Source organism: Vibrio ziniensis (assembly GCF_011064285.1).
GTDB lineage: Bacteria > Pseudomonadota > Gammaproteobacteria > Enterobacterales > Vibrionaceae > Vibrio > Vibrio ziniensis.
In genome coordinates, this window is sequence record NZ_CP049331.1 from 2,072,880 (window position 1) to 2,130,550 (window position 57,671).

General features: G+C 42.1%; 51 protein-coding genes and 1 other RNA gene (2 of these 52 cut by a window edge). 27 read left to right on the top strand and 25 right to left on the bottom strand.

What is annotated here, in order from left to right:
• Window positions 1-1,521 carry the 5' portion of an anaerobic glycerol-3-phosphate dehydrogenase subunit A gene (gene glpA, locus G5S32_RS09455; RefSeq protein ID WP_165311782.1) on the bottom strand. Its footprint begins 159 nt before the window's first position, so the window shows 1,521 of its 1,680 coding nt (coding positions 1-1,521); it begins with the start codon at window positions 1,519-1,521; the stop codon falls past the left edge of the window.
• A 370-nt stretch (window positions 1,522-1,891) separates the two neighbouring features.
• Here glpA and glpT point away from each other — a divergent pair, with 370 nt between their 5' ends.
• Window positions 1,892-3,259, top strand: a complete 1,368-nt coding sequence (glpT, locus tag G5S32_RS09460) for a glycerol-3-phosphate transporter (RefSeq protein ID WP_165311783.1) — start codon at window positions 1,892-1,894, stop codon at window positions 3,257-3,259.
• Window positions 3,260-3,326: 67 nt separating this feature from the next.
• Here the strand turns inward: glpT and G5S32_RS09465 are convergent, their stop codons facing one another.
• Window positions 3,327-4,088 (bottom strand): DeoR/GlpR family transcriptional regulator, encoded by a 762-nt coding sequence (locus tag G5S32_RS09465; RefSeq protein ID WP_165311784.1) that lies wholly within the window; start codon window positions 4,086-4,088, stop codon window positions 3,327-3,329.
• Window positions 4,089-4,558: 470 nt separating this feature from the next.
• Between G5S32_RS09465 and glpK the strand changes: the two genes are divergently transcribed.
• From glpK to G5S32_RS09510, 9 genes are all read left to right on the top strand, one after another.
• Window positions 4,559-6,070 (top strand): glycerol kinase GlpK, encoded by a 1,512-nt coding sequence (gene glpK / locus G5S32_RS09470; protein WP_165311785.1) that lies wholly within the window; start codon window positions 4,559-4,561, stop codon window positions 6,068-6,070.
• Between the two features lie 222 nt (window positions 6,071-6,292).
• A complete protein-coding gene (ahpC, locus tag G5S32_RS09475; RefSeq protein WP_165311786.1) occupies window positions 6,293-6,850 on the top strand; it encodes an alkyl hydroperoxide reductase subunit C in 558 nt (185 codons plus the stop codon).
• A gap of 198 nt (window positions 6,851-7,048) precedes the next feature.
• Complete coding sequence (gene ahpF, locus G5S32_RS09480; RefSeq protein ID WP_165311787.1) at window positions 7,049-8,617, top strand: alkyl hydroperoxide reductase subunit F; 1,569 nt, start codon at window positions 7,049-7,051, stop codon at window positions 8,615-8,617.
• A gap of 208 nt (window positions 8,618-8,825) precedes the next feature.
• Window positions 8,826-9,548, top strand: a complete 723-nt coding sequence (locus tag G5S32_RS09485) for an AzlC family ABC transporter permease (RefSeq protein WP_165311788.1) — start codon at window positions 8,826-8,828, stop codon at window positions 9,546-9,548.
• Window positions 9,538-9,852, top strand: a complete 315-nt coding sequence (locus tag G5S32_RS09490) for an AzlD family protein (RefSeq protein ID WP_165311789.1) — start codon at window positions 9,538-9,540, stop codon at window positions 9,850-9,852. Before G5S32_RS09485 ends, G5S32_RS09490 begins: the two co-directional genes overlap by 11 nt.
• 132 nt (window positions 9,853-9,984) lie before the next feature.
• Window positions 9,985-10,821, top strand: a complete 837-nt coding sequence (locus G5S32_RS09495; protein ID WP_246201006.1) for an AraC family transcriptional regulator — start codon at window positions 9,985-9,987, stop codon at window positions 10,819-10,821.
• Between the two features lie 22 nt (window positions 10,822-10,843).
• Complete coding sequence (locus G5S32_RS09500; RefSeq protein WP_165311790.1) at window positions 10,844-11,455, top strand: LysE family translocator; 612 nt, start codon at window positions 10,844-10,846, stop codon at window positions 11,453-11,455.
• A 177-nt stretch (window positions 11,456-11,632) separates the two neighbouring features.
• Window positions 11,633-13,549 carry a methyl-accepting chemotaxis protein gene (locus G5S32_RS09505; protein WP_165311791.1) on the top strand — a complete coding sequence of 639 codons (1,917 nt, stop codon included), beginning with the start codon at window positions 11,633-11,635 and terminating at the stop codon, window positions 13,547-13,549.
• Window positions 13,550-13,823: 274 nt separating this feature from the next.
• Complete coding sequence (locus G5S32_RS09510; protein WP_165311792.1) at window positions 13,824-15,704, top strand: methyl-accepting chemotaxis protein; 1,881 nt, start codon at window positions 13,824-13,826, stop codon at window positions 15,702-15,704.
• Window positions 15,705-15,876: 172 nt separating this feature from the next.
• Here G5S32_RS09510 and G5S32_RS09515 read toward each other — a convergent pair whose 3' ends face one another.
• The 9 genes from G5S32_RS09515 to G5S32_RS09555 are packed head-to-tail and all read right to left on the bottom strand — an operon-like array spanning window position 15,877 to window position 23,679.
• On the bottom strand, window positions 15,877-16,716 hold the full coding sequence (locus G5S32_RS09515; protein ID WP_165311793.1) for a hypothetical protein: 840 nt from the start codon (window positions 16,714-16,716) through the stop codon (window positions 15,877-15,879).
• The gene (locus tag G5S32_RS09520; protein WP_165311794.1) at window positions 16,713-17,855 is read right to left on the bottom strand and encodes a beta-ketoacyl synthase N-terminal-like domain-containing protein; all 1,143 of its coding nucleotides are present in this window, start codon (window positions 17,853-17,855) and stop codon (window positions 16,713-16,715) included. The genes G5S32_RS09515 and G5S32_RS09520 overlap by 4 nt, the downstream gene beginning before the upstream one ends.
• A 4-nt stretch (window positions 17,856-17,859) precedes the next feature.
• The gene (locus tag G5S32_RS09525; protein ID WP_165311795.1) at window positions 17,860-18,129 is read right to left on the bottom strand and encodes an acyl carrier protein; all 270 of its coding nucleotides are present in this window, start codon (window positions 18,127-18,129) and stop codon (window positions 17,860-17,862) included.
• Entirely contained in the window at window positions 18,126-19,286 is a 1,161-nt protein-coding gene (locus G5S32_RS09530) for an ABC transporter permease (RefSeq protein WP_165311796.1), read from the bottom strand. Before G5S32_RS09530 ends, G5S32_RS09525 begins: the two co-directional genes overlap by 4 nt.
• Window positions 19,279-20,199: an ABC transporter ATP-binding protein gene (locus G5S32_RS09535; protein WP_165311797.1), complete on the bottom strand. Its 921-nt coding sequence runs from the start codon at window positions 20,197-20,199 to the stop codon at window positions 19,279-19,281. Before G5S32_RS09535 ends, G5S32_RS09530 begins: the two co-directional genes overlap by 8 nt.
• On the bottom strand, window positions 20,199-21,197 hold the full coding sequence (gene darH / locus G5S32_RS09540; protein ID WP_165311798.1) for a BtrH-related acyltransferase DarH: 999 nt from the start codon (window positions 21,195-21,197) through the stop codon (window positions 20,199-20,201). Before darH ends, G5S32_RS09535 begins: the two co-directional genes overlap by 1 nt.
• Complete coding sequence (locus G5S32_RS09545) at window positions 21,190-21,615, bottom strand: DarG family dialkylresorcinol biosynthesis protein (protein WP_165311799.1); 426 nt, start codon at window positions 21,613-21,615, stop codon at window positions 21,190-21,192. Before G5S32_RS09545 ends, darH begins: the two co-directional genes overlap by 8 nt.
• A complete protein-coding gene (locus tag G5S32_RS09550) occupies window positions 21,615-22,763 on the bottom strand; it encodes a beta-ketoacyl-ACP synthase III (RefSeq protein ID WP_165311800.1) in 1,149 nt (382 codons plus the stop codon). The genes G5S32_RS09545 and G5S32_RS09550 overlap by 1 nt, the downstream gene beginning before the upstream one ends.
• A gap of 1 nt (window position 22,764) precedes the next feature.
• Window positions 22,765-23,679: a dialkylrecorsinol condensing enzyme gene (locus tag G5S32_RS09555; RefSeq protein ID WP_165311801.1), complete on the bottom strand. Its 915-nt coding sequence runs from the start codon at window positions 23,677-23,679 to the stop codon at window positions 22,765-22,767.
• A gap of 1,377 nt (window positions 23,680-25,056) precedes the next feature.
• On the opposite strand from G5S32_RS09555, the gene G5S32_RS09560 reads away from it, so the two are divergent.
• The 8 genes from G5S32_RS09560 to hxpB all read left to right on the top strand — a co-directional run bounded on the left by G5S32_RS09560 (window position 25,057) and on the right by hxpB (window position 33,096).
• The gene (locus G5S32_RS09560) at window positions 25,057-25,365 is read left to right on the top strand and encodes a PTS sugar transporter subunit IIB (protein ID WP_165311802.1); all 309 of its coding nucleotides are present in this window, start codon (window positions 25,057-25,059) and stop codon (window positions 25,363-25,365) included.
• Window positions 25,366-25,378: 13 nt separating this feature from the next.
• On the top strand, window positions 25,379-26,707 hold the full coding sequence (locus G5S32_RS09565; protein ID WP_165311803.1) for a PTS sugar transporter subunit IIC: 1,329 nt from the start codon (window positions 25,379-25,381) through the stop codon (window positions 26,705-26,707).
• 66 nt (window positions 26,708-26,773) lie between these two features.
• Window positions 26,774-27,100: a PTS lactose/cellobiose transporter subunit IIA gene (locus G5S32_RS09570; protein ID WP_165311804.1), complete on the top strand. Its 327-nt coding sequence runs from the start codon at window positions 26,774-26,776 to the stop codon at window positions 27,098-27,100.
• A 116-nt stretch (window positions 27,101-27,216) separates the two neighbouring features.
• Window positions 27,217-28,239 carry a LacI family DNA-binding transcriptional regulator gene (locus G5S32_RS09575; protein ID WP_165311805.1) on the top strand — a complete coding sequence of 341 codons (1,023 nt, stop codon included), beginning with the start codon at window positions 27,217-27,219 and terminating at the stop codon, window positions 28,237-28,239.
• Between the two features lie 239 nt (window positions 28,240-28,478).
• The gene (locus G5S32_RS09580) at window positions 28,479-29,897 is read left to right on the top strand and encodes a glycoside hydrolase family 1 protein (protein WP_165311806.1); all 1,419 of its coding nucleotides are present in this window, start codon (window positions 28,479-28,481) and stop codon (window positions 29,895-29,897) included.
• Window positions 29,898-30,242: 345 nt separating this feature from the next.
• A complete protein-coding gene (locus G5S32_RS09585; protein WP_165311807.1) occupies window positions 30,243-31,346 on the top strand; it encodes a PTS transporter subunit EIIC in 1,104 nt (367 codons plus the stop codon).
• Window positions 31,347-31,380: 34 nt separating this feature from the next.
• Window positions 31,381-32,382, top strand: a complete 1,002-nt coding sequence (locus G5S32_RS09590) for a LacI family DNA-binding transcriptional regulator (protein ID WP_165311808.1) — start codon at window positions 31,381-31,383, stop codon at window positions 32,380-32,382.
• Window positions 32,383-32,430: 48 nt separating this feature from the next.
• The gene (gene hxpB, locus G5S32_RS09595; protein ID WP_165311809.1) at window positions 32,431-33,096 is read left to right on the top strand and encodes a hexitol phosphatase HxpB; all 666 of its coding nucleotides are present in this window, start codon (window positions 32,431-32,433) and stop codon (window positions 33,094-33,096) included.
• A 284-nt stretch (window positions 33,097-33,380) separates the two neighbouring features.
• On the opposite strand, the gene G5S32_RS09600 is transcribed toward hxpB, so the two are convergent.
• Entirely contained in the window at window positions 33,381-34,823 is a 1,443-nt protein-coding gene (locus G5S32_RS09600) for a glycoside hydrolase family 1 protein (protein WP_207621574.1), read from the bottom strand.
• Window positions 34,824-35,194: 371 nt separating this feature from the next.
• Between G5S32_RS09600 and G5S32_RS09605 the strand changes: the two genes are divergently transcribed.
• Window positions 35,195-37,087: a beta-glucoside-specific PTS transporter subunit IIABC gene (locus tag G5S32_RS09605; protein ID WP_165311811.1), complete on the top strand. Its 1,893-nt coding sequence runs from the start codon at window positions 35,195-35,197 to the stop codon at window positions 37,085-37,087.
• Between the two features lie 12 nt (window positions 37,088-37,099).
• The gene (locus G5S32_RS09610) at window positions 37,100-38,536 is read left to right on the top strand and encodes a 6-phospho-beta-glucosidase (protein ID WP_165311812.1); all 1,437 of its coding nucleotides are present in this window, start codon (window positions 37,100-37,102) and stop codon (window positions 38,534-38,536) included.
• Between the two features lie 446 nt (window positions 38,537-38,982).
• Here the strand turns inward: G5S32_RS09610 and ffs are convergent.
• The 3 genes from ffs to G5S32_RS09625 form a co-directional block, all read right to left on the bottom strand.
• An RNA gene (ffs, locus tag G5S32_RS09615) (signal recognition particle sRNA small type) lies at window positions 38,983-39,079 on the bottom strand.
• Window positions 39,080-39,225: 146 nt separating this feature from the next.
• On the bottom strand, window positions 39,226-41,226 hold the full coding sequence (locus tag G5S32_RS09620; protein ID WP_165311813.1) for a GGDEF domain-containing protein: 2,001 nt from the start codon (window positions 41,224-41,226) through the stop codon (window positions 39,226-39,228).
• Window positions 41,227-41,355: 129 nt separating this feature from the next.
• Window positions 41,356-42,093, bottom strand: coding sequence for a VP0952 family biofilm-associated protein (locus G5S32_RS09625; protein ID WP_165311814.1), 738 nt, complete (start codon window positions 42,091-42,093; stop codon window positions 41,356-41,358).
• A gap of 54 nt (window positions 42,094-42,147) precedes the next feature.
• Here G5S32_RS09625 and G5S32_RS09630 point away from each other — a divergent pair, with 54 nt between their 5' ends.
• Window positions 42,148-42,450 (top strand): MGMT family protein, encoded by a 303-nt coding sequence (locus tag G5S32_RS09630; protein WP_165311815.1) that lies wholly within the window; start codon window positions 42,148-42,150, stop codon window positions 42,448-42,450.
• A gap of 29 nt (window positions 42,451-42,479) precedes the next feature.
• Here G5S32_RS09630 and G5S32_RS09635 read toward each other — a convergent pair whose 3' ends face one another.
• Window positions 42,480-42,938: a YbaY family lipoprotein gene (locus G5S32_RS09635; protein WP_165311816.1), complete on the bottom strand. Its 459-nt coding sequence runs from the start codon at window positions 42,936-42,938 to the stop codon at window positions 42,480-42,482.
• 267 nt (window positions 42,939-43,205) lie between these two features.
• Here G5S32_RS09635 and tesB point away from each other — a divergent pair, with 267 nt between their 5' ends.
• Window positions 43,206-44,066 carry an acyl-CoA thioesterase II gene (gene tesB, locus G5S32_RS09640; RefSeq protein WP_165311817.1) on the top strand — a complete coding sequence of 287 codons (861 nt, stop codon included), beginning with the start codon at window positions 43,206-43,208 and terminating at the stop codon, window positions 44,064-44,066.
• Between the two features lie 200 nt (window positions 44,067-44,266).
• Here tesB and G5S32_RS09645 read toward each other — a convergent pair whose 3' ends face one another.
• Window positions 44,267-44,737 (bottom strand): Lrp/AsnC family transcriptional regulator, encoded by a 471-nt coding sequence (locus G5S32_RS09645; protein WP_165311818.1) that lies wholly within the window; start codon window positions 44,735-44,737, stop codon window positions 44,267-44,269.
• Window positions 44,738-44,856: 119 nt separating this feature from the next.
• On the opposite strand from G5S32_RS09645, the gene G5S32_RS09650 reads away from it, so the two are divergent.
• Both G5S32_RS09650 and G5S32_RS09655 read left to right on the top strand, forming a co-directional pair.
• On the top strand, window positions 44,857-45,924 hold the full coding sequence (locus tag G5S32_RS09650) for a PLP-dependent cysteine synthase family protein (protein ID WP_165311819.1): 1,068 nt from the start codon (window positions 44,857-44,859) through the stop codon (window positions 45,922-45,924).
• Window positions 45,925-46,021: 97 nt separating this feature from the next.
• Window positions 46,022-46,489 carry an AraC family transcriptional regulator gene (locus G5S32_RS09655; protein WP_165311820.1) on the top strand — a complete coding sequence of 156 codons (468 nt, stop codon included), beginning with the start codon at window positions 46,022-46,024 and terminating at the stop codon, window positions 46,487-46,489.
• 116 nt (window positions 46,490-46,605) lie between these two features.
• On the opposite strand, the gene G5S32_RS09660 is transcribed toward G5S32_RS09655, so the two are convergent.
• Together G5S32_RS09660 and G5S32_RS09665 are read right to left on the bottom strand one after the other, a co-directional pair.
• A complete protein-coding gene (locus G5S32_RS09660; RefSeq protein ID WP_165311821.1) occupies window positions 46,606-46,920 on the bottom strand; it encodes a DUF1244 domain-containing protein in 315 nt (104 codons plus the stop codon).
• Between the two features lie 137 nt (window positions 46,921-47,057).
• The gene (locus G5S32_RS09665) at window positions 47,058-47,930 is read right to left on the bottom strand and encodes a Tim44 domain-containing protein (RefSeq protein ID WP_165311822.1); all 873 of its coding nucleotides are present in this window, start codon (window positions 47,928-47,930) and stop codon (window positions 47,058-47,060) included.
• A 196-nt stretch (window positions 47,931-48,126) separates the two neighbouring features.
• On the opposite strand from G5S32_RS09665, the gene G5S32_RS09670 reads away from it, so the two are divergent.
• From G5S32_RS09670 to G5S32_RS09680, 3 genes are all read left to right on the top strand, one after another.
• Complete coding sequence (locus G5S32_RS09670) at window positions 48,127-48,723, top strand: TetR/AcrR family transcriptional regulator (RefSeq protein ID WP_165311823.1); 597 nt, start codon at window positions 48,127-48,129, stop codon at window positions 48,721-48,723.
• Window positions 48,724-48,735: 12 nt separating this feature from the next.
• Window positions 48,736-50,607: an MFS transporter gene (locus G5S32_RS09675; RefSeq protein ID WP_165311824.1), complete on the top strand. Its 1,872-nt coding sequence runs from the start codon at window positions 48,736-48,738 to the stop codon at window positions 50,605-50,607.
• 129 nt (window positions 50,608-50,736) lie between these two features.
• Entirely contained in the window at window positions 50,737-51,663 is a 927-nt protein-coding gene (locus G5S32_RS09680; protein WP_165311825.1) for a YeiH family protein, read from the top strand.
• A gap of 35 nt (window positions 51,664-51,698) precedes the next feature.
• Here G5S32_RS09680 and G5S32_RS09685 read toward each other — a convergent pair whose 3' ends face one another.
• The 6 genes from G5S32_RS09685 to menD form a co-directional block, all read right to left on the bottom strand.
• Window positions 51,699-51,854 carry a hypothetical protein gene (locus G5S32_RS09685; RefSeq protein ID WP_165311826.1) on the bottom strand — a complete coding sequence of 52 codons (156 nt, stop codon included), beginning with the start codon at window positions 51,852-51,854 and terminating at the stop codon, window positions 51,699-51,701.
• Window positions 51,855-51,986: 132 nt separating this feature from the next.
• Window positions 51,987-53,432 (bottom strand): o-succinylbenzoate--CoA ligase, encoded by a 1,446-nt coding sequence (gene menE, locus G5S32_RS09690; protein WP_425509196.1) that lies wholly within the window; start codon window positions 53,430-53,432, stop codon window positions 51,987-51,989.
• Complete coding sequence (menC, locus tag G5S32_RS09695; protein ID WP_165311828.1) at window positions 53,411-54,406, bottom strand: o-succinylbenzoate synthase; 996 nt, start codon at window positions 54,404-54,406, stop codon at window positions 53,411-53,413. Before menC ends, menE begins: the two co-directional genes overlap by 22 nt.
• 157 nt (window positions 54,407-54,563) lie before the next feature.
• A complete protein-coding gene (gene menB, locus G5S32_RS09700; protein WP_165311829.1) occupies window positions 54,564-55,430 on the bottom strand; it encodes a 1,4-dihydroxy-2-naphthoyl-CoA synthase in 867 nt (288 codons plus the stop codon).
• Window positions 55,423-56,241: a 2-succinyl-6-hydroxy-2,4-cyclohexadiene-1-carboxylate synthase gene (gene menH, locus G5S32_RS09705; protein WP_165311830.1), complete on the bottom strand. Its 819-nt coding sequence runs from the start codon at window positions 56,239-56,241 to the stop codon at window positions 55,423-55,425. Before menH ends, menB begins: the two co-directional genes overlap by 8 nt.
• A protein-coding gene (gene menD, locus G5S32_RS09710) for a 2-succinyl-5-enolpyruvyl-6-hydroxy-3-cyclohexene-1-carboxylic-acid synthase (RefSeq protein WP_165311831.1) crosses the window boundary here: on the bottom strand, window positions 56,231-57,671 show its 3' portion. 272 nt of this gene lie beyond the right edge of the window; only the last 1,441 of its 1,713 coding nucleotides appear in the window; its start codon lies off the right edge, out of view; the stop codon is at window positions 56,231-56,233. The genes menH and menD overlap by 11 nt, the downstream gene beginning before the upstream one ends.

The window sequence follows — 57,671 nt, forward strand, 5'->3', positions numbered from 1 at the left end:
TCCCTTCCAACGTTCTTCTAAGAACTCTTTGAGCAAAAGAGCCGATTCATGCCCGCTAATGTCGCCATATTCTTGAAACAAACTGGCAGCCCGATATGCACAAAGCTCTCCTTGGCAAGGTCCCATGCCTAGACGAGTACGTCGGCGTAAATCTACAAGATTTCTGACATCTAGCTTTTTAATCGCATACTCAATTTCTCCCGCCGTTACCATCTCACATTCACACACTATGGCTTGACTTTGAGGTTTTTCGGATAAGAAGGCTTCTGCTCTTTCACCATGACGATAGATAGCTGATTCATAAACAGGTTTAGCTATGCTGGCACTTTTTCTTAGTGCTTTAGGCGATTCAACAGAGCCAGGTAAAGGCTTGGAATGTGTAGAACAAGGTATCGAGTTACCCAACTTACTGGCAATGAGATCTGTAGCTTGTTCAGCCATGAGCCGATATGTCATTAGCTTGCCGCCTGTAATGGTCGTAAAACCTTTCAGACCGTCACGTTCTTGATGATCTAACAACACAATTCCACGGCTGATGTTTCTGCCAGAACTGTCACCGCTTAATGAAACTAGAGGCCTGACACCAGCATAAGCCCTGAGCACTCGAGTATTTTTCATCACAGGCGCAAGTTTGATACCTTCTTCTAGCAACAAATCCACTTCAGCAGCCGTTACGTGCAAATCATCAATCATGTCGTAATCAATGTGCTCGGACGTTGTACCGATTAAAGAAATGGTGTCTCCTGGAACTAAAATGTCGGCATCAGAGGGTTTACGACAGCGGTTGATCACCAAATTATTAATGCGGTAGTCGAGAATCAATAGCGAGCCTTTGGCGGGGAACATCTTGATATCGAGCTCTGCGTATTCACATATACCCTGCCCCCAAATGCCTGCAGCATTAATTACTTGCTGAGCGATGACCTCAAACGGTTGATTGGTTTGTGTATTAATGCATTTCACGCCCAAGATTGTATCGCCTTGACGAATAAGAGATACCACGCGCGAATGATTGAAAAGTCGAGCGCCATGCTCTTTTGCATCCAGTACGTTGGATGAACACAAGCGGAAAGGATCGAGAGTACCATCTGGCACTTTGACTGCACCAATAAGCGCGGGATTAGTGTTTGGTTCTAGGCGTAAAGCATCTTTTGGCGACAAGGTTTCAACATCAATATCAGCAGCTTGGCATTGTTCGATAAAGGTTTTTTGAAAATCCAAATCATCTTCTGGCAAGGTGATGAACAGACCGCCTGTATCTTCAATACAATGGCGAGCTATCTTTTTTAATATCCGATTTTCTTGGATACACTCTTTGGCAGAATGTTGGTCGGTGACAGCATAACGCGCCCCTGAATGCAACAAGCCGTGGTTACGCCCTGTTGTCCCAGAAGCCAAATCATCTCTTTCAAGTAATATGCAATTGATACCCCGAAGAGCACAATCACGCATAATCCCAGTACCAGTCGCACCGCCACCGATAATGACGACATCTGTTTCAAATCGGGTTATTGCTTTCATCACTATGCTACCTGCCGCTTATTCGATAATTAGTTTGGCATCAAATAGGACAAATAGGCGAGATCTTGATCATAAATGTTCGTTCGAAAAAACACGAACAATAAAATAACCAAATTATTTTGATCTACAACACAAATTATTAAACAGATTTGTTCGTAATACCATTCAGTATGCATACAAATAGTGTGGAAATCGTGACGGACAAGTCAAATAACACACTAATCATTTATTTTATTTATATATTTCAACCAAGAAGAACAAATATCACAGAAAAAAGAAAATTATCGAATGAAAATAAAAACGTTCCATTTGTAATATTTTTACTATCGTTCGCACCCTACATATCAATACAATAAAAATGAGGTCAATTATGTTTGGTATTTTTAAGCCCCAAGCGCATATTGATCGGCTTCCTCCCGATCAAATAAGTGGCACATACCGCCGACTACGCTGGCAGTTATTTATCAGTATCTTCTTCGGGTATGCTGGTTACTATCTCGTTCGAAAAAACTTTAGCCTTGCAATGCCATATTTAATAGAACAGGGATATAGCCGCGGTGATCTCGGGGTTGCCCTTTCAGCAGTGTCTATCGCCTATGGTATTTCCAAATTTATTATGGGAAATGTTTCAGATCGCTCTAATCCACGTTATTTCTTAAGTGTTGGTCTGATATTATCAGCCATGACTATGTTCTGCTTTGGCCTTACCGATTGGGCGTTGAGTAGTATTCCTATCATGTTTGCTATCCTATTTATAAACGGTTGGACTCAAGGAATGGGTTGGCCTGCTTGTGGGCGAACTATGGTGCACTGGTGGTCACGTAAAGAACGCGGCAGCATCGTTTCCATCTGGAACTGCGCCCACAACGTTGGCGGCGGAATGATCGGTCCTCTTTTCTTGCTCGGTTTATGGGCGTTTAATGATGACTGGCGTGCGGCTTTCTATGTTCCAGCTTTCTTTGCGGTATTAGTGGCTATTTTCATTTGGGTAACGCTACGTGATACACCTCAATCTTGCGGGCTACCGCCAATCGAAGAATATAAAGACGACTATCCCGACGATTACAATAAAGCTTCAGAAGAAGAACTCTCTGCGAAAGATATATTCTTCAAATATATTTTTTCCAATAAGTTATTGTGGTCTATTGCTATCGCTAACGCGTTTATTTATCTCATTCGTTACGGTGTGCTTGATTGGGCTCCAGTATATCTAAAAGAAGCGAAAGAATTTACCGTTGATAAATCGTCTTGGGCTTACTTCTTGTACGAATGGGCGGGTATTCCTGGAACGTTACTTTGTGGCTGGATTTCAGATAAGTTATTTAAAGGTCGCCGAGCAACAACTGGGATCCTATTTATGGTATTGGTGACTCTGGCGGTATTGGTTTACTGGTTTAACCCACCAGGCAACCCTGCCGTTGATATGATGGCACTCGTCGCTATTGGCTTCCTGATTTATGGTCCAGTCATGCTAATCGGTCTCTATGCGCTGGAATTAGCTCCTAAGAAAGCAGCGGGAACCGCAGCAGGCCTCACTGGATTATTTGGTTACCTAGGCGGAGCTGTAGCAGCAAACGCAGTACTCGGTTATACCGTTGACCACTTTGGCTGGAATGGTGGTTTTATTGTATTAACGACGTCCTGCATTATTTCCATCATTTGCTTAATTTATGCTTACATAGGTGAACAAAAACACCACGCAGAAAAAGAAGAAAGACTCGCATCTGCTGAAGCATAATATTTCCACTTACAATGAAAAACTCTGGTATTGGCTAAGTACCAGAGTTTTTATTGTCAAAAAATCATCATACGATATCTATTTGAATACCATGTTCTTTTATCAGCTTACAGATACTCTCCGGTGGTGTTTGATCAGTGATAATCAGATCCACCTCGTCAATCCCGCCAAGCTTGACCATCGCATTACGCCCAAATTTCGTATGGTCGACCCCCAGATAGACACTACGGCTATTTTCAATAATCGCTTTTTTAACTCTAACCTCATGATAATCAAAATCTAACAATGAGCCGTCGAAGTCGATTCCACTGATCCCAAGAATGCCAAAGTCCAAGCGAAACTGAGAAATGAAGTCCATTGTCGCCTCACCAGTCAAGCCACCATCTCTAGCACGAACTTCACCACCAGCCAATATTATTTTGAAATCAGGCTTCGTCATCAATAAAGAAGCAACATTAATATTATTCGTCACCACTCTTAGATTTTGATGATGATTAAGTAGAGCTCGTGCCACAGCTTCAGGTGTCGTGCCAATATCAATAAATAATGTTGCTCCGTCAGGAATGTGCTCAACGAGTTTTTGTGCAATACGTTGTTTCAGTTCTTGGTTGGACGTTTTACGCAGCTGATATGAAGAGTTTTCGGAACTGGTAACAATGGTGGCACCACCGTGATTACGCTTAATTTTATCAAGCTCAGCAAGCTCATTTAAGTCTCTACGGATAGTTTGAGGGCTGACTTTAAACCGTTCAACCAACTCTTCTGTGTTCACAGCACCTTGAGTTTTCACTAACTCAATAATTTCTTGATGACGTTTACTTGCTTTCAAAATATGTCCTGCTGTACTGGTCTGGATGAAAATAGTCTAATGAGTGATTACATATTATTAAATTGCTGTTTGACTAGAGTGCGGAACCTGTCACTTTTATCAATTTCTTTTGCTAATCTATGGCCTAAAAAGCTATTACATCACCAATTAATGCTCCATTTTTGGAAAAAACGTGCACTAATTAACATTTTCACTCAGTTCTAGAACACTTTTTTGTTCGTTTGCTCATTTCGAGAGCGCAAACTATTTTCATGTTCCTATCATCATCTACCATTATTCCATGTAGTTAATAAGGGTAATTGTGTTTCCCAAATACACCATCGTTGGATTTGTGACATGTGTGATGTCTTTGATAACACTAAAGCCCATAAAATAAATCCAATATCCAAGCACTTGAATGCATCGACTTCTTCCTTTTAGTTAGGGGTTTTCAGGTAGGAGGATAGATAACGTGAATAGGACCGCTACTTATGAATAACAAATATGTCGTCGCTCTGGATCAGGGAACCACCAGCTCTCGCGCGGTTGTACTCGATCATGACGCAAATATCGTCAGTGTATCTCAACGTGAATTTACCCAAATCTATCCTGAGTCTGGTTGGGTAGAACATGACCCACTTGAAATCTATGCAACTCAAAGCTCTACACTGGTTGAGGCTTTGGGCAAAAAGGGCATTCGCTCAGACCAAGTAGCCGCTATTGGTATTACTAACCAACGTGAGACCACCATCGTTTGGAACAAAGAGACCGGAGAACCCGTTTATAACGCTATTGTTTGGCAATGCCGCCGTACTGCAGATATCTGCGCTCAGTTAAAAACGATTGAAGGTTTTGAAACCTATATACGCGAGAATACAGGTCTATTACTTGACCCATACTTCTCTGGCACCAAAGTAAAATGGATCCTCGACAATGTTGCAGGAGCTCGCGAACTAGCCCAGCAAGGCAAGCTTTTGTTTGGTACTGTCGATACATGGTTAGTCTGGAAGATGACTCAAGGTCGTGTCCATGTCACAGATTATACCAATGCGTCACGAACCCTACTCTTCAATATCAACACCCTTCAATGGGATGAAAAGATCCTCAAAGAGCTGGATATACCGCTATCTATGATGCCGGAAGTAAAAGCCTCTTCGGAAGTATATGGTGAAACAAACATTGGTGGTAAAGGTGGTACTCGTATTCCTATTTCAGGTATTGCGGGTGACCAACAAGCCGCTCTCTTTGGTCAAATGTGTGTTCAACCAGGTCAGGCGAAAAACACCTACGGTACTGGCTGCTTCCTTTTAATGAACACAGGTAAAGAGAAAGTTACATCTAAAAATGGTCTGGTGACGACGTTAGCTTGTGGGCCAAAAGGTGAAGTCTCCTACGCATTGGAAGGTTCTGTATTTATGGGTGGGGCCGCGATTCAATGGCTTCGTGACGAAATGAAATTGCTCACCGATGCCAAAGATTCTGAATACTTCGCAACTAAAGTAGACTCTTGCAACGGTGTGTACGTCGTACCTGCATTTACAGGCTTAGGTGCTCCTTATTGGGATGCTTATGCTCGCGGTACTATCGTGGGGATGAGCCGAGGCACTGGCATTAACCATATCATTCGTGCAACGTTGGAAAGTATTGCTTACCAAAGCCGTGATGTTATTGATGCAATGCAAGCGGATTCCGGCATCAAGCTAGCAACACTACGTGTTGACGGCGGAGCTGTGGCAAATAACTTCTTAATGCAATTCCAATCTGACATCTTAAATACCGATGTTCAACGACCTAAGGTCACGGAAGTCACAGCATTAGGTGCGGCTTACTTAGCCGGTCTTGCCGTAGGATATTGGAACTCTTTAGAAGAAGTCTCTGATAAAGCAGAAATTGATCGTGTATTTGTTCCGGCTCAAGATGAAGAGAAACGAGCTCAACGCTACAACGGCTGGAAACGCGCGGTACGAGGCGTTCTGGCAGTTTCTCACGTCGATGACGAATAGATTGTTCTGAGTCCCTTCTCCAATTATTAGATAGTTAAGGGACGCTAAGCGTCCCTTTTTATTTGTAAATAGTTGAAACATGCAAAATCATCCAATAGGTTTTGCCGATTGATTCAATAAGAACAAGCAATTTTTCCAAATCATAACTTCATGTGAATATACATCTCGAAGGCAAGAGACAGAGATTGCCTAATCAAAAAACTCTTAGGAAGGTAAAAAAACATGATTAACACTACTATCAAACCATTTAACGCAACGGCATTTAAAGACGGCAAGTTCGTAGAAATTTCTGAAAAAGACGTACTAGGTAAATGGGCAGTATTCTTCTTTTACCCAGCTGACTTCACATTCGTATGTCCAACTGAGCTAGGTGACCTAGCTGACCACTACGAAGAGCTTCAATCTCGTGGCGTAGAAGTTTACTCAGTTTCAACTGACACTCACTTCACTCACAAAGCATGGCACGATAGCTCAGAAACAATCGGCAAGATCAACTACTTCATGGTTGGCGACCAAACTGGCAACATCACTAACAACTTCGGTGTTATGCGTGAAGGCCAAGGTCTAGCAGACCGCGCTACTTTCGTAATCGACCCACAAGGTGTTATCCAAGCTGTAGAAATCACAGCTGAAGGCATCGGCCGTGACGCAGAAGACCTACTACGTAAGATCAAAGCTGCACAATACGTTGCTTCTCACCCAGGTGAAGTATGTCCAGCTAAATGGAAAGAAGGTGAACAAACTCTAGCTCCTTCTCTAGACCTAGTAGGTAAAATCTAAGCATAAAGCTTAAAACCTAATCCATTTGAATCCGTTTAGCGGCTTCATATAGGAAGGTTGCTGAATTAGAGAGCTGGTCAGGCAATGTACCTAACGACCTACGAGCTTGACTGGCTCTCCCCCTCAGCAAAATAAAAGAATTGAATTTATCCAGAGTGACCGCTCTCTTTAATAGAATTACGAATAGGTATAACAAAAATGTTAGATCAGGCGATTAAACAACAATTAAAACAATATCTTAGCAACCTTAAAGAAGAAGTGCAGTTAGTGGTCAGCCTAGATGAAAGCAAGGCAGCAAATGATATCCAATCACTAGCTCATGAAATTGCAGAGCTAAGCGATTTCGTGACCGTGACTCGCGATGACGCAGCAAGCTCTCGTCGTCCAGTAATGACAGTTACAAACCCTAAGAAAGGCACTCAGCTACGTTTTGCTGGTCTTCCAATGGGACACGAGTTTACTTCTCTAGTATTGGCTCTACTTCACTCAGGTGGTCACCCAATTAAGCTAGAAGCTGAAACTATCGAACAAATTGCTAAATTAAACAAAAAGCTAGATGTAGAAATCTTCATTTCTCTATCTTGCCAAAACTGTCCAGACGTAGTTCAAGCGTTCAACATGATGTCGGCGATTAACCCAGACATTCGTACTACGATGATCGACGGTGCTCTATTCCAAGATGAAGTGAAATCTCGCGACATCATGGCGGTACCAAGCGTATTCGTAAATGGCGAACTCTTTGGTCAAGGTCGTATGTCTCTGACTGAAATCTTGAATAAGATTGATGATGGCGCAGCTGAAAAAGCAGCAGCAAGCCTAAGCGAAAAAGAACCTTATGATGTTCTTGTCATCGGTGGTGGCCCAGGTGGTAGCGCAGCTGCGGTATATGCAGCTCGTAAAGGTATCCGTACTGGTGTTGTTGCGAAGCGTTTAGGTGGTCAAGTAATGGATACCATGGCAATCGAAAACTTTATTTCGGTTAAACATACTGAAGGTCCAAAACTGGCGCATGATTTAGGTGAACACCTAAAAGAATACGGTGTAGACATCATCACTGAGCAACAAGCTGACAAGCTAATGGGTGCTACCTACACAGAAGATGGTTACATCCACGTAAACCTTGAAAGCGGTGCAACTCTGAAGAGTAAAAGTGTCATCCTAAGCCCAGGTGCACGTTGGAGAGAAATGAACGTTCCTGGTGAACAAGAATACCGTAACAAAGGCGTTGCTTACTGCCCACACTGTGACGGCCCACTATTCAAAGGCAAGAAAACAGCGGTAATTGGTGGTGGTAACTCAGGTATCGAAGCGGCAATTGACCTAGCGGGTATCGTTGAACATGTTACTGTTCTTGAGTTTGCTGACACTCTACGCGCTGACCAAGTGTTGATTAACAAGGCAAACTCTCTGCCAAACGTTGAAATCATCACAATGGCACAAACGACTGAAGTCATCGGTGACGGTAAACGCGTAACAAGTTTGAAATACAAAGATCGCAATACAGACGAAATCAAAGAGATTGAACTGTCGGGTATCTTTGTACAAATCGGCCTTGTACCAAACACTGAATGGTTAAAGGATTCTGAAGTTAAGTTGTCTGCTCGTGGTGAAATCGAAGTAGGCAACCGTGGCGAAACTAGCATGGAAGGTGTCTTTGCTGCTGGTGACGCAACTACCGTACCTTACAAGCAAATCATTATTGCTATGGGCGAAGGTGCAAAAGCGAGTCTAGGTGCGTTTGATTACCTAATTCGCAAACAAGCTTAAATCATACATTTTATCTCCTATTAACGACAAAGAGCTCTACTTCGGTAGGGCTCTTTTTTTGTTTTATTTCTGTTACTGGATTGAAAAACTCACACGATAACGCCACATTGGAAAACATAAGCTAGGCTTTCACCTGCCCTAATATTCCGTTATTGGAACGAATGCAGCCCACTTTTATGTTTATCACTTTATCGCTAAGGAACTTCCTTTGTCTGAAACGGATTTAAACGATATCAAGTTTACTGCGCATCACTTTTATTCTGGTGTCCGCAAGTTTCTTCCCATCTCACTTTTTGTTGCTATCTTTGGTGCCGCTTTCGGATTGGCTGCTTCGCAAACCGGTTTAGACAACGTTTCTACCGTATTGATGAGTGCTGCGGTTTTCGCTGGTGCCTCTCAGTTTGGTAGTTTGGATTTATGGGGTACCGAAGTACCTATTCTTCCGCTGGTCGTCACCGTTTTTGCAATCAACGCCAGACACTTATTGATGGGCGCGTCGCTTTATCCTTGGTTAAAACATCTCAATCCATTAAAGCGTTACGGCGTGATGATGGTAGCGTCGGATTCTAACTGGGCGATGTCATTACAGGCGTTTAATCGTAGAGAATATGGTAAAGCATTGGGCATATTGCTTGGTGGCGGACTCACCATGTGGGTGTTTTGGATAGTCGGTACTTGGCTCGGTCTTTACTTCGGTAATTCGATCAGTGACCCAAAAGCTTTTGGTCTGGATATGGTGATGTCGTGCTTTCTGCTTACCATGGTTCTAGAAGGTAAAAAAGACCAGCGTACGATGATCATTTGGGTTGGCGCTGCCGTGGCGTCGGTTTTAGCTTATTTATATCTACCAGAAAACAGTCATGTTTTTGCTGGAGCTTTAGTCGGTGGTTTACTAGGAATTATTCTGAAGGAAGAAAAACATGAGCATTGATACCGCAGGTTCAGGCACCCTTTTCATTATTCTTATCATGGCACTGGTCACATTGGTGACTCGCTGGGGCGGTGTGTTTGTTATGAGTTTTGTGCCGATTAATCACAAAGTACAACAGTTCATTGCGGCAATGTCTGGCTCAGTGTTGGTTGCGATTATTGCGCCTCTGTTTATTCAAGGTGATATGGGAGCAAAACTCGCCCTCGCGATGACCGCAATATTTGCTTTAACAACCAAGCGACCATTAACCGCCATTGCACTGGGTATTGCGATGGCCGCAGTAACAAGACAGATGCCTATTTAAGTCGTCGATTTCCCGAAATCATATCGGTTTTTCTTGGCACCCAAAATTAACAATGAGCAATTTTGTTCAAGTTTTCGATTCAGCGACTAACTATACTGGGAAATATAGGAATCACACGATAAGGAAACAGTTTTGAGTGCCAATCAAGAAAATCGCTTTCATTTCAGCAGTAGTCATCAGCAGTTAGTCACCACACTAGAAGCGACGATGAGCGATTTTTCTTATGCAAAACACGCCCATGAGGAATACTCGATTGGTGTTACGTTAAAAGGACGCCAAGACTTCTTCTGCCAAAAGGCTTTTCATAAAAGTCCATCTGGTGGTGTATTACTCTTCAATCCTGAAGATGTTCACGATGGCCATTCTGGAGGCAGTGAAAATCTTGAATACGTCATGCTCTATATCCATCCCAATGAATTAAAACCTCTGTTTCAGGCTCTGGGTTATGGTAAAGACACGACACTTAGACTAGATAGTCCGCTCATGGATGATGCTGTGCTGAGACATCAAATACTGTCCATGCACCAACTCGTCAGCGAACCGAATCACTCAACAATAGAGTTTGAAAGTGGACTGTTTCATATTGCTCAGTCACTGGTGGCTAAAGCAGGCAAACTAGACCAAGAATACTCTCCCCCCTTGTCTCGAAAAGACAGCCTGCTTACTCGCGCAAAAGATTTCATCATTGGCCATATCGACCAAGATATATCTATCGATGATGTCGCTAACGCCGCCACCATGTCCAAATATCACTTTATCCGGCTATTTCATCGTCAGTTCGGTATCACACCTCACCAGTATGTATTGAACTGTCGCATTAACGCCGCACGTAAATATTTGGAGAGCGGCTTACCTTCTAGCCATGTCGCACAACTCTCTGGTTTTGCGGATAACAGCCATCTCAACCGTCATTTCAAAAGAACGTTTGGCATGACGCCTAAACAATACCAGCTACAACTCTGTTCTTAATTCCAAACATTTGGAGCTTTCAATGTTAGAAATTCTTGCTTATGCCATTGGTGTAATGTACACCCCTGGCCCGATAAACCTATTAGGTTTACACAGTGGATTACACGGTAAAACTCGTGAACATATTGGTTTTTTCGCTGGTGTGGGGTGCGCCATGCTGATCCTATTTGTCTTTCTCGGCTTCCTCGGTCTTAAATTTATAAACCCTTCCCTACTGCCATATATCAGCCTGATGGGCTGCAGCTACATTGTTTATATTGCTTGGAAAGTGTTGCGTGCAAACATCAATATCTCTGATAACAAAGCCAATGTGTCGGTACTGACATTTGGCAATGGATTAATCATGCAATTACTCAATCCGAAAGCACTGGTTGCGACAATGCCTATTTCAACCATTCAGTTCCCAGCGGCAGGTATCGATGGTAGTGCTATCGTCATTTGGTCAATAGGCTTAGCGCTACTCGCATTTGGAGCACCAAGCAGTTATTCGTTAGTGGGTATGCTGATGGGTAAACGAATTGAGAATCCGATGTTTTTCAAAACGTTCAATTTGTTGATGTCGGCATTACTCCTTTTTGTTGCCGTGAGTATTGGCTATGAACATGTCTATATAAAACTCATCCAACAAGCATGATGCTGTAAAAATGTGATCTTTGTTACTCATTGTTTTTCCTTTAATTAACCAAGTGTTGATACATTTTGAATCAAAAAAACACATTCAGGTCTAGCCAAGTGATCAAAATGTCGTCAATATTGAATGATAATTCAAAAAATAAAACGCTTTTTCATTAGGTAGTTTTAAAGGAAGTTTATGAGTATTAATAAGAAATTTATTGTTAGCATTTCCCTGTTGATATGCTTGTTCGCAGCGGTACTAGTGGTATTTCAAGTCACTCATACCATCACTTCTGTTCACCAAACGGCTCAACAACATCAGCAAGAAGCTGTTGAAGATATATCTCGATTACTCGACACCACTGACAGCATAATGCTACAGCGTGTGAAAAGTAGTATGAACTTGTTAAAAGAGCGCAGCCTTGAATTAGGTTCTCCAAGCATTAAAGATACCGATAACGTTTCTGGCAAGACCGCCTCGAATCTGTATTTCGGTGATAACAAGCAAACAAACCAGTACGAGTTAGTTGATAACCTGACTAATGTGATGGGTGGTACGGCGACGTTATTCTCTCGCATTAACGATGAGTATGTGCGCATTTCAACCAATGTGAAGAAAGATGGAAAACGAGCGACCGGAACTGTCTTAGCTCCTACGGGTAAAGCAGCGCTCGCAATTGGTAAAGGTCAGAGTTTTTATGGTGAAGTCGATATTCTCGGCCAACCATATATTGCTGGCTATGAACCTATTATGGATAGTGGCAAAACCATTGGTATCTGGTATGTCGGATATTCAGCCGATATGAAAGCTATCTCTGATGCGGTCAACAACGCTAGAGTATTAGAGCAGGGATTTGTCGCCCTGATGGACGGTAAGGGGCAACTTCGAATGTTTTCCGGTAATACCAATGCTGATGCAGTAAGCAAAGCACTAGCAGATAAAGAGAACTGGAATGTTTCCCGAACCGTCTATACACCTTGGGGCTATGAAATAGTTTCTGCTTATCCAAATACAGAAATTAATAGCATGATTTGGAATGCTTCTCTCCAAAGCATTTCTATGGTTTTGGCAATAGGCATAGTGCTGATTGTTTTCATCTCAATGATGGTCCAAAGAATAGTCGGTAAACCACTTAAAGTTTACGTTGATGCTATTCATAACTTAGCGGATGGCGAAGGAGATCTCACTAAACGCTTTGAACAGCATAGTAAAGATGAACTGGGCACAATGGCACTTGGGTTCAACAATCTACTCGATCGAATACACGAGACAATTAAACACTCAAAATCCGCCGCGGAAGATGTTAGCCAGTCTGCAAATCAGTTGTTGGCTCTAGCGAGCAAATCATTGAATTCCATCTCATCGCAAAACAAGGATACAGAGCAAGTTGCAGCAGCTTCTCATGAAATGAGTATTTCAGCGTTAGATATTGCCAAAAATACCGCGGATGCGGAGAAGAATGCCTACCAAGCTAATCAAGATGTTCATAAAGTGGGTGAAACACTGACCACAACCATCCGGAGTATCGAACATCAGGCAAGTAACATCGAAAGCTCAAATCTTGTTGTACAAGAACTGGTTGATGCCAGCGACAGTATTAGTAAAGTTCTTACCGTCATTCGCGATATTGCCGACCAAACAAACCTGTTAGCGCTTAACGCAGCCATTGAGGCAGCTCGTGCAGGTGAACAAGGCCGAGGGTTTGCTGTTGTGGCAGATGAAGTTCGCTTGCTAGCAAGCAGAACACAGACCTCAACAGAAGAAATTCGCAAAATGGTTGAGCGGTTACAACACAGCGGCAATCAGGCTTCAGAACAAATGAACACAAGTCGGAAAGCTGCAGAGAACAACGTGGCTCAGGCTAGAGCAGCGGACGAGGTTCTTAGAACGGTGCTCTCTTCAGTGAATAATATCTCACAGTTAAACGCTGAGATTGCAAGCGCGGTAGAACAGCAGCGATTCGTCGCTGAGGATGTCAGTAAAAATATCAACCTTATTCGTGAAGCGAGTGATCAAAACTTGAATTACAGCAGCGAAACAACCCAAGCTTGTAAAACATTAAGCACGCTTGCAGAAAACCTAAACTCTCAGCTATCTCACTACAAAGTGTAAATCTAAAACGCGCTAGTCGTCTCTTTGGCTAGCGCGCCATCATCCTTCCACTCACCACGTGCCTCTATTGCGCCAGTACAACCCCCAAACACGAATAAATAATCATCAATTTCATATCATTTGTAATTCCGAAATTGACCCAAAATATGTTTTAGGATTTCTGTGTAAACTTTACCTACCGAAATGAGGTTAAAGAATATATAGTCGGCGCAAATAGATTATTTATTCATATTGTTTATATTTTAAAGATTGCACATTGTCGTATGAGGGAATCATGAACAGATTCAAACTACAAACGATCGGCACACTGAGCCTTCTCATTGCCGTGATTATAATTCTAATTGCTGCATTAGATTACAGAGCTTTTCGAAATGAGAGCATTGCCCAACATAAAGAAATGTTAAGGGAACAGAATGCCACCATGGAGGCAACTCTTCATTCCAAGTTTGAAAGTTACCGCAGTGAACTAGCAGCACTAAGTACTTTTGAAGGTGATACCGAAGGCGGTAGTTTGGCTACCCATGTTATTCGTCAGTTAAGAACCTTACAAAGAGTACAACAAGATGTTAGCGAATCCGTTTCTATTTTGACTAAAGACGGCAGTCTCTTTAATTCGGACGGTGAAAAACTACCGTTCAACGCTAAGAATATGAACCGTTCCTACTACAACGCAGTGTTCAATGATGGCAAGGACTTTTACGTTTCTGAGCCATTTAAATCTGCGACCAGTGGTAATTTCGTTATCGCTGTGATTTATAAACTTAATGACGAAACAGCAATTACCGCCAATCTTAAAGCGAGTTCTGTTTTAGGTAGCTTTGCGGACAAAACAAACATGTTCCTTTATGCTCATGATGGTACCATCTTACACTCACCCTACTCAGGGCTGATTGGTAAAAACGTCTTTAATGAGCGCCCACTTTATAAACAATTCAATACTTCAAATCCTGAGCTTAGCTACAGCGCTGTTGTGAACGGAAAAGATACTGACTTTACTGCTTTCTGGACTGGGCTTGAAATCAGTGGGTGGAGCTTTGTTACTTTCACCCCGAACAGTGAAATTGAGGAAGGCGCAAACGAACAACTGTTCTATGCGGCTCTTACGGGTCTTGTCTGTATCATTTTGGCTAGTGCTGTATTAATGATGATCATTAATAAATTGGTACTGAGACCTGTAGGCGGCGCTCCAGATGAAATCGCAGCACTGATGAAAGAGATGGCAACAGGTAACCTATCTCATAACTTCGCTCTAACAGGCAAAGAAACGGGTATTTATCTCTCTTTAGTTAACCTTTCAGCGCAGTTATCTAACTTAATCAAAAACTCTCTGAGCATTTCAGAAAACGTCTCCTCTGCGGCACAAGAGCTCAATGTTGTTATGAACGAAACACAACACAACGCTCAAGATGAACTTCAGCAAATGGAACAAGTTTCGACTGCGATCAATGAATTATCTTCAACCTCTCAGGAAGTAAGCAATAAAGCTGTGATGGCAGAAGATGAAGCTCGTAAAACACAACACAGTGTTGCGAGTGGTAAACAAACACTAGAGCAAAACATCAATTTAACTGACAAGATTAGCCAATCAGTAACTAACACAGCAAGTATTGTTAGCGAGCTTGGTCAGTTAGTACTGGAAATCGGCAGCGTTACTGAAGTGATTAATAACATTTCAGAACAAACCAATTTGCTCGCTCTAAACGCTGCAATTGAAGCTGCTCGTGCCGGTGAGCAAGGAAGAGGATTCTCTGTTGTAGCGGATGAAGTACGCGTTCTAGCAACTCGTACTCAAGAATCAACTGTTAGTATTCAGAAAATTATTGAAAGACTACGCGGTCAGTCAGACAAAGCCAATAAAAATATGATGGAAAACGTTGATTTGATTGAGGAGTCGGTGGCTCTTGCTGATCAAATTAAAGCAGCATTTGAAGAAATTGCAGCTGCGTCGCAGTCTATTTCAGACATCAATACTTTAGTTGCAACGGCTTCACAGCAGCAGTTTGCTGTGACTGAAGAAATTTCTCAGTCCATTACCAACACATTTGATTTAGTAAACCGTAACGTGTCAGCGATTCACCAAACGCTACAAGCTTCAACTGAACTTGCGCAGCTAGCTGAAGCTCAGACTAACGAACTGGAGTATTTTAAAGTCTAGTTTGTCATAACCCTCCTCTTCCTCACGGTTTCTGAACGAGGAGGGTTTGCTTATCAATGCCCAATCACTGATCTATGAATTGTCCTGATTAATATTGTCCAAATGGCTAGAAGTCATTCAAGATGAGTACATCATCATTCGATAACTGATTTAAAGCCAGGTTGGTTTAGCTTTAATGTGTTTTCACCACGGTAATACAGTACTTCCCATCAATGCAGTTGATAAGTTGCAATAAGCCTGATCTAGTTTCAACAAACTGAATTATGTTGTGAAGCATATTTGTTTCATAAAAGTCACAAGCTACCTCAAATAAGTCAAGGTGTTCATACTCCATTATCTTCGACCGAGAAATGTCATCCATCCTTTGGCTTATTGCTACATAACAGGGATCAGTTACCGCGTTTAAGTATCTTTTTAGACCCTCGTCATCCATCACCTCGGATATATGCACAACTTGGGCTGATGCATTGTTCTTATCCTGACTGAGTAACAGCCAATTCGCGCCTTCACCGATAACGATGTTGTCGTTTAAACCTAGATAATGATGGGGAGAAATCGTTTCGCATGGGAGTTCATCAATACCACCCAGCAAAATTTGACTTTCATAGCCTAAACGCAACTTAGCGCTAGAGAGTTTCATTGCATTTTCAACAACAAACCCTTGATGCGACAAATTCAAATTTGCACTATCTAGCCCAAGGTATTTACTGATGTAGAAACCAGCGGTGTTACTCAGTGAGTTAATAAAATCCACTGGTTTGGGAGGTGTTTTATCAATGTATCGCTGCTCGCATGAACGGCTAAATACTGACAAATCTCCTTGTCCCGATACTAGGTAAAGTGCCGTATCGCTAGATAACTCTTTGATATTAGAAACGCCTAAGATACCCATTTGAATAAAACGGTCAGTCCTTCGAATGTAGTCGGAAGCAACCTTTTTGCATTCTTGTTTAATATCAACCGATGGATCTCGGTGAACGTAGTAAGAAGATACCTGATGGATATACATCATACCTCCTTCTTCTCAATGACAAAGACGTTATTATTGCCACCAAAGCCAAAACAGTTGATCAAAAAGATACCTTTTTCACATGAAATAGTCTCTTGTGTAGGAGACCAGTTCATTTCAGGATCAATATTTGAGAAATTGGGCGTTTGTGGAATGAAACCATGATCAATAGCATTCATCATCAGTACTAACTCACTCGTTCCACAGCTACCTAATGTATGACCAATATAGGGCTTTAAAGAAAAAAACGGTGGCGCAGTATCAAATACTGACTTCATACCATTAATTTCGGCTAAATCACTTAGATGACTCGCAGTACCATGCGCTTTTATAGCGGCAATATCCCGACTGGAAACACCACTGTTATCTAGTGCTTGATTAATCACTTTTGCCACACCTGAACCATCAGGATTAACACCAGTAACACTGTGGGTTTCACAACGGCTATCTCCACCGAGAAAACGCCAAGATGACGGTTTGACATCACTACGGCTCATAAGTATCACACTTAATGATTCCCCTAGCATCAAGCCATCCCTTGTGAGATCAAACGGCTTACAACTCTCGGCGGCCAAAAGTTGCATCGAAACAAATCCCTCAACTGAATGCTCAGCAAATGTTTCAATCCCCACGACTAACGCATAATCGAGTACCTGACTATCAAGCATAGTTGCAGCATCTAAAATCGCATTTGAGCTTGAAGTACAGGCTGTATTGTAAGTGAGGCTAAAATCATTCAGTCCAAAATGGTCTCTTAAACGTTCGGCATATCTCCCGTTTCCAATCCTTTGCTTTGCTATTGATTGCCTTTGTTGCTGCTTGATACTTTCGCCAAGAGGAACGGATAAAGAAAGATCATTAGAAGCACAACCAACAAACAAACCACATTGTGAATGTTGACTCTGCTTGATTGAGCACTGCTCGAAAATAGACTCGATTAAAGTAATTAAGTATGGAACTGGGTCAAACAGCGCATCAAAAGTGCTTTCACTTCGTATCGCGTAATAAGGAAGCGTTCTTTCTTCATCAAAAACCTGTACTGATTTCCGCTGAGTGACAAACTCACCTTTCTGTAATGCTTCTATTTGCTGCTGTTTATTGCCTAATGCGCTAAGGACTTCTCCAGCTAAAAAAGTAATCATGAAGCTATTCCGGCTGAAGATGATCGGCTAAGTCATTAATAGTCGTTACAACACGACGGAATTCTTTAGGATCAACTAAGCGTAAATTGAAGTGGCGTTGAAGCAGCATAGAAATCTGTAAACCATCAACGGAATCAAAATCAAGTTCACTTTCTGGAGAAAATAGCATCACATCATCAGAAAGCTCATTAGGATCCATGTCGTCACGATCGCACTCTTCAAGAATCATTGTTTTCAGCTTTAACTTAAATTGATTATCCAAAGAGCCTTTCATGCTTCTTTCCTTTTCTTAAATGTAAATACAATAGCCGCAAGGCAAAGAGATATAACGCCAAACAGAGTCAGAGCGATGGCTTCTGGGATGATGTCTCTCACACCACCTCCACGCAAGAAAATATCTAGGAAACCTTCAAGCCCCCAGGACATAGGAGAGATATTAGCTAAAGTCTGCATAGACTCTGGCATTACCATCTTTGGAACCATAACACCACCAACGGCACCTAGCAGAATATTAATAATCCCACCGATGGTTGTAGCTTGCTCTACGCTATCTACGGAACTCGCAATTAGAATAGACAAACCAATAGCAGAAATACTCAGAGCTAAAGAGACCAATACCAAACCAAATACAGAACCCGAAATGGTCAATGGTGCAGCCCCAAAATGAGGTACAACGAAAACACCTACAGCAATCATCAGCCAAACTTGAATTTGATTGATCAACATGTACGGAATGATTTTTCCCGCAAACAAATTGACGATACTGACATTCATGGTCATAAGTCGTCTTAACGTGTTTTGTTTTTTCTCGTTGATAAAGATAGTAGACATTGGAATGACGACAAAAAACAATCCAAATACTATCCAAGAAGGCACACTTTGTTGTGTCGAAGTGGGTTTTTCATTTTCTGCAAACTTTGCATAAGCAACTTCAATAAGATCATCTTCATGAGAGATGGTCTCCTGTCCCGCACCAGAGCCTAACGCCCTTTGACCTGCGAAACTCAAGGACTCTAGTTGGTTCTTCATCCAGATAAGAGACACTTGGTTTTTAAACAGGGTTAACAGTGATGGTGAAGTATCAGCGGCAACTGTTAAGTTGATAGGTGACGACTTGTTTTCAAACCCCGCGGGGATATCAACGATAAACTGTACCCCTTCCTCTTCAGGCGAACGATAAGTATCCTGACTGTACTCAAGCTGTGAAAAAGATGGACTCTTCGCTAATTGCGTTAACAATGCTTGACTTACCTGGCTATTGTCTCGATCTATCGCGATATAACTCATCAAAGATTTATCTTCATTCATGACATCTTTTAAGGCGATAGACATAATTAAGATGAACACAGATGGCATAATGAACAAAGCGGCTAAAGCGTGTTTATCTCTACTTATCAGCAAAAATTCTTTAGTAAGCATTGCTTTAAACATCACAACGCCCCTTAGAAGTGAGCTGAATAAACATCGACTCTAAGGTCGTTGTACCATAGCGAATATGTTTGACTTTAATTTTGCTCTCTTCCAATTTACTGAGAACAGTACTAATAACCGAAGCCTCTATAGTATTAAGCAGCAGCGTTTCGTTATCTATCACTTGCACTATATCTTGCCTGTCAAACAGAGCATCGACAGGTTGAGTTTGAGGGTAAAGTTCAACAACGACCTGCTGCGATTCATGATTATTAACCATCTCATCAATGGTGCCTTGTTTGATTATTTTCCCTGAGTTAATAATCGCAACTTCATCGCATATCTTCTCTATTTCAGGCATGTAATGAGAGGTGTAGACGATGGTTTTGTTGTCTCTGGCATATTCTTTAATACTGTCCAAAATGTCGTTACGTGACTCGGGGTCAATGCCGACAGTTGGTTCATCAAAAAACAGAACATCAGGATTATTGAGCAAACCTATCGCAATATTTAATCGACGTTTTTGTCCACCAGACAGTGTTGACGCTTTTCGCTCTAACATGGAGGACAAGCGATTAGTCTCGATAGCGTATTCAAAGTTACGGCTGAAATGGCTGCCTTTAATACCTTGAATACCTGCGAAAAAATTCAAATTTTCTTTCACTGTTAATTGGTCATAAAACGCAAGACTTTGGGGTATCAACGAACAACGTTCGCGGATGACCTTAAGATTTTGCGATAATGGTAGGTCAAAGAAGGTAATTTTTCCCGCATCATAAGTTAACAAGCCATTCAGTATAGACATAAGCGTCGTCTTTCCCGCTCCATTTGGCCCAAGTAGGCCAAATATGGAGTTAGAAGGGATAGTAAGAGATAAATTGTCTAACGCTTTAACTTCATTATATGACTTGGATAATGCCTCTATATGGATCATTAAAAGGCTCTCAGAAGTGATTGATAAAGCAGTTTTTCTTGACCAGCAATGGACTCTAATTTAGATGCAATCGCAAAATAATCAATCGGTTGATTATTTTTAGGACGAATCGCTTTGGCGATAAGTAATGCGAACTCTCGCCATTGGTCACCAATCATAGTCATTTCTGTTGATGCTTGTCTCAAATTATCATTATTGATAAGAGTTGCCGACTCTTGAAGAAACGATGCATAAATATATCGGAACCCAGCTCCGCCGGTACCAATTTCTTCCTGCATGCGGATGATATGGCCTAAGAACAATTTGGCATAATGCGAGTCTTTATTTTCTAGATCTCGGATATGCTTCGCCAAAAAATGCATGCCTTTTAGCCCCGCAATAGGAACCGGAGTTTTTAACATGGATTTTGCGGTTTTCTTGATGCTTTTTTCGATGATTGTTGAATAATCGATCGACGTTGGAACATACGTCGGATAATACAGGGCCCCTTTAGGTGCCATTACACCCTTAACAAAACGCGCTTTTTGTAATGCACTTTCATCGGATGAAACAAGATGCTCAAACACGGGATCACTGATGGTATAAGTACTGTCTTCTTTATCAATGACAACGAGGTTATGAGCATTGAAATGAAAACGCATCTCCTCTGGAAAATATGGAAGCCAAAATACCGAAGTCTGAGCACCTACTATTTTCCCTTCTGCCAATAACGTATCGAGCCTTTTCGTACCATGCTCAGGTTTGGAAAATGTCTCTACCTTCATTTTCACGCCCAATGCCTTTTGCACACCTTTGATGATTGATTTAGGCATAGAACGATAAGCGATTAACGGCATTCCGCTGAGTTTAACGAAAGGAAGATAAGCAAAGGTGAGAGCACTAGATAAGCCAAACACCATTGGTTCAGATAAAGGCAAACCATGGTGGGTTAATATCGACGACATAACACCACTTTCACAATGCGCATGATGTTGGTGAGAAAAACCATTATTACTCATCTTTGTTTTCCTCTACGCTAATCTCTGGCAAGGTAATCAGTTGCTCAACACTGATACCTAAAGCTTCACTGTATGTATTCAATTGCTTCGTTGAAAGCTTTGTAAAAACAGCCGGCTTCATATGGCGTTTAACTCGCCATTTAAACCAACCAACAGACTGAGCCAGCACCATGAGATCCATACGTTGTGCATACATATGATAGTAAAGAGGAGATTTATCACCCTTCTTTACTAACTCATAAGCAGCAAGAGCTTGACGCTCAAACTCATTCAGAGCTTGCTTAGTCACAAGCTCTTCAGCCTCCCATCCGGAAGATGCAACCACGGCATATTCTCCAGACTCACTAGTCGCGTACAATGCCTTTGAATTATTGGCGTAAGTGGAAGACTTATCTTGAGGTACTTTTTTTGCTTCCATTACACTACCTTAAGCTGCATGAACGCCGTCGAGAATCTTCCGCTTTCAGGTACGTAACACAATAAAGTATCGCCAACTTTCAACTGACCAGAATGAAACAGTTCTTCTAGAATAATGTAGATGGATGCTGAACCCGTGTTTCCTTTAGTCGACAAATTAGTAAACCAACGCTCTTGTGGAATATCACAGTTCGCTTCTAACATACCTTGGTATAAGCGGTCACGGAAATATCCAGAAGAATAATGCGGTAGGAAATAAGTAATGTCGTTAGGCGCAACTTTCCCTGAAGAAACAAGCTCTTTTAGTGGGCGAGTTACGGTATATGCAACAATATTATCATTTAACTGTTTTACGTCTTGTTTAACCGAAAAAATCGATTTATCTAGCCATGCCTGACTAGAATATTCTCTCCACCCTTTTAGACTTCCATCCGCTAATTTTTCAGCGCCCGCATACATACAAGTATCAAGCTCATTAGCGTAAGATTTTTGCTCTATCCACTCAATCTCAAGCGAAATGCTATTCTCATTTTTCTGTGAGCTCAAAAGCGCAGCCCCAGCACCATCGCTCAGCATCCAACGCAAGAAGTCTTTTTCAAATGCTATTTCAGGCTGACGTTCAAGCTCTTCTAACTTACTCGAGACTTCCGCTTCAAACTGACTGGCTCGCATCATTGCTGAGGCATTCTCGGAACCGGTTACTACTGCATTGCTACTTTGACCACTTAATACAGACATATAGCCGTATTTCAGAGACATTGTTCCTGCCAAGCAGATTCCTGCCGTAGCAACAACTTCACAACTAGGAATACCAAGTTCACCATGTACCATTAACGCGTGGTTTGGCAGCAACTGATCTGCGATTGTCGTACCGCATGCAAGAAGCTCTATTTCTTTAATATCAAAATTGTCTGAGTTAAGCAGCTTTATCGCCTCAGCCGTTAGCTGAGCATTAGTATGTGTTGTCTTCCCCGTCTCTGGATCAATTGCATAGTAACGCTGCTTGATTTGATTAGAGCGCAATATAAGACTCTTAGCTCGTGAAGGACGATCGCCAACTTGTCCTAAAACGCTTTCTATCTGCTTATTATTTACCGATTCATTTGGCAAAAAAGCTTGGACATCGTTTATATATACTTTTTTGTTCATCTTATCGTCCGGACGGTTTCTCATAGTATTTTACGCTTTTCTCAATTGAATCTTTCATCAGTGGCGAGATAAGCTTTTTAGCAAGCAAGTTAATTGGGACCAAAGTAAATATCATCGCAATGAGAAACATAACATAGATAGTTATTACAACTTTTCTAGAAAAAGAACCTGGTTTACCTGATAACTGAATTAGCTTTCCCCATGCCATAAACGAACGAGTGGCTATTTTTTCAGAACCAATTAACTTGCCGTTGACTTTAACCGCATTCAAGTTAGTCAGTAACGGCTTCTTTTCTTTCTCTAAATTCTGCGATAACGCAGACACCAAACGATGTCCAAACCGAGCGCTCTCAGTAATTTCGTGTTCGGACACTCCCGCAGCAGGAAATATCCAAAATGGATCTTTTTTGCCTGTCAACAACCAACGTGGCGTTGTTACAAAGGAATAAACGGTACCGCTTTGATCTGTCAAAACAACGTTATCAATCAAATGACCACCACACTCACTGATCAATGATTTCATTTTTTCTTGAGCCATGACCCACATATCACGACATGCGATAAAGGTAATGACGGGCTTATCTTTTAATAACAGCTTAGCCTGCTCTGTTTTTAAAAAGCCCGTGATTGGAATGGCTGGAGCCAAAAACCAAACAGTGTAAGCAATAATAATCAGGTCGTAATCATCAGTTAAATGTGGTGCTGGTTTTAACTCACAACCATTCATATAAATGGCTTCCGGGAACGCATCAAAAAAGGGGTAAAATTTCCATGGATATGGATAAGGTGTTGCTGGTTCCAAAATGTGATAATCAACTTGTATATCATCACTTTGACAAAGTGGTTTTGTCGCAGATTCAACAAACTTAGAAAGCTGCCCACTTTGCGAGTAAGAAATGACTAGAACTTTTTTCATATAATGACTTAGGTTTATGGCTAGCAATAAAATTAAACAGGAAATCTATACGCAGATATAAATACAAGGTTATCATTAATCCATAAAATGTTTGAACATAATATCCAAAATTAAAGCTTAAGAGACCGTACTAACTGCCATAGCGTTAAGTAGAAATTTTTTATCCATTTATTTCAACAATTATTTGCTGCTATTCCAACTAAACGGCTCTCACCGTACGTCTATAAACGTGTCGTATACCTTATGGTATTGACAAAAATAAAACCAAAATCATTCAGTTACATTCGCGCTTAACAGCAGTAGCTACTTCATATTCGAATAGATTGCTGTTAAATCAAAAGTATACTTTCTCGCAAAACTGTGAACTTCTAGCTTTTTGCTTAATATTTCAACACTGAAATGTGGTGTTGTTAATCTATCTACTGCCTGGAGTAGTATGGGCTATGTACTGCCCGCACCTTGATAAATCAACCTGGCCCTCAAATACCGATTTCCTATGCGAATTCCCTTTAGCTATTTATCTAATACAAATTTAAAAATTTGTTCGACATTATGTTGAATAGCTGATGTATTGGGTGTCAACATCAATTGAGTAAAACGGATACCAACTCGCTGTATAGAACACTAAACGCTGAGACTATCAAAGTGGACGATGACAACGTAAGATACAAACGTTGAATACCAATTTCATTTCTATAAAAGATTCGATAATTCATAAAACGTTATTTAATGTAATAAAATGCATTACAGGTTATTGAACTGAATGCTCAATTTCTCGCTAGACAAGAAGATAATTCGTGTATATGTACTCAAAAAAACGTTATTCTACCTTCTATTTTTCATTGCTATTTCATCACTCTATGGCTCAGATCAAGCTATTTACGTTACAACTGACTCGTTATATCAATCAAAAAAATAATATGATCTAGTTAAAAACGTTCGTGTATGATGTGAAAGAAAACTACTCACAGAAGCAATTAGGGTACCGAATCTACAAATCACGCCAATTAATTCATCGTAACAAGGTATTGGATATAAGGTTGGCGGCCCAAATACCTACAAACCGCTTAACTTGCAGCATGAAATACTAGATACCATTAACTACACCAAGATTTTGTCTAACATCAATGACCAAATTGCACGAATAACCCGGTAGTGGTCAAATCTACATAAATATAACAACACCCACTCATTCATCCACGCTATAGCGATTAGATCTTAATCACAGATAAAGCAAAACAATCCACAAAAATAATCTAATACATCACATTTAAATACCAAAAATGTAAGCGCTTACTGTAAGCGGTTACATTGCTTGCTATATTGAATTCGCAATAACAATAAAACCCTACACAATTGATAGAACAGGACCATATTATGAAAAGAATATTCCTTTGCTGTGCCGCTGGTATGTCTACTAGCATGGTCGTTTCCAAGATGAAACAAGCCGCTGCTACAAAAGGTATTGAAGTAGACATTATCGCCGTAGGTATGGATGAATTCGAAGCGACACTTCCCAATTACGACTGCTGCATGTTAGGCCCACAAATCAAATATAAAGAAGCCGAATTTAAAGCAAAAGGACAAACTGTAGGAAAACCTGTAGGTGTCATAAATCCCATGGATTACGGAATGATGAAAGGTGACAAAATTTTGGATGCGGCTCTTGCACTAATAGAAGCATAAGGAGGGACACATTATGTCTAACGCATTTTTCGATTTTATTGAACAAAAAATTGCCCCGTTAGCTGGTCGCGTCGGTAGTCAACGGCATGTCTCCGCAATACGTGATGGCTTTATCGGTGCAATGCCGTTTATGATCGTGGGTTCGTTCTTGCTCGTTTTTGCTTTCCCTCCTTTCGCCGCCGATACCACATTCGCTCTAGGACAATGGTGGCTTGAAATAGCAAAAACATATTTTAACGAACTCATGACCCCATTTAACATGTCGATGGGCATCATGTCGTGTTATGTCGCCTGTGGTATTGGATACAATCTTTCACAAAGTTACAAATTAGACCCTTTTCCGACATCAATGCTGAGTTTAATGACTTTCTTGATGGTCGCAGCACCAATGGTTGACGGTAAACTTTCTGGCGCTTATTTAGGGGGCGCAGGCGTATTTACTGCGATAATTGTTGGTATTTACGTTACTGAACTAACTCGGTTCCTGAAAACACATAATGTCGGAATTAAGATGCCGGAGCAGGTACCACCTAAAATCCGTCAGTCTTTTGATCTGCTGATCCCAGCTCTATTTGTAATCCTTACCATCTATCCTTTCAACCTGATGCTTCAGGGGCAGTTTGATATGCTGCTCCCAGAAACGATCATGGCAATTTTCAAACCATTGATCTCCGCTTCGGACTCTTTAATCGCAATTTTATTCGCAGTCTTTCTTGCTCATGCCCTATGGTTCGCAGGTATTCACGGTGCAAGTATTGTTACTGGTATCATGGCACCATTCTGGCTGGTTAACCTCGGAATGAATCAGGATGCACTAGCCGCTGGTCAGCCTTTACCTACTATTTTCCTTGAACCATTCTGGCAATTCTTTATTACTATTGGTGGCTCAGGAGCGACGTTTGCGTTAGTTCTACTTTATTTAAGAAGCAAATCTGCTCACTTAAATTCCATCGGTAAACTGGGTATGGTTCCAGCTTTATTCAACATCAATGAACCGGTAATTTTTGGTAGCCCACTAGTGATGAACCCAATCACATTTCTTCCATTTGTCGGTATTCCGATGCTCAATGCAACTATCGCTTACTGTGCCGCTAAATTTGGATTTATAGGTAAAGTTATATCTCTAGTGCCTTGGACCACACCAGCCCCACTCGGCGCGGCGTGGGGGGCTGGTTGGCAATTATCTAACGGTGCCCTTGCAATTGGTCTTATTGTTCTGGATTTGGTTATTTGGTACCCGTTCTTTAAAATATATGAAAAACAGTTACTTGCACAGGAAGATGCAGAAAAAGCCGCTATAGAGGAAAGCACTAACCCTGAGTTAGATCCAAGCACCATTTAACTAATTACTTTTGGGGTGCCAGCCTTCTCAGATATCCCAACTCAAAATATTTTCAGGAGTGTATCTATGGATATGGAATCAACTGTAATGGAATTGATCATTAATGCAGGAGAAGCCCGTAGTTGTGCAATGCAAGCGCTTTATGCAGCAAAAGCCGACCAGTGGCAAGACGTGGATCAATTGTTACAACAATCGACCGAAGCCTCAAAACGAGCTCATCAGGTTCAAACAGAACTAATAGGTTTGGATGAAGGGTGTGGAAAAGTACCCGTAAACTTAATTATGGTGCACGCACAGGATCATATTATGACATCTATGTTAGCTCGTGAACTGATAGAAGAAATGATCGAACTACATAAATTGGTGAGGTTAGGTAAGCAAGCCGCAGCTTAAACAGGCCTGTTTAAAAAAGCCTTCTCCCTTGATATCAATTATTGATATTCTTCATAATCTATTTTAACCCGGTGTATTCCGGGTTTATTTCGTACAGGTTAAGAGTTGGGTAATTAATGAGTACCATTTTTGATGTATGTAAATTAGCTGGAGTCTCTACAGCCACAGTCTCGCGAGTAATGAACGGTACTGGTCAGGTGAAAGAGTCCACACGTCAAAAAGTTTTCTCAGCGATGGAGCAATTAGGATATCGTCCAAACCAACTTGCTCAAAGTTTAGCTTCTAACAAAACTCATACGATTGGCTTTGTCGTTTCACAATTTGATGGTGCCTATACAGGTTTTATACTTAAACAAGCATCAATATGCGTGGATAAAGCTAAAAAGCAGCTTATTGTTACCGATTGTCACAACGATCCTGAATTTGAATATGAAACGGTCCGTCAGTTAGAAAACCGCTGTGATGCCATCGTACTTTACAGCCGAACGCTATCTAATGAGCACTTACGTAAACTTTATAATCAAATGAATACACCATTAGTGTTGATTAACCGTACATTACCCGAGCAGCTATTTCATACGGTAACGTTCGCTCAGGAAGAAGCCGCAACCATGATGATGAATCATCTAATTGGTTATGGACACAGAAATATCGCGTGTATTACTGGCCCTTTAGATAACCCTACTGGGAAGTCTCGGATGGCAGGCTATGTGAATACCCTAAAAAAACATGCTATTCCTTACAGAAGCTGTCTGGTAAAAAATTCTGACTATCAGATAGAGGGTGGATATAACGCCTGTAAACAACTGATAGAAGATAAAATTCCTTTTACTGCATTATTTGCTTTCAATGATTATATGGCTTTGGGAGCATTAAAAGCACTGAACGAAGCGGATATCAAAGTACCGGATCAAGTTTCAATTGCTGGAATTGATAACAATCTTTTTTCTGCCTATGCCTCGCCAGGATTGACCACTATCGAACTTCCAATCGAGGCAATGACTAAAAAAGCTGTCGAGTTAGCTATTGACCTGATTACACATGAACATAAGAGCAGTGCTCATCAGTTTAAAGGAAAACTTATTCAAAGAGAGTCCGTGAAACCATGTAGAGCAATGAACAACTGGTTCAGCTTATAGTTCATACTTATTACACCTCATCTAACCCATTGTTACTCTATCCACTTGTATGATTACATTTGTTCCCAAGTGTAACCAACATCTCAATTATGTTGATAAATAGCCCCTATTATCTTTCTCATTTCACATTTTCAACCTCAAATGTAAGCGCTTACAGAAACCGGTTACAAAATATAATATAATCACTGACAGTACAACAGAAACCGAAATAAAGACTAAACATCCAAAGGGGCTAGAACATGTATCACAAAAGCTTAAAACCGTTTCCTAAAGATTTTCTTTGGGGGGCATCTACATCTGCGTATCAGGTTGAAGGAGCAAGCTTAACTCACGGTAAAGGACCATCATGTCAGGACGTAAAAGAACTGCCACCGAATACCAGTGGACTGGAAGTTTGTGCTGATCACTATCATCGCTACAAAGAAGATATTGCACTAATGGCAGAAATGGGATTTAAGGTATATCGTTTTTCTATTTCCTGGTCTCGATTGCTACCGGAGGGAACTGGGCGTATCAACCAAGAAGGGGTTGATTATTATAACAACGTCATCGATGAATGCTTAAAATATGACATTATCCCACTAGTGACAATGTTCCACTTCGATATGCCAGCGGCTCTGGATGAAAGAGGTTCCTGGTCAAACCCTGATTCCGTTGAGTGGTTTGTCGATTTTGCGAAGCTGATGTATGAGTGCTATGGAGATCGGGTTAAAAATTGGCTGACAATCAATGAGCAGAATATGTTAACGCTCGTCGGACCGATTATCGGTACTTTACACATTCCAAAAGGCTGCACCAATAAGGTTAAAGAAATCTACCAACAGAACCATCATATGCTTGTTGCTCAAGCTAAAGCCATGGCGCTGTGCCATCAAATGGTTGACGGTGGCAAAGTTGGACCAGCTCCTAATATCTCATTGGTCTACCCTGCCTCATGTAAACCTGAAGATGTGATTGCTTCCCAAAACACCAACGCCATCCGAAACTGGTTATATTTAGACATGTCTGTTTTCGGCGTATACAACAACCTTGTATGGGCTTATCTCGAAGAAAATGATGCAACACCAACCTTTGCACCTGGGGATGCCGAAGCATTGAAAAATGGTAAACCGGACTTTATCGGTTTCAACTATTACAACTCAATGACTGTTGAAGACTACGCATTGGATGACGACAACGTACATCTATCTGACTCTAACCAGCAGCACCAACGTGGTGATAAAGGATTTTATAAAGGAACTCGAAACCCTCATCTGCCAACAACAGAGTTTGGCTGGGAAATTGACCCCATGGGATTTCGTTCAACAATGCGAGAAATTTACTCTCGATACCGGCTACCACTTATCGTTACTGAAAACGGGTTAGGTGCTTACGACACGCTAACAGAAGACGGAAAAATCCACGACTCTTACCGTATTGAATATCTACGAAAACATTTAGAACAAGTGCAACTAGCCATTACCGACGGTGTAGAGATGATGGGTTATTGTCCATGGTCTGCAATAGATTTGGTATCGACTCACGAAGGCATCGTGAAACGCTATGGCTTTATCTATGTTGATCGTGATGAATTTAATCTAAAAACCTTAAATCGTTATCGCAAAGACTCGTTCTATTGGTATCAAGAAGTCATCGCGTCAAATGGAAAAAAAATGTAGTCCGTAAAGGTAAATATAAACAACTTCACTCATAGCCGACACCCACAAAGCGTAGCTTTCTTAAAGAAAGTCACCTTTGGTGGGGCGGCTTACCACCAGTTAGTGTTAGTGATGAATGCGATAAAAATGCCTAATATCGTGTTTCATTACTTTATTGAAACCAGCTTCTCCACCTTGAGTAGAATGTTTGTTAAGTGAATCACAAGCTCAATTAACTTTCGATACAATGTAACCGGTTTCAGTGTAATATTTGCAACATGTCACCGGTTACATTAATGTATTTGTTGTATGAATCTCCCTAACAACAGAGCGCCGGTAATAGTCGTAAGATTAGTGGTGATGACATTGAAACAGACAAATCAAAAAAAGGATTTATCGACTGGGGCACAAGTAGTAGAAGTTGTCTCAGACAGTTTTGCCCCCTTCATTGGAGTAATGGCTGGATCGGGAATGCTAAAGGCATTGTTAGCCATATTTATCTTATCGGGCTGGCTTACGATAGAAAGCAGTACTTATATCACCTTATATGCCGCTTCCAACGCAGTGTTCTATTTTCTGCCTGTTTTGCTAGGTAGTTCTTTAGCACATCGTCTGGGGTCAAATAGTTACTTAGGTGCTACAGTGGGTGCCTCGCTCCTTGAACCGAGTTTTATTGGTTTAATCGGTGCTGAAGGTTCAAATTTTATTGGTTTACCGTTTACCGCTATTGATTACTCATGCACAGTTTTTCCTGTCTTCATTGCTGTTTCTGCTCTTTCCGTGCTCGAAAAGCAAATTCGTGATCGATGCTCGGAGAATATCCGCTTATTCATGGTACCTATGCTCTGCCTGATGGTTATTGTTCCTCTTACTGTTATGGTATTTGGCCCGATAGGAGTGTATTTGGGCAATGCATTAGCAACGACAATTGATAATTTACAGGCTTTCAGCTCAGTCTTAACTGGCGCCGTTATTGGCGGTGGAATGATGTTATGTGTTGTTGTCGGACTACACTGGGGTATCGTTCCGGTTGCGATTGCCAGTGCGGCGACCGCTTCCGGTGATTCTATTGTTCCTATGTGGGCTCCGAGCACGTTTGCTCAAATGGGAATTGCGTTTGCTATCTATTTTTCTGCTCGCAGAGCTGAAGACAAAGCGATTGCAGGCCCTGCTGCATTAACCGGTATATTGGCAGGTGTTACAGAGCCGATTATTTACGGACTGATTATGCGTTATCGTCGGACTATACCTATCGTGGTATCCGCCGGTATGGTGGGCGGTGCTATTAATGGCTATTTTCAGGTAAGAATGACGGCGTTTGTATTCCAGAATATCTTCACCGTTCCTGTGTTTGATTCTGCTTTATGGTATCTGACTGGTATCAGTGTCAGCTTCTTTATGGCTTTGGTGCTAACACTGCTATTTGGCTACGAAAAACGGGCGAACGAGTCAGTAGTGTCGCCAGTTTAGCCTTAAGCTTTCTAAAAATACGGGACGATATGAGATGAGTAATATACGCGATGTCAGTGAACTGGCTGGTGTATCGAAAGCAACGGTTTCCCGGGTAGTCAATGGCAAGAATCAAGTCAAACAGGAAACTCGAGATAAAGTTTATGCGGCGATGGAGCAACTGGGCTATCGGCCGAATAAACTGGCTCAGGCACTAGCTAAAAGCAAAACAGACAGCATCGGATTTGTGGTTTCAAACTATGACGGTGGCTATGTGGGAGACATGCTGAAGCAAGCATCTCTCAGTGCCGCGAAAGCAAATAAAAGTCTAATTGTGACGGATAGCCAGAGTAACCCTGAACAGGAATATGAAGCTGTTTTACAGTTAGAAGGGCGATGTGATGCGATCGTGCTTTATAGCCGGACTTTATGTTATGACCAAATACAGAAACTCTATCAGCATCTGTCGACGCCTATGGTTTTGATGAATCTGGTGATACCAGAGCAGTTGTTTCATACCGTCTCTTTTGATCAAGAAGGAGCTGTAGAGACTATGATGGAACATCTGATACGTTGTGGGCATAAGAATATTGCTTGTATTACGGGTAAAGTAGATAACCCAACGGGTAGAGCGCGTTTGGCAGGATATAAAAATACGCTATTAAAACACGGCCTTGTTTATTCTCCTGATCTTGTAAGGCAAGCCGATTATTTGATCGACGGCGCCTATTTTAGTTGCCGGGAAATGATTGAGCATAGTCGTCCCTTTACCGCGGTGATAGCATTTAATGACTATATGGCATTAGGAGCGATGAAAGCACTCACTGAAGCTGGTATTCAGGTACCACAGCAAGTCTCGGTAGCGGGTATTGATAATCACCTTATCGCTACTTATACGACACCAACATTAACGACGATTGAATTACCACTGAAAGAGATGACAGATCAAGCGATTGATATCGCGGTACAGTTGTCAAATGAATACATACCACCTCGTGCACATAGATATACGGGGAAGTTAGTTGTGAGAAACTCTGTGGCCCGAGTGATGACTTAGCCGTCAGGGCCCATTAACAATTTTACATTTGGTTATAAGGATTAAATTTTGATTGAAACAGTCATATTCGATATGGATGGTGTTCTGGTAGATTCTGAACCACTATGGCGCCGAGCTAAGGTTAATGCCGTAGCAAAATTTGGTGGAACCATTACAGAGCAGCTCGCATATCAGAGTACAGGATTACGTATTGATGAAATTGCGAATTACTGGATTCGCTACTGCGGATTAGATGAAAACTGCAGTGTTGATTTACAAAATGCAATTTTGGATGAAGTGATAGAGCAAATTAACTCTAAAGGTGAACTTCTTCCAGGCGTTTTGGCTTCCTTGGAATGGCTCTCAACGACAAATCTAAAAATAGGTCTTGCCTCTTCATCTCCACTAAGGCTGATTGAAGCCGTGTTGCAAGCATTTGATATCGGGAAATTCTTTGAAATCTATGTGTCAGCAGAGTATTTAACCCATGGGAAGCCCCATCCACAGGTGTATCTGGATGCAGCAGAAAAACTGGCAACAGAACCTCGTAACTGTCTGGCTATTGAAGATTCCGTGAATGGACTGATTGCGGCAAAGGCTGCGAGAATGACAGCAATCTGTGTGCCGGAGCCCGGGCAGGAAAATAATCCACGCTTTGGTATTGCTGATATTAAACTGGCTTCTTTAGAACAATTTATTGGCTCTGCCCAAGTGAAAAAAGTGCTTGGCCGATAATCGCCTTAGACAAAACAAAACGCTTATCTCTATGATTGTATGTTTTTTCTAATCAGATATTTAACTTTGCTTAGTGAGCCACGGTTATACCATCCTAGATAAAAATATGATCGGACTGAGCATTGGTAGCACTGCGAATGGGCGTCAAACGCAAACGCGCATTCATTCGTCCCTGAAGCTCCGCCGAGCCATCCATGGCTCGGCGGGTTTGCTTATCGACACCCATTCACTGATCAGAAAATTGTCGAGAATGGTATTATTTAACCATCGCTGTTTACATGGTATTACAGTTCTTCGCCATTCGATGCGATAACTTTTTTATACCAGTCGAATGACGCTTTTTTCTTACGATCCAGTGTACCGTTACCGTGGTTATCTTTATCGACATAGATAAATCCATACCGTTTTTCCATTTCTCCGGTTGACGCACTAACAAGGTCAATACAGCCCCAAGGCGTGTAACCCCATAGTTCTACACCGTCTTTGACCGCTTCGCTCATTTGCTCGATATGGGATTTTAAATAGTCGATACGGTAAGAGTCATTGATCGAGCCATCTTCTTCAACTTTATCAAACGCACCTAAGCCGTTTTCTACCACCATCAGTGGAATTTCATAGCGAGCGTAGATTTCATTCAATGTGTAGCGCAGACCAACCGGGTCAATTTGCCATCCCCAATCTGAAGCCTCTACGTACGGATTTTTGATGCCACCCATTAGGTTACCAGAAGTGGTTTCCTGATCTGGATTTGCAGAAACACAGTTCGACATATAGTAACTCAGCGTGTAGTAGTCTACGGTACCCTCAGCCAGAATGTCCAAATCGCCATCTTCCATGTGAACCGTGATACCGTTCTCTTCAAAATAGCGTTTAGCATAATATGGGTATTGACCGCGAACCTGAATATCACCGCAGAAATAGTTGTGCATTTGCATGTGTTGTTGTGCTAATTGCACATCAGCAGGGTGACAGGTAAATGGATAGGTTGTCAGGAAGCAGATCATACAGCCAATTTGAAAATCCGGGTTGATTTCATGACCCAATTTGACGGTTTTTGCACTCGCAACGAATTGGTGGTGTAGTGCCTGAAAGCGCAGCTGTGGAATATCTGCCTGATTCACGAAATCGGTCGTTCCTTCATTCAGAATGCCTAAACCAAGGAAGTTGCCGATAGGCATAGTACCTATGTTTATCTCGTTAAACGTCAGCCAATATTTCACTTTACCGTTAAAACGCTTGAACAGGGTTTCCGCGTAGCGAGTGTAACAGTCGACCACTTCGCGCCCTGCCCAGCCGTTATATTCCTGAGTCAAACCAAAAGGCAGTTCATAGTGAGAGATAGTCACTAGAGGTTCAATGTCGTATTTTTTCAGTTCATCGATGACGTTTTCATAAAACTTCAGGCCGGCTTCATTTGGTTGCTGTTCCATACCTGTCGGGAAAATACGAGTCCAGTTAATTGAGAAGCGGAAGGTTTTAAAGCCCATCTCAGCAAACAGAGCGATGTCTTCTTTGAAACGATGATAGAAATCGATCGCTTCATGAGACGGATAATGGATACCGTCTTCAATAGAACGTGTGATTCGGCGCGCGATTTCATGAGTCCCACCACTAAGCATATCGCTGGTACTTGGCCCTTTTCCATCTAGGTTCCATGCGCCTTCAAACTGGTTAGCTGCCGTTGCTCCACCCCACAAAAAGCCTTTGGGGAAAACTGAATTACTCATGGTCATTCTCCGATTTTAAAAATGGTTAATGTTAATGATTTATAATGTTTTTTAACTATGATGGTTGTTTTTCAACAACATACTTTGTTTAAACAATACACTAATTAAAAACAAATGTAACCGGTTTCTTTTATCTGATTCAGCAGTCCTAATCGCGTTTGATATTTAAAAATGAACGCTGTTCGATAAAGATTAAGATGAGATCCATGACCTGTTTTTAATCAGATATCATCAGATTTATGTGAGAATAATCGCCATTATTCACCAAGTCTATTGATCAAGTTTTTCGTAAACCATACCTTCGTAACCGGTTACAGAAACCGGTTACAGTTTCTGGCAAATAAATTAATCGGAAATGGAAGGATAAGCTTATGGCTGCGGTTAGAGATTATGCTCAACTTGCAAAAGACATACTTGCTGAAGTTGGTGGGCAGGAAAACATCAATCAGTTTTCACGTTGTGCAACACGTTTGCGCCTTGTTCTAAAAGAAACCCCAGCAGGTGCTGCCGATAAAGTAAAACAGATGCCAGGTGTCATCACAGTTGTATTGAGTGGTGGACAATTTCAGGTCGTTATTGGCACTCACGTATCGGATGTACATCAAGCAATGTCTTCACTGGTCGACGCAAACCTGCTTTCACAAGGTAAACAGAAAGTACGTACACTAGACGCGGTTATAGCTGCGATGTCCGCTATTTTCGCTCCAATCGTATTTATTCTGGCTGCTGCAGGTATCCTGCAAGGCGCCTTGATTTTCGCAAACTATTTGTTCCCGTCGGTAGCAAGTACCGGTACGTTTGAAGTGTTGAACTTCATGTCTTGGACTCCGTTTGCTTTCTTACCAGTATTTATTGCCATTACAGCTTCGAAACATTTTCAGTGTAACCCATTTATCGCTGTTCTATGTGCCTGTGCATTGATTAACCCTTCATGGGCGGCGATTGCTGCAAGAATTGCTGATGGCGAAATGATTACTTTCCTCTCTCTTCCACTGGCTAAGACTGTGTATACTTCTTCTGTGTTGCCTCCTATTTTCATGGTTTGGGCATTGAGTTATGTGGAATTATATGTAAAACGCATCATTCCCGCGGTGGTTAGTGAATTGTTTACTCCACTGGTATGTATGCTGATTATGGTTCCGACAACCCTAGTACTAATTGGTCCTGCAACTAGTTTGGTTGCGAGCTCTATCGCTGGTGGTTATAACGTACTTTATGATACAGCGCCTATGCTTGCTGCGGCATTAATCGGTGGTATCTGGCAAGTTATCGTCATCTTCGGTGTTCACTGGGGTATCACTCCTGTGGTATTCGCTAACTATGAGAACTATGGCTACGATTCATTCCAGGCGTTCCAGGCTATCGCTGTCATCGCTCAAATGGCTGCTACGTTTGCTGTTGCATTTAAATCTCGCAACCGCCTCATGAAAACAACAGGCTTCTCTGCCGGTATTACCGCTATCTTCGGTATTACTGAGCCTGCGCTATACGGTGTTACTCTACGTCTGAAAAAACCATTCATCTGCGGTTGTATCGGTGGTGCATTGGGTGCTGTTGTTGCAAGCCTGTTCGGTACTTACTACTACGCATTTGCTGGTCTGCCAGGTCTGTTAACCGTGGTTAACGCAATCAGCCCTGCAAATCCATCTTCATTTATCGGTGAGCTTGCTGGTGTGGGTGTCGCGATTGTTGCTACAACAGTATTGGTTTACGTGATTGGTTTTGAAGACCCTATCGACGAACAAAGCAACGCAACAAAAGAAGAGTCAAGGTCTGAAGAACACCCTGATCCAGCAACGAAAAAATCCGTAACTCTGGTTAGCCCGCTAAAAGGCAAAGTGGTAGCTCTGGAATCAGTTAATGACGAAAGTTTCTCTCAAAAGCTACTGGGTGATGGCGTAGCGATTAAACCTACAGAAGGTATTGTTCGAGCGCCTTGTGATGCGGTGATTTCATCGGTTATAGCGAGTAAACACGCAGTAGGTATGACGTCAAAAAACGGTGCCGAATTATTGATTCACGTCGGTTTAGACACTGTAGAGCTTAAAGGCAAATTCTTCGACTGCCTGGTTGAGTTGGATCAGGAAGTAAAAACGGGCGATCCGTTAATCAAGTTCGATCTTGAAAATATCGCAGCTGCAGGTTACGACGCAACAACACCGTTTATTGTAATGAACAGTGACGAATATGAGTTCAATTTGATTGAACCAGTGCAAAAAAATCAAGAAATAGAAATTGGACAGCCTGTAATTCAAATGGCTTAGGGGTAAGTAAAAATGAGTAGTGTTTTTCCTGAAAACTTTTTGTGGGGTGGCGCGGTAGCAGCACACCAGGTTGAAGGTGGTTGGGACCGCGATGGAAAAGGTCCGAGTATTGTTGACGTATTATCCGGTGGGGATGTCAACACTCAGCGCAAAATTACCGATGGTGTACTAGAGGGTTACCACTATCCAAACCATGAAGCGACAGCGTTCTATGACCACTATAAAGGTGATGCTGCGTTGTTGGCTGAGATGGGATTCAAGTGTTTCCGTACATCCATTTACTGGCCTCGCATCTTCCCTATGGGTGATGAAGTCGAACCAAACGAAGCGGGTCTAAAGTACTACGATGATCTGTTTGATGAGCTGTTAAAACACGGTATTGAGCCAGTGATTACTCTGTCTCACTTTGAAATGCCGTTGCATCTGTCAAAAGAATACGGTGGTTTTAAAGACCGCAGAGTGGTTGATTTCTTTGTTCACTACGCAGAAACAGTGATGCGTCGTTACAAGAACAAAGTGAAATATTGGATGACGTTCAACGAAATCAATAACCAGCGTGATCTTCACTTACCGTTGTGGGGCTACTCAAACTCTGGTGTGGATTACACAGTTGAAAAGAACCCTGAAGAGTGTATGTACCAAGTAGTACACCACGAGTTCGTCGCAAGCGCCAAAGTCGTAAAACTGGGGCATGAAATCAACCCTGATTTCCAAATCGGTTGTATGGTTGCATGGGTGCCAATTTATCCATACTCATGTAATCCTGATGACGTAATGCTTGCACAAGAAGCAATGCGTAACCGTTTCTTCTTCAGTGATGTGCATATGCGCGGTGAATACCCGGCATACACATTGAAAGAGTGGGAACGTAAAGGCTACAACATTGAGATGGAACCCGGCGATCTTGAGATTCTGAAAGAAGGCGTGTGTGATTACGTTGGCTTTAGTTACTACATGTCTGTCGCAGTGAAAGCCGATGCTCAGCAATCGACTGAAGGTTCAATGAGTGGCTTTACCGGTAGTGTGAAAAACCCACACGTGAAAGCCTCTGACTGGGGATGGCAAGTTGACCCTGTTGGTCTGCGCTACTCACTGTGTGAACTTTACGAACGCTACAGCAAACCGCTATTTATCGTAGAGAACGGTTTTGGTGCTATCGATGTCGTTGAAGAGAATGGTGACATCAACGATGACTACCGTATCGATTATCTTAAAGCTCACATTGAAGAGATGAAGAAAGCGGTTGCTCACGACGGCGTTAATTTGATGGGCTATACACCATGGGGTTGTATTGACTGTGTGTCATACGGAACGGGTGAATACCGTAAACGCTATGGTTTCATTTATGTAGACCGCCACGATGATGGTACCGGCACCATGGAACGTAGCCGTAAGAAGAGTTTCTTCTGGTATCAAAATGTTATCAGCAGCAATGGTGAAGATTTATAAAGTTTCTGATTAGTTGGCTAACTTAACACTTTCCCCCTTATGCGATATCGCTAAGGGGGATTTTTATGACCAAATTTCACGGGTTCACAAAAGCTTAATTTTGAAGTGAATGATTGGTTATATGTGTGACATAGTTTTATTAGCTTTTACTAAATCGACATTGTTGGGTTGTCCCCATGATCATTGAAGATGCTTGATTTTCAGTGGAATGAGAATGCTTCTACGCACTATAAAAATAACACTGACTTCTCAACAAACGCTTGAGCTAGAATAAATACACGATTTAGAACGTAATCTTCGAGTGTTTGATCATATCAAAGTAATTTTACTTGCCGGACGAATTTTGGCAAAGATAGCGTATCATTGGGTACAAGTACCACTTGGCTTGCCTGATGATGGATTGTATGTAACTAATTGATAAACAAGATGATTATGGAAATGGGTGGAGGCCCCAGCCACATCCCGGCACACACGTCATTCGCTGTGGCTGCTTCCTTCCGGACCTGACCAGGTTTACGAACTAGTGTTGCGGGAGGACCAGGGCCCCCATAGAGCATCTTTGGTTGGTACCAAAGAGTGGGAGGGATTATCAAGCATCGACATCAGCATTGCAAGTCTAAATCCGAGTAAAGTCTTTGATTGCGCTCCAATTGAGCATCAATTAAACAAATCGACTAAATCTATCCCAGTTATCTGTGCTGCATTCTAATCGGTGTGACAATATTTCTTTGATGTTTAGTCTCGTACATTGCTTGGTCAGTTTGGTGCATGACTTCCTGTAAAGACATATAACCAGTTCGCCCTGTTGAAATGCCCACAGCAACAGTCACATCGAAACTTACATTTCTCTCAACATCGACAAATACAAAGCGTTGCAGATAGGCTTGGATTTCTTCCAATTGTTCAGGTTTGATATTACCAATCAAGATGAACTCATCTCCCCCGATGCGATATGCGCGGCCTTTCCACACATGGTGGATTCTTTGGGCAAGCAATTTTAAGACCTTATCTCCAATCTCATGACCGTAATTATCATTGATCTGTTTAAAGTGATTCAGATCTAGATAAACAAGAGATATTTTGCTCGCTAATCCTCGGCTGTGTCGACGATATAATGCTCGGCGATTACGCAGTTTTGTCAGGTTGTCGGTATTTGATTGTTTGTGTAGATATAGCGCCACGATAATCAATAAACCAAATGCAGTGGCAAACAGCCATTGGCTATGACGAGTAAAACGTTTTTCAACCACCAACGTAGCTCGCCAATCAGGCTGATAATCATAAGTTTTTATGATCTTTTGAGTATCCATCATTTTAATGGCACGGCTAAACAGTGATGCCAATGATTCACCGAGTGGTGTTTTAGTAAAACCGATAGCAACATCAAATTTATAAAAGCCACCAATCATCGAATCCTCAACAAATGGTAACAACTCATCAGATTCACGCAAAAATAGATTGAAGTTACCTCGGCTCATCACAATGTAGTCAACTTGATGAGACAAAAGACCTTCTATCATCTCTTCTTGAGTCGAGAAAGTATTAAGCTCTTTGCGCGGCAACATTCGATGCAAAAGCTCTTCAAAGAAATCGTCTTTGATAACACCAATACGTTCTGCCACTAGCTCTGAAACATTGCTATAGACAAAGTCTTTATACCCTTCCCTCTTAATCATCACAGCTTCAGGGTGATAGTAACTCTCGCTAAAGTTCACTATGTTTTTACGCGGCTCAGTGATAGTCAGAGGAGCAATAATATCAATGTTTTGCTGCCGAATATCGCTGTACATGCTCTCCCATGTTTCGTTCGCTTTACTCGCTAACTCACACTTCAAAAGCAAAATGTCACAGGCGCGGAATACAACATCAGCACTAATACCACTGACACCACCATCCTGATGGTAAGTCGAATAAGGGCTAATATTTTCCAGTTTAACTTTAAGTGGTCGCTGGATATTCAAACCACTATCTATAACAGCTTGACGCAGTGCATGCTTGCGAATATCGAATTGATACTTTTGGATCGATTCACGTAACAATTTTTGAACTCGGGCTGAATGAACATAGCTTTCTATTTCACTCAACAATTCCGTGTTCTCGCCTTTTGGTGTCACTATAGAAACAGGTTGGATGGATATGCTGTCATTGAGAAGCTGAGCATCATAGCCAGCAAGCAGCATCGGTTTTAGCTGATTAATCGCATCAACAATACCATCAACTTGTGAGCCTTTTAACAACTGCATAGCTCCGGCAGAACCGTAATACTCCACCAGCTCAATCTCTGGATAATTCTGATGAATTAGATCACCATATATGGTTCCGGCTGGTATACCTACTTTGCTCATGTCTTCTAAATGACCATTAGTTTTACTGAACAAATAAGTGTATTCAATATTCGTAGGGCGCGAAAAATCAAAGCGCTCTGCTCGCTCTGGTGTAAAAGTAACGTTAGCTGCGAAATCACTGACACCCGCTTCAACGGATTTTAGAATTGCATCAAAACTCGGATAATTTACGTATTCGATATCAATATTAAAGTGATATGAAACGTCGTCAAAAATGACGCGTGACACTACATCATCGGCTTCTGTCGCGACAAAATAGACTTTATGTGGGTCATCGGCTGCCAGTGCCTGCGATGAACACAATAGCGCCAACAACCAATGACAAATATGCATGGTTCTAGACATAGACGTTGTTATAACATTTTTTTATTTTTAGTGTAAAAATAATAGTATCTAAAGTGATTCTAATTGCATAAGGGTTTTATAATTCGTACAGCATATTTTTGCACTAGATTTGATTTTATTATGTTTTTTTCATTCCACCTGCTCTTGAGAACTACGCAAGATATAGTCTGTCAACCAAGCCGTTGCTAACAAACACCCCCAAACCACTAGCACAAAATTAGATACCACCGTATTTGGATTCACCAAAATAGCGGTAAAAGCAATGGTTGGAACTCCCCAACACAACAATTTTCCCCATTTGAAGTTTGCCATCCGTTGTAAATTTTCCATAGTGGCTATCATCCCGGTGCTTGATAAAGACACCAAAGCCGCTATCGAAAGGTCAGCCATAATCATTGGAACGACAAACCCTAAAGCCCACCAGTAGTTTTTGTAATAAGGTTTCCAGCTTCTTACCACCCACCAAGCGATCAAAACACTCGCCACTTGGATTGCTGTTATCCAAGGAGTCCCTTCTATTCTGTTGTCAGACTGCATAAACATAACACCGATGAGCAGAGTCACTACAATCAAACCACATATTATCACTACGCGTCGGTTGCTATATCGAGAGAATGCAACCATACAAATAGGGAAAAGCATCCACATACAGATAGAAAGTGCTGCAGGTTGAGACGAAAGCGTAAAGCCATAGACTAGCAAAGTAACCAAAAGAGTGAATCTGGATATTCCTCCCTTAGGAAGCATCCATAAGGCGGGAATCATCAGAGTGATAAGTGGGAGTTCACCATTACTAACGCCTATAGCTTGAGCACATATTACCGCCAGCACCATTGTGATAATGAACAGAAAAGTTGAAAATAACACACCCCACTCCTTATACCGATCCTTTGGTAAAGTTTGAACTAGGACTCACTCAGTATGGACCAATTTTTATCACATATCTTCACTGTGATTTATCAAATCCCTGAAGGGAAAGTCTCTACCTACGGTGATATAGCCAAAATGGCAGGCTATCCCGGCTATGCCCGACATGTGGGTAAAGCGCTAGGTAATCTTCCAGAAGGAAGCAAGATTCCTTGGTTTAGAGTGATCAACAGCAAAGGCGAGATTTCGTTGACAGGACCTGATTGGAATAGACAAAGAGAACGATTAGTGGCAGAAGGAATCGCAGTCAGTAGTAACGGGAAAATATCCCTTAAGAAATACAAATGGCAGCCTTAGTGCTGCCATTTTAGTAGTCAAAATCGAATTTATTGTTGAGGAACACCAATTAAACGCACATCTGCATGTGTGGTATTTTTCTCATCAGTAATCACTAAGTACTGCGTATCAGTGATAAAGCGAAGCTTACCCCCTACCTCAATACGAGCAGAAACAGCATAAGTATGCTTAGGTTGAATGACGCTCTCATCATAAGCCAATTCAAACGCCAGTGGTACTTGATGGCCATTGGTCATAAATTGTTGTTTAGTAATAACAATCGCAGCTGTATCCATTCTTGATACATCCTGTAGCAAAACCATCACTTGGGCGTTATCTGGTAAAGCAATGCGTTCACGATAAGTGATCGTCCCTGTCACCGTTTTCATCATTTCTTGTGGTTGAGATGCAGATTGTGACTGAGACATAGGCTCCTCTGAACTTTGGCAGCCAACCATAAATAAAGAACCGGCCACTAACGATGCAACCAACAGCATTATTTTTTTCATTTTGCCTCTCTTATAAGGTCTTTAGACCATGCTAATGTCATACAAATCAGTATAGATTCAGTATCCTAGGCTGTCATATCGCTTAAGTTACCACTAATATACTTAGTACTCATTCAATGGCTGTGTTTTAAAAGCAACACGTTAGCTGAATTTTAGCTGAACTACGCTGTGCCGGTCACCGCATTACTTAAGCTATTGACAAACAATTGACTCAGAAAACAAACTAACAACGTCAGATAAAGAATATTAAGGAAAAGGTAACAAGCTATGAGTAAACCTCTGCAAGAGTTATTAAACTTGCTGCAATTAGAAAAACTTGAAGAAGGCTTATTTCGTGGAGAAAGTGAGAACTTAGGATTACCTCAAGTCTATGGTGGACAAGTGATAGGGCAAGCTCTGTCTGCGGCGCATTACACAGTAGATCCTGATCGTACTGTTCACTCATTTCATAGTTATTTCTTATATCCTGGCGATTCTGAAAAACCGATTATCTATGACGTAGAAAACCTTCGTGATGGAAAGAGCTTCAGCACGCGACGTGTAAAAGCTATTCAGAATGGGCGTCCTATTTTTTACCTAACCGCCTCTTACCACGGTGAAACACCAGGGTTTGAGCATCAAAACACGATGCCAAATATACCGGGACCGGAGAACTTTGTTTCAGAATCTGAACTCGCAGCTCAAGTAGCCCATTTACTTCCAGAAAAGCTACAAAAAATGCTATGCGGTGAAAAGCCAATTGAAATTCGTCCGGTTACAGTCATCAACCCTCTCAAACCACAAAAAACAGAGCCTAAGCAATACTTGTGGATGAGAGCGAACGGACAAATGCCAGATAACCAACTGATACACCAATATATCTTAGGCTACGCCTCAGACTGGGGATTCTTAGTGACAGCGCTACATCCACATGGAGTTTCTCTACTTACACCAAAATTCCAAGTGGCAACCATTGATCACTCCATCTGGTTTCATCGCCCATTTAAAATGGATGAATGGCTACTGTTTGCTATTGAAAGCCCCACGGCAAGTAACACCCGCGGTTTAGTCCGTGGTGAGATCTACAACCAACAAGGTCACTTGGTTGCAACTGCCGTTCAAGAAGGCGTAATGCGCTTTAAACCATAACTTCCGCTTTACATTCCCCTTAGGTTAAGGATTAAAGTGTCAATATATCCTTGACCTAATCGGAGGAAATAATGGGATGCTGCAATCAACCACCGAAAGGTGGTACAACAGAAATCAAGCCATTGCTAAAAGCTTTTGCAGCTTTGCTCGCCTTCATATTACTTATCGCTTGGGTGTTTGGTTAGTTACGCACACAGCGGCTATCCTTTATTGCCCAAAGGCAGTTCGGTGGTATATTTCAACGACTCCATTGCAAATGTGGAAGTGACGTTATTAAGCCCAACAACACTGTTAACCAGCTTTTTATAGAACTGGTCATAATCCTTCATATCTTTAACGAGCACTTTCATCATGTAGTCATATTCGCCCGCCATTCGATAGAACTCCATCACCTCTGGAAATTGTTCCACTGTAGCAACAAATTTTCTGTACCACTCATGGGAATGATCACTAGTCTGCACCAGTACAAACACAGTAAAGCATAAGCCTAACGACTCCGGATTCAGTAAAGCGACTCGCTTAGCTATCACTCCGGCCTCTTCTAACTTCTTGAGACGTTTCCAACAGGGTGTCGTAGTCAAGTTCACCGCCTCAGCCAAATCGTTGAGCGAAACCGTGCTATCTTGCTGAAGTATTGCCAATATTTTTCGATCAACCTTATCCAAGGTCATACAAAACCCTATTTAAAGAGAAATATTTTCTACAAAACTAATAAAAGACGAAAAATTTAGCAAAGTTTTTCTCCTAACATATCGCTAAATTATGCATATAAACTTCAGGGAGAAATAACATGTGTACCGACCATCAATGGATAAACAGCGCTATTCGAAAAATTGAAGCTGACTATCAACGTTCTGCTGACACTCATTTAATCAAACTTGATTTACCATGCTTGCAGGGTGTTGATATATATCTGAAAGATGAAAGTACTCATCCTACAGGTTCATTAAAACACCGCCTTGCCCGCTCACTGTTTCTTTATGCTATTTGTAACGGATGGATAGGGCCAGAAACCCCCATTATTGAATCATCCTCAGGCAGTACTGCTGTTTCAGAAGCGTATTTTGCTCGTCTACTCGGCTTGCCCTTTATTGCTGTCATGCCGAAATGCACTGCAATAAAAAAGATAGAGCAAATTGAGTTCTATGGTGGCAAAGCGCACTTGGTAGATCGTTCTGATCAAATTTATGCAGAATCACGTCGTTTAGCGGCTGAACTGAATGGTCATTATATGGACCAATTCACTTATGCAGAGCGTGCAACAGACTGGCGTGGTAATAGCAATATTGCAGATAGCATCTATAGCCAAATGAAAATGGAAGATCATCCTGTTCCAACCTGGATTGTGATGAGCCCTGGCACTGGTGGCACTTCAGCTACGATTGGGCGTTTTATCCGCTATCAACAGCACAACACCAAGTTGTGTGTAGTTGACCCACAGAATTCTGTTTTTTTTGATTTCTATAAAACACGTAACCCTGATATCCGATTAGGCTTCGGAAGCAAAATTGAGGGTATCGGTCGTCCTAGAGTAGAACCTAGCTTCATTCCTAATGTGGTTGATGAAATGCTTCAAATTCCAGACGCGGCAAGCGTAGCTACAGTTCATTGGTTAGAAGGCATTCTTGGAAGAAAAGCGGGGGCATCGACAGGAACAAACCTCTACGGAGCATTGCAACTAGCGGGCGAGATGAAACGTAAAGGTGAAACAGGTTCAATTGTCACCTTGTTATGCGACAGTGGCGAACGTTACTTAGACACTTACTACAACACTGATTGGGTCGCGAACAACATTGGTGATCTTTCTCCATATCTATCAAAACTGGAAATTTTCTCTAAAACTGGCGAGTTGGATTAAGCCTATTGTTATCTAATGAAATAAGAAGCGGATGACAGATTCTTTGTCACTTTTCTTTTATAGTCTTGTCGATTCAAGAAAAGTGTGGAGAGCCAGAATGAACGTTCGTATTGTTGAATTTACACCAAGAAAAGTAGCCATTTTCAGTCATCAAGGTGCACCCGAACAATTGATGAACAGTGTTGAAAATTTCGTTTCATGGCGTAAAGAAACGGGGCTATCACCTATATCTACCAGCGACACATTCGGTATTCCATATAGCGACCCGAATGAAACAGACAAAACGAAGTTTCGTTTCGACATCGCAGGCAGTGTTGAAGAAGATATTCCACAAAACCAATTTGGTGTGGTAAATGGAGTGCTCACCGGAGGTAAATGTGCCGTATTAAGACACTACGGTAATTTAGATCTCATCAGTCAAACCGTACACGCCTTATATCGTAACTGGCTACCTACTAGCGGCGAGCGAACAAGTGGCGAGCCGTGCTTCTTTCATTATCTAAACATCGGACCAAATACAGAAAAGAGCGCACTACAAACTGATGTTTATCTTCCTCTAAAGTAATTTTCGAGTTCATCAGTTTTATAAATGCAAATGCCGCTTTTTGTTCAACTTCGTTAACCAATTTCAGGTTTTCAAAGAGCGAACAAAAAGCGGCTTTTGTTTATCTCGTTTTTTAATTATTTCTGTTTTGCTTCAAACGCAGCCAACTGCTCAGGTGTTGCTGGAGGCTGATGATTCGCTTTCCACTCATCGTAGGTCATACCGTAAACACGTTCACGAGCATCATCAATGGTGAGATCTTTGCCTGCATTTTCCGCTTCGGCTTGATACCACTTACAGAAACAATTACGGCAGAAGCCAGCAAGTATCATCAAATCAATATTTTGCACATCTTTGTTTTCGTCCAAATGCGCTAATAGGCGACGAAACACCGCAGCATCAAGCTTGTCTTGTTCTTCTTGGCTTAGGCTTTTGTATTTAAATTCGGCCATGATATTTCCTTTTCTTGTTTGACTTTACCACTCAACTTTACGTCGTTTGGTTTAATTATTCCTTATGATGCCAATAACAAAACGCCCAAGACAAGCTCGGGCGTTATATAAAATCAATTATGTGACTTAATTGATCATTAAGCTTGGATACCAACGATTAACCAAGGTGCATTTGGTACAGTTAGGTCACGCTCTAAATGCCAGATATCTTCTATGTTCTCTTCAATACCTTCTACCGCATCACGGTAGCGACCACTGAACTGAAGGCTAAGTTGGCCTTTAGTTGCATCGTAGTCTGCACGAACAATTTCTGCATCCACATACATTACGTCAGTGTGTTGATCACCTTCCAGTTTCGCACGCTCTTCTTTCAGATCCGCAAACAAACTTGGTGATACATATTCTTCAATCGTATCAAGCTGATTGTAGTTCCAAGCACCTTGAAGAATACGGTAGTGTTCACGAGCACCGCTAATAAAAGACGCTTGGTCAAAACCCGGTGGGTAGTTGTGTGGAACATCGCTAGCTGCCATTGTTCCAAAACCACCAGCAGCTTGTGGCTGCTCAAAGTTGTGTACGTTTGGTTGCTCATGCATGTTACGGTTCATACCGCCGAACGCTGGTTGCTGCTGGCTCTGATTCATGCTGCCTTGTTTTGCTCCCAACATACCGCGCAAGAATTTAAATGCGAAATAAGCAATCAAACCCATGATTAGAATGTCTAGGAACTGGATACCCTCGAATGCACCACCGAAGAAGGCCGCTAACAAACCACCAGCGAGTAAGCCACCAAGCAAACCACCCATCAGGCCTTTCTTGCCTGCGTTTGGCGCAGCTTTGGTTGCATCTTTGTTGATGGTGCTAGTGTTTTGACTTTGCTGTTTAGGAGCAGGGGCCGTTTTAAAGCTGCTACCGAATGACTTACCGCCACCAAATTTTTTGGCTTCAGCTACCGGAGTGACAGCAACAGAAACCATCAGAAGTGCGATCAGCGAGAACAAACGTTTCATACTTATCCTTCACGTTATAGTTTTACGAGGGTGTTATAGAGACTATCTATATTTGTGACACATCATATCCACTTCACTCGGACAATAAAACGCTTTTGCAGTGAGGACTTGTATCAGAATATTGCAAACCTAGTAATTGACGCTCTAGAACATGCTTATTAGAATATCGAACGATGTTCATTATATTATTCCGGTTATGGCGAGACGAAACGATCATACAAGAGAGGAATTAATCACTCTCACACTCAGTTCCGTGAAGGATTTTTTAACTGAACACTCCTATCACGAACTCAGTCTACGTAAAGTGGCAAACATGATTGGCTATGTGCCGAGTACATTGGTGAATGTGTTTGGTAACTATAACCTATTGTTATTGCACGTCGTTGCTGAGACTCTCGATGAACTGGCGTTAGAATCCCAAAACGTGGTGAGCGAATGCCAAGATTCCGAACAAGCCCTCTATCAACTAGCGTATTGCTATCACGATTTTGCGCAGAAAAACCCTTACCGCTGGCAACTCATATTTGAACACAAGATGAACGGTGAAGACCTTCCACAATGGCAAGCTGAGCGTATCGATAATATGACCAGTATGCTGGAAGATTTGCTTACAATATTTGCACCACATCGTTCGCCTCGTGAAGTTCTACAAGCAAGTCGTGTGCTTTGGTCTGGCGTTCACGGGATAACTTTATTGAGCGTTGACGATAAGTTTTTCGCTAATGAGCCTATTGATGGCAAGAAGCTGATTCAGAACCTACTCTCTAACTACCTGAGTAATTGGTCTCATTAATAAGGACATAGGATGTCACAACATCAAACACCGTTGCTTAAACAACGACGTTTTCTCCCGTATTTTGTGACGCAGTTTTTTGGCGCATTCAACGACAACATATTTAAAAATGTTTTGCTACTTTTCGTCGCCTTTTCAGGCAGTGCTATTCTGCCAATTTCCAGCCATCTGTTTATCAACTTAGCGGCAGGGTTGTTCATCCTTCCATTTTTTCTTTTCTCTGCATCTGCTGGCGTACTTGCGGATAAATATGAAAAATCTTGGTTTATACGCAAGGTTAAACTGATCGAAATCGCCATCATGTGTTTGGGCGCAATCGGCTTTATTACCGAAAGTTACCTTGTTTTGCTTTTAATGCTGTTTTTGATGGGCACACAATCGGCATTTTTCGGGCCAGTGAAATATGCATTGTTACCTCAACAACTCAAAGCAAATGAACTGGTTTCTGGCAATGCACTCGTTGAGGCGGGCACTTTCCTTGCCATACTAGTTGGTACGATTGGTGCTGGCGTCATTGCATCGCTCGATCATGCGAAATACATCGCTGCCACTTGTGTGGTGGTCTTTTCAGTTTGTGGCTACTTAGCAAGTCGCTTTATACCTAAAGCTCCCGCGGGTAACCCACACATTCACTTTACTTGGCACCCAATCCGCCAGACTCGCCATACGTTATCTATTGCGAAAAGTGATCGAGCTATATTTCTATGTATTATGGCGATCAGTTGGTTTTGGTTCCTTGGTGCAACTTATTTAACCCAGTTTCCAAACTTCACTAAGCTACATCTTAACGGTACGGAAAGTGCTGTTTCTTTCTTACTTGCTCTTTTTTCAGTCGGCATCGCACTTGGATCACTCAGTTGTGACAAGCTATCAAATCACCACATTGAAATTGGCATTGTGCCTATTGGTAGCTTAGGCATTACGCTGTTTGGCTACTTAATGGCAACGAGTATTCCAGCCTCTTTACCTATTTTCCATCAAATGAGTGAGTTCGTACTTTACCAGCCTCTTTGGCCTCTGTTCTGTTACTTGCTTTTATTAGGCGCTTCAGGCGGTGTATTTATTGTTCCACTTTATGCCTTAATGCAACAACGGGCCAAGCAAAGCCAACGAGCACAAGTGATTGCAGCCCTAAACATATATAACTCATTATTCATGGTAGGTAGTGCCGTTCTCGGAATTGTCTGTTTATCCTTATTAGAGCTGTCGATTACTCAGCTTTTTATCCTAATTTCCGTTATTAACCTGTTAACGGCCGCATTTGTCTTTTTACAGGTGCCTATTTTCGCTGTTCGGCTGTTGGTTTGGGCATTAACACATACCATTTACCGAGTGAGACACACTAACCTCAACCATATTCCAGAACATGGTGGGGCTCTGATCGTCTGCAATCATGTCAGCTATATGGATGCACTACTGCTTAGTGCCGCTAGCCCACGGCTGATTCGTTTTGTGATGGAAGAAGATTATGCAAACTTTCCGATACTGCGCGGCTTTTTAAAGCGTGCAGGCGTGATCCCTATCTGCGCCCGCAACAGACGTTCAATACTCAGCGCATTCAATGAAGTTGAACACGCTTTAAATGAAGGTCATCTGGTGTGTATTTTCCCCGAAGGTCGCCTCACGGCAGACGGTGAAATGAACGAGTTCATGCGCGGATTAGACATCATATTAAAACGCAGTCCTGTTCCTGTTATCCCTATGGCACTAAAAGGCTTATGGGGCAGCTACTTTAGCCGATGCAAAGGGCGAGCTTGTAAAGGTCTACCAAGCCGCTTCTGGTCACGTTTAGAAATTGAAGCAGGTCCTGCGATTGCCTCCAAAGATGCGTCTTCAGAACTCATGTTCGAAAAAGTCGCTCAATTACGCGGTGATTGGCGTTAAATGGTCGTTAAAACTACTTGTTCAATTTATCTAAACAGATGTTCAATACATTAAGATTTTCTGACCGACAGCTTGTGGTTACAATGCCTCTCCATACTGATTAGAGAATGTTGTTTTAAGGCCGTCACTATGAACATCAAACCTATACACCTTCCATTTTGGCTTGGTGGTGCACTATGCCTTTCTCCTTGGATTACCTCTCCGAGTGCATTGGTGATGGGTTTTTTAGTTGCTTCCTTGGGCTGGGTTCCCACTCATATTCCTATCGCTAAACTCACTAAAAAACTACTGGCTTACTCGATCGTCGGCTTGGGCTTCGGCATTCCACTGCAACAAGCATTAAACGTTACTAGTGATGGCATAGGTCTTATTCTGGCAACGATTTGTGGCACGCTCGTTATTGGCACTGTTGTCGCTAAAGCTATGGGAATTGAGAAGAAAACTGGACACTTAATCGCGTCCGGTACTGCTATATGTGGCGGTAGTGCTATCGCAGCTGTTGCTCCAGCCATTAATGCTGATGATGACCAAACAGGTTTGGCTTTGGGAACAGTATTCGTGCTTAATTCAGTCGCCTTGTTTATTTTCCCAATGATTGGTCATGCCTTATCACTCGACCAACATACTTTTGGCACATGGGCAGCAATTGCTATTCATGATACGTCATCAGTAGTAGGTGCAGCTTCTGCTTACGGCGAAGAAGCATTAAAGACAGCAACCACACTAAAACTGGCACGAGCGCTTTGGATAGTGCCGGTGGCACTAGTCAGTGCTTGGATGTTTAAGAGCCAGTCGAAAAAACTGACTATTCCTTACTTTATTCTTTTTTACTGTCTGGCGATTGGTTTTAGCGACTTATTTCCACAGTGGCAACAAATTTACCAAGGGGTATTTTCGCTTGCAAAACAAGCTCTGGTGATATGTCTGTTTTTGATTGGATGCAGCATTTCTCCGGCTCGATTGAAAGCGTCAGGACCTAAACCACTGCTGTTTGGTATTACTCTTTGGATTGCGATCTCAGTATCGTCTTTGAGCTGGTTGCTTCTCGTTGATTAAGGTTATCTAATTGGCTTTGGCTGCTTAGTACATTTTTACGGTTTATTGATTTGTACTGGCTTGATTGAAAAACTGAGTAATACGACAAGCAAGAATGCGCTCAGCTCTGCCACCGAACGTATCCAACCCACTTGTGTAAGTGCCATCAATAGCTGCAATGCGATGGTAATGATTAAAAGCCCTTTGAACATATAAGCCCCTTGAACTCAGACTCTATAGTCTGAAATGCTGAAAAATCTCAGACTATTATGCTCATGAGTTATAAGAAGCGAAATTCTGTTTTGGACTAACTCATAACCACAGCTTTATTTCATACCCTGCATTTATAGCGGAGTGAATTGATTTTGATATGCTGTCAGCCAATCTTTCACGGCTTTACGAGAGACTTTAATCCCTGTTTCTAATAGCTCGTCGGGCATCTGAAAATAAGCAATCGGCCACTTAAATTTTTCCAGTTTGCCATCAAGGTAAATATCACCATCAGGCTTTAACCATTGGTTATTACTACGGATTACTACCACAGGACGCGCCCCATACTCACCATCTTTAACAGGCACAACAATGGCAAGTTGAACTTTCGGATGTTGGTTCAAGATCGTTTCAATTTCCTCACAGTGAATATTTTCACCACCGGAGATAAACAGATTGTCTGCTCGTCCAATAATAACTAATTCACCGTCCAACCATTTGCCCAAGTCTTTGCTGTCATACCACCCTTGGTCATCGACAATTGGCTTAACCATCCCTTGGAAGTAATAACCTTGAGCCAAGGTGCTACCACCTATATAGATGCGTTCACCTTCCAGTTTGACCCGTCTTCGAGCCAACACCTTTCCAGTCGTCGAAGTTTCATTGACTCGCTTAGCGGTCACTGTCGACGCCGCCTCTGTCATCCCATACCCAAGCCAAGTTTCGATTCCTAGTTTCGCAGCTTGCAGCCCCAGATCATGAGGTATATGACTACCGCCAAGTAATACATGACTCAGAGTAAGTTCCTGCTTACTATCAAGTAGCCTTTTTAATTGGGTAGGAACAAGAGATGCGTGAGTGACATTTTGTATATCTTTCGCTAACTCACCGTTGCCTATCTTCAAACACGCCCCAGAGTGTAGCCAACGATAAATAATAGCTAGACCAGACACATGGTACATAGGAAGGCTGAGTAGCCAAGTATCACCCGATTGATAACGGAACACATCGATTAACCCTTGCGCAGACGCAAAATGCTGTTCATGGTTATGGACCACAGCCTTAGGGTTACCCGTAGAACCAGAAGTAAAGATGATACTTGCAAGATTATTGTGTCGATACTGAGTCTGAACTAAAGAAGACAGAGTTTCGTTATGGGGTGGAATAAACTCGATAAACTCAATATTTCGCTCCATACCGTTGAACTCTTCAGCTAAACATTGAGCACTATCAGCTAACCATAGATAAACGGTTTGTGATGATGTATAGAGCGTATTCAACTTTGCTGCTAACTGTGAAGCAGACTGAGGCATAGCAAAAGCACAAACGATACCTGACTGTTGCGCGGCCAAAAACCACATCAACATCTGAATATGGTTTCTCCCCACTAAGGTCAGTACATCGCCAGTATTAATTCCATGCGATAACAAAGCGGCTTGGTATTGCTCTACGTGACAACATAGTTGTTGCCATGTGAGAGCCACCTCCTCGCCTTGGGTATTGCTGAAACAAAGCGCCACCCTATCAGGATGGCACTGTTGATGGCGATGCCAAGGTGTCATAGCGACTCCGATGACCAAACCAGTTGTTGATCTTCAAGTTTTGCCACTGGAATATCACAACCAGGCCATGAAGTGACAAGCTGTGATTTAAACAGTCCTACTGTATCTAACCCAGGGATCTCATCAGGTAACCACCATTTGGACAAACGCGCTAGCTGAGTCAAAGCCAAACTTGATTCAATACTTGAGCTGACAACAGCCTGAATTTTTAACGCTTTAGCGTTATCAATCAGCATCTTACACCGCTCGACAGAACCAACGATAGTCGGCTTAATAATGATAGCTTTGGCACCAACCATTTGCTCAAGCTTAAAATCATTGCTACGAACCGCTTGTTGCAAAGTTTCATCCCATGCGATGCCGATTCCGGTATCAATGGCAAAAGCTAAGCTGTCACTTGGCGAAGCGCACGGCTCTTCAAGATAAGCAATTCTGCTACGTCTTGACGGTGCAACATATTGAGCAAATTTCGCGGCTTTTTCTTTAGTCCAAGCTCGGTTAGCATCCAAGCGAAGATAGAGATCAGGCATAGACTCTAAGAATAGATTAACCAACATGCCATCTCGAATCGGCTCGTACAAACCTACTTTGATTTTTGCAACTTTTCTACCCGGCATATTGTTCAAAGTCGGAATTAAGTCGTCTGGATCTCCGGTACAAAGTGGAGCTGCATTGTATTCACCTTCTTGAGGTAAGCCACCAGCTAATTCCAACTCCGCCATCGAGATACCAAATGCTACTGAGGGGAACAGTTCGTCATAATTCAGCGCTTGCCCTTTCGACCAAAGTTCGAGTTGCTCTTTTGCCAACGCTCCGGCTTCGTCGGGTGTTTCGACACTAAATCCTTTCAGGGGAGCAATTTCCCCAAGCCCTACTTTTCCATCTTCACGAAGTTCAACAACAAAACCTTCACGTACGGTCAGTTTCTCTTCGCGAAGAATCACTCCGCTATCCATTGGTAGTGCATAGCGATACAGTTTTGCACTGCGCATAAATAACCTAATTTGTTCTCTATGGGTCAGCCTAATCACACGACTGACCCTAAATTCACACGGTGACTTAATACAATAAGAAGCTATGTAGCCATCGCTATTAACTTCTATCGATAATTAACAGCGCTTCACCCCATAAGCAACTCGTTATTCAACATTAAGGGTTACGAGGAAATTTGTTGAAGTCTGGACGACGCTTTTCATTAAATGCATTGCGCCCTTCTTGCCCTTCGTCTGTCATGTAAAACAACATAGTCGCGTTACCAGCTAACTCTTGAAGACCTGCTTGCCCATCACAGTCTGCGTTTAGCGCAGCTTTTAGGCAGCGGATTGCCATTGGACTGTGTTGTAGTACTTCACGACACCAGCGAACAGTTTCTTTTTCAAGATCGGCTAGTGGCACAACGGTGTTTACAAGCCCCATATCCAATGCTTCTTGAGCATCGTAAAAACGACATAAGAACCAAATCTCACGCGCTTTCTTCTGACCAACGATACGAGCCATGTATGATGCGCCCCAGCCACCATCGAAAGAGCCTACTTTTGGCCCCGTCTGGCCAAACTGTGCATTTTCTGCTGCGATGGTTAAGTCACACATCATGTGTAGCACGTGACCACCACCCACAGCCCAGCCAGCAACAGATGCAATGACTGGTTTTGGACAAGTGCGAATCTGACGTTGGAAATCCAACACGTTTAGATGGTGAGTGCCAGTGTCATCTTTGTAGCCGCCGTAATCACCACGAATTTTTTGGTCACCACCAGAGCAGAATGCATCTTCACCAAGACCAGTTAGAATGATGACACCTACACCTTCATCATAACGAGCATCTGCTAACGCATTGATCATCTCTTTTACGGTTTGAGGTCGAAATGCGTTACGCACCTGAGGACGTGCGATGGTGATTTTAGCGATACCATCATCTGACTTATGGTAATGAATATCTTCGAAACTGCCGCTGCAATCGTGCCACGCCACTGGTGCGTATAGTTCTTCTTCTGAAATGCCTACTGTTTTAGCCATTGTGATTCCCAATATTGTTGTCTCTCACTTCTTTGTGGAGTGAGTCTATGAATCGCTGAATTGTCATTGCAAAAGCAGCGGGCTGTTCCTGATGAACATTGTGTCCTGCTCTTTCGATCTGACTGTAAACCAACCCGCTTTGTTCCGCGAGTTGACGAAATTTTTGATCGTTTGCACCACATACATAATGCACTGGCAATGTAAGACGTTGCAAGGCAGGTAGTAAGTTTGGTTGGTGAGCTAACGATGTTGATAACAGCATCTTTGCTATATTAACCCCAAGATTAGCACTGCGCTTTGCGATCAAAGTTTGTCTTTGCTCATCATTTAGTGAACTAAATACCACTTGCTGATACCAATCGCTCAATACCTGCGCGATCGGCTCTTCTCGAAACCGCTGCGCCCAACGGCTATCATTTTGCCAGCGTTCGTTTCTCTCTTGATCACTCTGCAAACCGAAATTCCCACCTTCGACAACTAAGCCAATCAGGTTTAGATTGGAAAAGAGCTTTAACGCAGAACCTAACATGGCAATACGTCCACCCAATGAATATCCAATCAAAACAATCGGTGTGTTAGGTTCTAATAGTGAAAGAATTGCGTCAGATATTTGTTGGCAGCAGTGCTTAAAATCATTGCACGAATAATGATAACTCTTAGCATGCCCAGGAAGGTCTATGGTGAGCCAATTGCTATTAGGAAGATGTTCTAGTGTTGATTGCCAGTCTTCGCTACTACCAAGCAAACCATGCAAAAAGACCAGCACAGGCTCGCCTTTATTCATGGTCTGAGAGACGTGACTATAAAGCATGTACTTGCGCTGTCAGTTGTTTGATTTGCTGAGAGGCTTGCTGAGGTGGAGTAACGACCTCCACCAGCAGGCATCCCTCGCCGGATTGCAAATGCTCTTGCACCATGGATTGATAAGCAGAAAAAGTTTCTGGTTTCGCATAGTTCAAACCAAACTGCTCCGCTGCTGCTTTAAAGTTCATCCCATGAGGCATCTGATAAAGCGCTTCTCGTTTTTCGCTAGGCACTGGTAACAAATCGAAAATCGCACCACCATCGTTATTGCAGACCACAATCACCAATGGATGTTTACTTTGACGTACTAACGCCAAAGAGTTGAGATCGTAGAGCAGTGAAGTATCACCCAAGATCATCAACATCGACTTATCAATAGCACGATGAACACCCGCTGCGGTCGCCACCAGACCATCGATACCAGATGCACCGCGATTCGAGTACACATCGCGTTGGTCAATCACGCTGAACATGTCTGCTAATCGCACGATCAGGCTATTACCCAAAAACAGAGCGGCATTCGTTTTACTGTTACTCAATTCAAGCGCAACAGCTATTTCGGTCAGACCCTGCTGAGACAAATGCAATTTCGCTAGTTGTGAAATGCTTACCGAATAAGGTATGAGCGAATCCGCCCAACCAGATTGAACCGGGATCAGAGCAGTCCACAGCTCTAGTACTGATTCAACCCAATCCGATATATCAGATACCCAATGATGCTGAGGAAGATGGGCAGCGTTGTTTCTGTCAGAATTTGGTGAAACATACCCATATTGACAATATCTTTGGTTTACTTGCTCTTCCAACCAATGATTCAAGCGTTTAGAAACAATGCGAGAGCCAAATTGAATAATTTGTTCACACTGATTAAGTTGTTCTTTGGCCTCGGCATTTTGTAGCCACAAATCAAAATGAGCCCATTGACTGTTAATGCCCGATTGAGGGTCACACAGCAAAGGCCACCCTAATTTCTCAGCAAATTTCTTTGCCGCTAATGCCTCTTTTAAGCTCACAGAGCCAACAATAACCACACCTTTCTTACTAAACACTTCTTGGGGTATTTGTATATCCTGAGAAGCTGAAAAATAACGAGCACTGTAAATCTGTTCTGAATGCAACCAGCCGTTCACTGTACCCAAATAATCTTGATACAGTGAAATATCACCGTTGGAATACAATGGTTCAGGGAATGGGCAGTTAATGTGTATGGCACAACCTGACTGCTCCTGCTGGTGACACACATCATCAAGCGAGGTCAACAGCCAGTTGAGAGATAAACGAACATCAGGGCTCGGCAGATACACAGCTTTCGTTACGTGTGAGGAAAAGATGTCATTTTGCACGATCGCTTGATTGGCACCGCAACCCACTAGTTCAACAGGGCGATCAGCAGTAAGCACAATCAACTTTTCGCCAGTTAGTTTTGCTTCGGCAATG

Bases quoted from the DNA above. Each gene is read 5' to 3' on its own strand.
- glpT (WP_165311783.1), top strand. From the start codon at position 1,892: ATGTTTGGTATTTTTAAGCCCCAAGCGCATATTGATCGGCTTCCTCCC.
- glpK (WP_165311785.1), top strand. From the start codon at position 4,559: ATGAATAACAAATATGTCGTCGCTCTGGATCAGGGAACCACCAGCTCT.
- ahpC (WP_165311786.1), top strand. From the start codon at position 6,293: ATGATTAACACTACTATCAAACCATTTAACGCAACGGCATTTAAAGAC.
- ahpF (WP_165311787.1), top strand. From the start codon at position 7,049: ATGTTAGATCAGGCGATTAAACAACAATTAAAACAATATCTTAGCAAC.
- G5S32_RS09490 (WP_165311789.1), top strand. From the start codon at position 9,538: ATGAGCATTGATACCGCAGGTTCAGGCACCCTTTTCATTATTCTTATC.
- G5S32_RS09500 (WP_165311790.1), top strand. From the start codon at position 10,844: ATGTTAGAAATTCTTGCTTATGCCATTGGTGTAATGTACACCCCTGGC.
- G5S32_RS09505 (WP_165311791.1), top strand. From the start codon at position 11,633: ATGAGTATTAATAAGAAATTTATTGTTAGCATTTCCCTGTTGATATGC.
- G5S32_RS09510 (WP_165311792.1), top strand. From the start codon at position 13,824: ATGAACAGATTCAAACTACAAACGATCGGCACACTGAGCCTTCTCATT.
- G5S32_RS09515 (WP_165311793.1), bottom strand. From the start codon at position 16,716: ATGATGTATATCCATCAGGTATCTTCTTACTACGTTCACCGAGATCCA.
- G5S32_RS09520 (WP_165311794.1), bottom strand. From the start codon at position 17,855: ATGATTACTTTTTTAGCTGGAGAAGTCCTTAGCGCATTAGGCAATAAA.
- G5S32_RS09525 (WP_165311795.1), bottom strand. From the start codon at position 18,129: ATGAAAGGCTCTTTGGATAATCAATTTAAGTTAAAGCTGAAAACAATG.
- G5S32_RS09530 (WP_165311796.1), bottom strand. From the start codon at position 19,286: ATGTTTAAAGCAATGCTTACTAAAGAATTTTTGCTGATAAGTAGAGAT.
- G5S32_RS09535 (WP_165311797.1), bottom strand. From the start codon at position 20,199: ATGATCCATATAGAGGCATTATCCAAGTCATATAATGAAGTTAAAGCG.
- darH (WP_165311798.1), bottom strand. From the start codon at position 21,197: ATGAGTAATAATGGTTTTTCTCACCAACATCATGCGCATTGTGAAAGT.
- G5S32_RS09545 (WP_165311799.1), bottom strand. From the start codon at position 21,615: ATGGAAGCAAAAAAAGTACCTCAAGATAAGTCTTCCACTTACGCCAAT.
- G5S32_RS09550 (WP_165311800.1), bottom strand. From the start codon at position 22,763: ATGAACAAAAAAGTATATATAAACGATGTCCAAGCTTTTTTGCCAAAT.
- G5S32_RS09555 (WP_165311801.1), bottom strand. From the start codon at position 23,679: ATGAAAAAAGTTCTAGTCATTTCTTACTCGCAAAGTGGGCAGCTTTCT.
- G5S32_RS09560 (WP_165311802.1), top strand. From the start codon at position 25,057: ATGAAAAGAATATTCCTTTGCTGTGCCGCTGGTATGTCTACTAGCATG.
- G5S32_RS09565 (WP_165311803.1), top strand. From the start codon at position 25,379: ATGTCTAACGCATTTTTCGATTTTATTGAACAAAAAATTGCCCCGTTA.
- G5S32_RS09570 (WP_165311804.1), top strand. From the start codon at position 26,774: ATGGATATGGAATCAACTGTAATGGAATTGATCATTAATGCAGGAGAA.
- G5S32_RS09575 (WP_165311805.1), top strand. From the start codon at position 27,217: ATGAGTACCATTTTTGATGTATGTAAATTAGCTGGAGTCTCTACAGCC.
- G5S32_RS09580 (WP_165311806.1), top strand. From the start codon at position 28,479: ATGTATCACAAAAGCTTAAAACCGTTTCCTAAAGATTTTCTTTGGGGG.
- G5S32_RS09590 (WP_165311808.1), top strand. From the start codon at position 31,381: ATGAGTAATATACGCGATGTCAGTGAACTGGCTGGTGTATCGAAAGCA.
- G5S32_RS09600 (WP_207621574.1), bottom strand. From the start codon at position 34,823: ATGAGTAATTCAGTTTTCCCCAAAGGCTTTTTGTGGGGTGGAGCAACG.
- G5S32_RS09605 (WP_165311811.1), top strand. From the start codon at position 35,195: ATGGCTGCGGTTAGAGATTATGCTCAACTTGCAAAAGACATACTTGCT.
- G5S32_RS09610 (WP_165311812.1), top strand. From the start codon at position 37,100: ATGAGTAGTGTTTTTCCTGAAAACTTTTTGTGGGGTGGCGCGGTAGCA.
- G5S32_RS09620 (WP_165311813.1), bottom strand. From the start codon at position 41,226: ATGTCTAGAACCATGCATATTTGTCATTGGTTGTTGGCGCTATTGTGT.
- G5S32_RS09630 (WP_165311815.1), top strand. From the start codon at position 42,148: ATGGACCAATTTTTATCACATATCTTCACTGTGATTTATCAAATCCCT.
- G5S32_RS09635 (WP_165311816.1), bottom strand. From the start codon at position 42,938: ATGAAAAAAATAATGCTGTTGGTTGCATCGTTAGTGGCCGGTTCTTTA.
- tesB (WP_165311817.1), top strand. From the start codon at position 43,206: ATGAGTAAACCTCTGCAAGAGTTATTAAACTTGCTGCAATTAGAAAAA.
- G5S32_RS09645 (WP_165311818.1), bottom strand. From the start codon at position 44,737: ATGACCTTGGATAAGGTTGATCGAAAAATATTGGCAATACTTCAGCAA.
- G5S32_RS09650 (WP_165311819.1), top strand. From the start codon at position 44,857: ATGTGTACCGACCATCAATGGATAAACAGCGCTATTCGAAAAATTGAA.
- G5S32_RS09655 (WP_165311820.1), top strand. From the start codon at position 46,022: ATGAACGTTCGTATTGTTGAATTTACACCAAGAAAAGTAGCCATTTTC.
- G5S32_RS09660 (WP_165311821.1), bottom strand. From the start codon at position 46,920: ATGGCCGAATTTAAATACAAAAGCCTAAGCCAAGAAGAACAAGACAAG.
- G5S32_RS09665 (WP_165311822.1), bottom strand. From the start codon at position 47,930: ATGAAACGTTTGTTCTCGCTGATCGCACTTCTGATGGTTTCTGTTGCT.
- G5S32_RS09670 (WP_165311823.1), top strand. From the start codon at position 48,127: ATGGCGAGACGAAACGATCATACAAGAGAGGAATTAATCACTCTCACA.
- G5S32_RS09675 (WP_165311824.1), top strand. From the start codon at position 48,736: ATGTCACAACATCAAACACCGTTGCTTAAACAACGACGTTTTCTCCCG.
- G5S32_RS09680 (WP_165311825.1), top strand. From the start codon at position 50,737: ATGAACATCAAACCTATACACCTTCCATTTTGGCTTGGTGGTGCACTA.
- G5S32_RS09685 (WP_165311826.1), bottom strand. From the start codon at position 51,854: ATGTTCAAAGGGCTTTTAATCATTACCATCGCATTGCAGCTATTGATG.
- menC (WP_165311828.1), bottom strand. From the start codon at position 54,406: ATGCGCAGTGCAAAACTGTATCGCTATGCACTACCAATGGATAGCGGA.
- menB (WP_165311829.1), bottom strand. From the start codon at position 55,430: ATGGCTAAAACAGTAGGCATTTCAGAAGAAGAACTATACGCACCAGTG.
- menH (WP_165311830.1), bottom strand. From the start codon at position 56,241: ATGCTTTATAGTCACGTCTCTCAGACCATGAATAAAGGCGAGCCTGTG.